This window comes from Flavobacterium sharifuzzamanii (assembly GCF_003254585.1).
Taxonomy (GTDB): domain Bacteria; phylum Bacteroidota; class Bacteroidia; order Flavobacteriales; family Flavobacteriaceae; genus Flavobacterium; species Flavobacterium sharifuzzamanii.
On record NZ_QJGZ01000041.1, the window covers coordinates 288,357 to 346,027 of the forward strand.

Here is a 57,671-nt window from a genome sequence, read left to right on the forward strand (position 1 = left end):
TGTCTTCAAAAACAGGAACAAGTGCAGCGACTTTCAGTCCAAATTTCCAATACTTTATTACAACTTTCTCTAGTAATACACAGCCAACAACGTATACTTTGAATGAGGCTAAAACAGGAAAAGAAATTCAGGTTATCGAAAACAATCAGGCTCTTGCTGATAAATTGAAAGCTTATGACCTTCCGTCAAAAGAATATTTTGTTTTAAAAACGGCTAAAGGAAATGAACTAAATGCTTGGATTTTAAAACCAAAAGATTTTGACCCTTCAAAAAAATATCCTGTTTTCATGTTTCAATATTCAGGTCCAGGATCTCAACAAGTAGCAAATCAATGGAATAATTCTAACGATTATTGGTTCGCTTCATTAACACAGCAAGGTTACATCGTAGCTTGTGTTGACGGAAGAGGAACAGGTTACAAAGGAGCTGATTTCAAAAAAGTTACTCAAAAAGAATTAGGTAAATACGAAGTAGAAGACCAAATTGATGCAGCAAAAGTAATTGGTGCTTATCCTTATGTTGATGCTTCAAGAATCGGAATCTTCGGATGGAGCTATGGTGGATTTATGGCTTCTAACTGTATTTTTCAAGGAAACGATGTGTTTAAAATGGCAATTGCTGTTGCGCCAGTTACAAACTGGAGATTTTATGACAGCGTTTATACAGAAAGATACATGCAGACTCCACAAGAAAATGCAAGCGGATACGATCAAAACTCTCCTATAAATCATGTTGATAAATTGAAAGGAAAGTTCTTATTGATTCATGGTTCTGCAGATGACAACGTTCATGTTCAGAACACAATGCAAATGATGGAAGCTTTAATTCAGGCAAATAAACAATTTGATTCTCAAATTTATCCAGATAAAGATCATGGTATTTATGGCGGAAAAACGAGAGTTCAGCTTTATACCAAAATGACAAACTTTATCAAAGAAAATTTATAATCTAAAAATATAATTAAACCTAATTAAATAAAATAGTATGGGAGAAACTCAAGTAAAAACTGCGCATCCAAAAGGACTTTGGGTATTGTTTGGAACGGAGATGTGGGAGCGGTTCAATTTTTATGGAATGCGAGCTTTATTGACTTTATTTCTTGTGAATTCATTATTGATGAAGGAAGAGGAAGCGTCATTAATTTATGGAGGTTTTCTTGGACTTTGTTATTTGACACCAATGTTAGGTGGTTTTGTTGCCGACCGTTATTTAGGAAATAGAAATTGTATCCTATTGGGAGGATTGTTAATGGCAATAGGACAATTGCTTTTGTTTACAAGCGGAAGTGTTTTTGGTTCTAATTTAGGTTTAGCAAAAATCATCATGTACTCTGCTTTAGGAGTAATTGTTTTTGGTAACGGATTCTTCAAACCAAACATTTCTAGTATGGTTGGAAGTTTATATCCAAAACAAGAAAAAACAAAATTAGATAGTGCTTTTACTATTTTCTATATGGGAATTAACATCGGAGCATTTTTAGGTCAGTCTATTTGTCCTTTATTAGGGGATGTTAAAGATGCAGGTGGAATTAGAGATATCCACGCTTTCAGATGGGGATTCTTGGCAGCTTCTACTGCAATGTTATTAGGGACAGTTCTTTTCTATTTCTTAAAAAATAAATATGTGGTTTCTCCAGAAGGAAAACCATTAGGAGGACTTCCTTCTAAAAATGATGCTTCAGATTTTGAAGAAGGAGAAGCACAACAGGCAAACTTTTCTACTAAAGCTCTTATTGGTGCAGGAATTGCATTTATCGCTTTAGGATTCTTTTTTCATTATGTGGTAGGTCAGAACTTGATTTATACTTTGATTTATTCAAGTGGTTTGGCATTAGCAGGATTAATTATTTCAGACACGTCTTTGACAAAAGTTGAAAGAGATAGAATTTATGTAATCTACATTGTATCGTTCTTTATTATTTTCTTCTGGGCGGCGTTTGAGCAGGCAGGTTCTTCTTTAACTTTTATTGCAGATAACCAAACAGACAGGCACTTCTTTGGATGGGCAATGCCGCCGTCTATGGTTCAGATTTTTAACGGAATGTTTGTTGTGCTTTTAGCTGTTCCTTTCAGTGTTCTTTGGGATACTTTAAGAGCTAAAGGAAAAGAACCAATTTCTCCAGTAAAACTAGCTGCAGGATTGGTGATCATTTCTGTGAGTTTCTTTATGATCGCAACTCAGGTTTCTTATATCGGAACTTCTGGACTTTTATTAGTTAAATGGCTTATTTTATTATATTTCTTAAATACATGTGCAGAATTATGTTTGTCTCCAATTGGTTTGTCATTGGTTGGTAAATTATCTCCAAAACGTTTTGCATCATTATTATACGGAGTATTCTTTTTGTCTAATGCTTCAGGATATGCATTAGGAGGAACTTTAGGTTCTATCTTGCCAGCAACTGGTGATAAATTTGCAAAAGCAAAAGAATTAGGAATCGATCTTCAAGCAGTTTTAGATAAAAAAATAACGCTTTCAGCAGACCAATTGGCTTTGTTGGATCATCATCAGATTAGTGCACAAAATCCAATTTTTGCTGGATTTGAAATCCATAATTTATATGAATTCTTTATGGTATTTGTTGTACTTACAGGTATTGCTGCAATTTTATTATTTGCTTTAACACCACTATTGAAAAAATTAATGCACGGTGTTAGATAAAAAATGGAAAACAATATTACTTTAGAAGAAATTCAAAATTTTAAAGGCAAGTACCCAAAACAATTGTGGTACTTGTTTTTGGTTGAAATGTGGGAACGTTTTTGTTTCTACGGAATGCGTGGGGTTTTAGCTTTTTTTATGGTAGACCAATTAGGTCTAGTAGAAGGAAAAGCAAATTTGCAATATGGTGCAATTCAAGCGTTTGTATATGCATTTACTTTTATTGGCGGAATTTTTGCCGATAAAATACTAGGTTTTAAGAAATCGCTTCTTTTTGGAGGAATTGTCATGATTCTAGGAAACTTGCTTATTGCAGCTTCTCCGCATGATTTCTTTTATTACGGAATAACACTTTCTATTATTGGAACGGGTTTCTTTAAGCCAAACGTTTCTTCAATGGTTGGTGAATTATATCATGAAAATGACGGTCGTCGTGACGCAGGTTATGGACTGTTTTATGCTGGAATTAATATAGGAGGGATGCTTGGAGGAGCGATTCCTATTTATTTAGGAAAGAACTATTCTTGGAGTCTTTGTTTCCTTTCGGCTGCAATTGTAATGATTATAGGAGTTATAACTTTTCTTTTGACTAAAAAACATTTAGCGCCAATTGGAAATTCTCCGTTAGAAAAACATGAGCCTAAAAAACGTAATCTTTACGAAATAGCTGTATATGTTGGTTCTTTTGTTGTAATACCATTCGTTTACATAATGGTTATCAATTCTGATTTTACAGAGTACTTTATGTATACTATGGGAATAGTAGCATTGCTGTATTTTGCATACGAGCTGATCATGTTAAAGGATGGAAAACAGCAGCGAAAACTTTTAGCGGCATTTGTGTTTATTTTTGGATACTTTATGTTTATGGCAATTTCGGAGCAATCTGGAGGTTCATTGTCATTGTTTGCAAAAGATAATTTATCTAACAAGCTATTGTTCTTCCATATTGATCCAAACGTGGTAAATAACAGTATCAATTCATTGTATGTTGTTATTTTTAGCCCATTGGTAGGATTGTTATGGATATTTATGGCCAAACGAAAAATTGAACCTAATACTGTTATTAAGTTTGGTTTGTCATTTGTTTTGCTTGCTGCAGGATTCTTTATTTTTTACACTGCCAGATTTTTTGTAAACCAAGATGGGTTAAGTTCTCTTGATGTTTTTGCTTTAGGATATCTTGTGTATACACTTGGAGAGTTGTGTATCGGTCCAATCGGAATGTCGGTAATTACTAAATTATCTCCAAAAAGATTGTTTGGAATGATGATGGGATTATGGTTCTTGTCAAGTGCATTTGGTCAATTTGCTGCTGGAAAATTGGGAGCAGAAATATCTGATGCTAATACAGGAACTACATTAATGTCTAAGCTTATTGCTTATACAGATGGATATTATCAATTAGCAGTGTATTCGCTAGTTGCGGGTATTGCATTAATTGTTTTGACTCCGCTAATTAGAAGATTAATGCAAGAAGTTAAATAATTATATTGTATTTAGTTTTTGCATAAATTTGTATAAAATTTCTCATTATGAAAAAAATAGTACTTATTGCTTTGTTTTTAATCGGTGCTGCAAATCTTCAGGCACAAGAATTAAAATGGTATACAGATGTTAGAGAGGCAATTACTGTAAGTAATAAAGAACAGAAGCCAATGCTGATGTTTTTTACAGGTAGTGATTGGTGCGGATGGTGTATTCGTTTGCAAAATGAAGTTTTAAAGACTGCAGAGTTTAAAAAATGGGCAACAGATAATGTGGTTCTAGTTGAGTTAGATTATCCTAGATCTGTTCCTCAAACACCAGAGCTTAAAAGCCAGAATAACGAATTGCAGCAAGCTTTCGGAATTCAAGGTTTTCCAACAGTTTTCTTTACAAGTGCAGAAACAAAAGATGGTAGGGTTAACTTCAAAGGTCTTGGTAAAACAGGATATGTTGCCGGTGGTCCATCAGCATGGTTAACTGTTGCTGAAGGAATAGTGCATCCAAAGAAAATGTAAATTTTAGTTTGATAAAAAAATCAAAAGGTCTCTTACTCTGTAAGGGACTTTTTTTGTTTAGTAAGAAAAATTCTTTAGAAAAAATCTTTTAAATTGAGTATTTTGTATTTTATTATGTGTAAAAAAACATATAATATATTTTTTGTATTAATATAATTTGGATAATTAAAATATAATGTTAATTTCGTCTTGCTAATCTAACCAAAACCAATTTATATGACTAAAAAATTACTTATCCTACTGTTTTTTTTAGGTTCATTTATGATGCAAGCACAAAACTTAGCGTGGAGAACAAATATGACAGACGCTATTGCCATAAGTAATGACCAGAAAAAACCAATGCTGATTTTATTCACTGCCTCAGGTGTACCAGAAAATCTTCAAAATGAAGTCTTTAAAACACCCGATTTTGCCGTTTGGTCACGAGATAACGTGGTCTTAGTAAAATTGGATTTATCTGATATGAATGCATCAGATAGCGATCGCGAACAAAATGTAAAATTGAAAAATGCATTTGGAGTTGAAGATCTTCCAGAAGTATGTTTCGCAATGGCATCAGTAAGAAAAAACAAAACGACATTTAGCGCTTTAGGAAAAATAGCCTATAAACCTGGAGGAGCGAAAGCTTGGATTGCAGAATCAAATGCAATTTTGCATCCAGTAGAATAATAAACGATTTCATTCGACTTTTATTTTAATTTTTTTTAGTCCCCTTTCTGTTTTGCAGAAGGGGATTTTTTTGCTCTTAAGGGAGCAAATCGCGAATTTGATTATTTTGAATAGTGTTTTCTTTACATTTATTAAAAAAGGACTCATATATTATCAATTTGATTTTAATTCTTAGAAGTTGATTTTTAATAGCTTAAAATCTTTATTGGATTCTGTTTTTGTATTATTTTAGTTTTATTAACATAACCAAAACCAAAATTATATGCCCAAAAAACTACTTATCCTACTGTTGCTTTTATGTCCATTTTGTATGATTTCTCAAAATATAATCTGGAAGACTGACATCAATGATGCTGTAATCGTGAGTGCAGAAAAAAGAAAACCATTATTGATATTCTTTACCGCTCAAGGAGTAAATTCCCAGCTTCAGAATGAAATTTTTGCCACTCGAGATTTTGAAGAATGGTCTCGTAAAAACGTTATTTTGGTAAAACTTGATCTTTCCGATCCTTCTGCATCTGATGCTGTTAAGGAACAAAATCTAATGTTGAAGAACGCTTTTGGTATCGAAGATATTCCTCAAGTATGTTTTTCGGAAGTAACAGTTAGAAAGGGAAAAACAAATTTTAATAAATTAGGACTTATTGCCTATACAGGTTCTGGCGTTAAATCTTGGATTTCAGAATCTAATTCGATTATAAATCCAGAATAAAAATTAAAATTGATAATATCCCTTTTCTTTTGTCGAATGGAAAGGGATGTTTTTTTTAAGACAGCTTTTTTTCCAGTATTTCTGAATTGAATTAGAATTAGAGCCATCTGCAATAACAATTTTTGGATGAATATTCTTTAACACTCGATCCAGATTTATTTTTGAGGTTTGAGTTAGGACTAAAATATCTGGCTGAATTTTTTCTGGGAAAGCTTTAGTACTGTCAATTATAAGAATTTTTGTGTTTTTAAAGTAAAGCACATTTTTAATCTCTTGAATTTTAGTCAAACTGATTGAGTTTCCAACGAGATAAGAATTTATATTTCTTTTATTGATGTTCTTTTGAATTGTGTGTCGAGTGTAAAGTGTAATGTTGCTTCCTAAACGCTCAGAGATAAGCGTATTGCTTTTTTCATTGTAAATGATCAATTCTTCTTTGTTTTCGGTTTCTACTTTAGTTAAAATAAAAGAAATTTGGATGAAAATAATTGAAGTGAACACCAAAACCAATTTGTTGAAATTTGGTTTTTTAATCCAGATTATACTGCCAATTATAAAGAATGTGAATGCCCATAAATGATAGAAGTTGAAGCTAATGTCTCTAATGACAAATGAATCGAGAGAAGCTACTGCGTGAATCATGAGGTTCAGCAGATAAATGCTTTTCTCAAAAATCATTGTCATGAATAATGGCGGGCTTGTAAAAATGGCGATAATCATAACGACGATTCCTGCAATCATAATAAAAGATAAAACAGGAAGTATAATGATGTTTGTGACAAAAAATAAGCCTGGAAATTGATGGAAATAATAAAGGCATAAAGGCAAAGTACCAATTTGCGCCGCGAAAGAAACGCTCAAAGCTTCCCAGATATAAACGGTCAACTTGTTCTTTGGTTTGTAAATATTTTTTAAAATTGGATGAAGCCAAAGAATAAAAAATAACGCGATATAACTTAATTGAAAGCCGACATCAAATAAAAAATAGGGTTCAAAAAGTAGTATCAATAAAATAGAAACCAATAAAGTATGATAGATATTACCGTTTCGTCGCAAATGGCTTCCAATAGCAACAAATGAAAACATAACTACTGATCTCAAAACCGAAGGAGATAAACCAGAAATTATGGCAAAACCTGCTAAAGAAATTAGAATTGAAGTCAGTTTAAAAAAGGAACCCTTTTTTGTGTTTGGAATAGGTTTGAGAATGAAAGTGATAAAAAGCATTATAAAGCCTACATGAAGCCCTGAAACAGATAAAACATGTGTAGCTCCAGAATACTGATAATCTTGAATAATATCTTGTGAAATCTCCTGCTGCTGGCCTAAAATTAAAGCTAAAGCAACATTCATTTCATCTTTATTGAATTTTGATTTTTCGAGATTGGAAATTATTCTCGAATGCAATTGTGCGCAATAATACCAAATGTCTTTTTGAATAGTTTTGCTAACCAGAATATCTTTCTTCTGACAATAGATCTGTGCATAAATTTGTTTGTCGGCCAAATACCTGCTGTAATCAAATTGATTAGGATTTTTACTGGGATTATTTTGCTGAAGTACAGTTTCAAGTTTAATACTATTTCCTATTATTAAACGATTTTGAGAGCTGTCTTTCTGAATATTTACAATTATTTTTCCAGTATATGCTTTTCCTGATATTGTTTTTACAAGACCAATGTAGCGATCACTGTAATCGTTACTTTTTAGTTTTTCTCTTAAAATTAATGTTACTGATTGAGGGTTTTTGAAAGCAGTCAGACAATGTGTATAATTGCTTTTTTGAAGGCTTTGTGTATGGCATAAAAGTGTTAATGCGCCAATACAGAAAGATAAAATATAACTCAAGCTTCCGAGCAATATCGTTTTTTTATTACGTTTTAAATTCCACAAGAAAGATCCGGAAAATGCTATAGAAGCAATTGAGGCTAGAGGAACTATGAGCGTAATAGAAAAATGAAGATAATACGAAGCAATTATGCCGAGTACAAAGGCAACTGTAATTTTTACTAACGGAAAATCTAATACTTTCATGGTATAAAAGTACTAAATATTTGTAAGAAAAATAATAAAAAAATATTCTTTTAAGGAAGAACTCTGTTTACTTGTTCAAAGGAGTTTTTGTAATAAGGTTCTTTAGTAGAAGAAATAATTACTCCTTTTGAAGTTGAAGAATGCACAAATTTTACTTCATCAGAATTGACTTCTGTAATTAATCCAACATGATTAATTTGTCTGCTTTTGTTGGTTTTAAAGAAAATTAAGTCACCTTTTTTTGCATCGCTCAACGGAATTACTTTTCCAATTTTTGCCTGCTCATAGGAACTTCTCGGAAGATTGATACTTTCGCTTTCAAAAGTAGTGTAAACCAATCCAGAACAATCAAATCCACTTTTTGTGGTTCCTCCTGCTTTGTAGCGAACACCAATATTGTCAGTTGCTTTTTCAATTAAATTATTAACCAAAGCTCTGTTTTCTTTTTTAGATTCGTTTTTGTTTGCGACAGAAGAGGTTGATTTACAGGAAGTAAAAGCAATTGCTAAAAGCAGAAAAAGGAGTATTCGTTTCAAAATAGATTAATTAGTTTGTTTTAAATCGGCAACAATGAGTTTTGCTGTGTTTTTACTCGCACCCACTCCGCCAAGTTTTTGTTCTAATATATCGTAATTTTGTAGCACTTTATTGCGATGACTAGGCTCTAATAATTTTTGAAGTTCTTCTTTAATTCGTTTTTTGTTGCAATCTCCCTGAATCAATTCAGTCACAACTTCTTGATCCATGATTAAATTGACAAGAGAAATGTACTTTAATGTAATAATTCTTTTTGCAATCTGATATGAAACTTCGCTTCCTTTATAGCAAACCACTTCGGGAACTTTAAAAAGTGCCGTTTCAAGAGTGGCAGTTCCAGAAGTTACCAGAGCGGCAGTCGAAGAACGAAGCAAATCATACGTTTTATTTGAAACAAATGCGATGTTTTTGTTTTTTAAGAATTGCTGATAAAATTCGTATTCTTGGCTTGGAGCACCAGCAATAACAAATTCGTAATCCTGAAAATCATCTACAACGCTCAGCATTACGCTCAACATTTTGGTAATTTCCTGTTTACGGCTTCCTGGCAGAACGGCAATAATTGGTTTTTCGCCTAGATTATTTTCTTTTCTAAACAAAGCTTCATCAAAAGCAGGCTGATTCTGAATAGCATCAATAAGCGGGTGTCCAACAAAATCTACAGGGAAATGGTGTTTGTCTTCGTAAAAACTTTTCTCGAAAGGCAAAATAACATACATTTTATCAACGTCTTGTTTGATAGCTTTAATTCTGTTTTCTTTCCAAGCCCAAATTTGAGGAGAAATATAATAATGCGTTTTATAGCCCAATTCTTTTGCCCATTTTGCAATTCGCATATTAAAACCAGGATAATCAATAAAAATAATCACATCGGGTTTGAACTCTGTGATGTCTTTTTTGCAGATTTTAATATTGTTTAAAATGGTTTTTAAATTGAAAACCACTTCAATAAAGCCCATAAAAGCTAGATCGCGATAGTGTTTTACCAGAGTTCCGCCTGCTTTCTGCATTAAGTCTCCGCCCCAAAATCTAATTTCTGCTTCTGGATCTTCAACATATAATGCCTTCATTAAGTTTGAACCATGTAAATCTCCAGAGGCTTCTCCTGCAATTATGTAATATTTCATGTTGGTTTTTTTGTAAATGTGCTAAAGTTGTAACCCTTAAAGGGAACTTAGCAAAGATAAGATTTAAATAACTAATGTCGAAATTGCCAATACAATCACAGCTAAAATTACGCCTCGAGCCATATATTCTTTGTTTCTTTTTAAAAGAAAACCAAAAACGGCAAGGTCTAAAAGTGTTCCTATAGTAATTATTTTTCCAAGATATCCGTATTCTCGAAGCATTTGAAATCCTTGGGAAATGTCAAATGTTGTAAAAAAAGCGATGAATAGATAACTTCCTAAAAGAGCCGTAAAAATTCCGATAATAAAACCAATCAGTATTTCTTTAGTCATTTAATTTCCAAGTATTAAGTTGCTGAATTGAATGGTGGGCAGTCAAGTCAAATTGGACAGGAACTACTGAAATGTATCCGTTTGCCAAAGCCCACTCATCGGTATCTTCGCCTTTATCTTCGTTTACAAATTTGCCCGCGAGCCAGTAATAATCTTTCCCAAATGGAGTTTGTCTTTTGTCAAATTTTTGGGCGTAATATGCTTTCGCTTGACGGCAAACTTTAATGCCTTTAATTTCAGATTCTTTTAATTTTGGAAAATTGACATTTAAAACTACTCCTGGAGGAAGTTTATTGGTTAGAGTTTCTAAAGCAATTTTTTTTACGAAAGATTTTATCGGCTCAAAATCAGCATTCCAATCAAAATCTAAAAGAGAAAAACCGATTGCCTGAATGCCTTCAATTCCAGCTTCTACAGCGGCGCTCATGGTTCCTGAATAAATTACATTGATAGAAGAGTTTGATCCATGATTTATTCCCGAAACGCATAAATCGGGTTTGCGTTTCAAGATTTCGTTTACTGCCAGTTTTACACAATCTACAGGAGTTCCAGAACAGCTGTATTCTGCAATTGTGTCATCGTCTTTGGAAATTTTATCTATAAATAAAGTATTGTTGACAGTGATTGCGTGTCCCATTGCACTTTGTGGTTTGTCTGGTGCGACAACAATGACATCGCCTATTGTTTCCATAACGCTAATAAGGGCTCTAATTCCGGGAGCCAAAATACCATCATCGTTTGTCACTAATATTAGTGGTTTCTCAGCTTTCATATAATAAATATTATGTGTAGTTTTAACAATTGTAGGATTTTAAGAACAAAATTAATCACAATTATTTGCGAGAAGTCACAAATACTGTAAAATTTGTCAACTAAGGTAAAGAACTTTTTTACGAATTAAACATTTTTATATCTTTAACAAAAAATTATCGAAGCGTTAGCTCTCGTGGCATAGTTTTTAACGTAACTTAGATAAAAAAATTGATGAATGCTATTATAAAGTTTATGAAAAGAAATTATAAGATACTCATAGCCGTATTGTGCTTATCGCTTACATTATTTGCATTTAAGATGAATGCCGATAGGACAATCGACCCAGATCCGAATAGAGACAAGACACTTTTAGAATTATTAGCATTTGTTATTGAAAAAGGGCATTATAGTCCAGCAGAAATAAATGATGAGTTTTCAAAAGGTATTTTTAAGGATTATATCGATGCTTTAGACCCATCAAAAAGATTCTTCCTTCAGTCAGATATTGACGAATTCAAGCAGTATGAATTAATGCTTGATGATCAGTTTTTGAATAAAGATATTACTTTTTTCAACCTTACTTATACAAGGCTGATGAAGCGTATGGAAGAAAGTAAAAAACGTTATAAAACTATTTTGGCTCAGCCATTTAACTATAATGTAGATGAGAATTTTGATGCGGATTATGAGAAAATGCCGTATGCAAAAAACTTAACAGAGATTAATGAAAGATGGAGAAAACAAATCAAATTGTCAACTCTTTCTTCTTTAGTTACAAAACAGAAAATTGAAGAAGAAAAGAAGAAAAAAGATCCAGCTTACAAAGAGAAATCTTTTGAAACTTTAGAAAAAGAAACACGCGAAAGTTCTTTAAAATCTTTAGATGATAATTTTAGCGTAATCAAAGATCTTAATAGAGAATACTGGTTTTCTGTGTATTTGAATTCTATTATGGCTCGTTTTGATCCGCACACAAGCTATTTTGCACCAGAAGAAAAAGATCGTTTTGATGTAAATATCAGTGGAAAACTAGAAGGTATTGGAGCTCGTTTGACTAAGAAAAACGACTTTACTCAAATTGATGAATTAATTTCTGGAGGTCCAGCTTGGAAAGGAAAACAACTAGAAGCAGGAGATTTAATCTTAAAAGTTGCTCAAGGAAATGAAGAACCTGTAGATGTTGTGGGTATGCGTTTGGATGATGTTGTGAAGAAAATTAAAGGTCACAAAGGAACTGAAGTAAAACTGACAGTTAAAAAAGTAGATGGTTCTATTAAAGTAATTTCTATCATTCGTGATGTTGTAGAAATTGAAGAAACATATGCTAAATCTAGTGTTGTTGAGAAAAATGGTTTGAAATACGGAGTAATTTATCTTCCGAAATTCTATATCGATTTTGAAAATAAAGATGGTCGTGATGCTGGAAAAGATATTGCACGCGAGGTAGAAAGATTGAAACAAGCAAACGTTAATGGTATTGTTTTAGACGTTCGTGATGACGGTGGAGGATCTCTTTCTACAGTGGTTGATATTGCAGGTTTATTTATTGAAGACGGACCAATCGTTCAGGTAAAATCTGCAGGAAAAAAGAAAGAAGTTTTATATGATAAAGACAAAAAAATCGAATGGGATGGTCCATTGGTTATCATGGTAAACAGTTTTTCTGCTTCGGCATCTGAGATTTTGGCAGCTGCAATTCAGGATTACAAACGCGGTATTATTATTGGTAGTAAACAGACTTACGGAAAAGGTACTGTACAGAATGTATTAGATTTGAATCAGTTTGTTCGTAATGCAAATTATGGAGACCTTGGTGCATTGAAAATTACAGGACAGAAATTTTACAGAATTAATGGTGGTTCTACTCAGCTAGAAGGTGTTCATAGTGATGTGGTAATGCCAGATCGTTATGCTTACCTAAAAATGGGTGAGAGAGATATTGATAATGCAATGCCATGGGATAAAATTGATCCAGCAGATTATAGTACTTGGAATTCAACTGAGAATTTCAATAAAGCAATCATGAATAGTAAAAATAGAATTGCTCAAAATCCTCAATTTAAATTAATTGATGATAATGCGAAATGGATTGATGTTAAAAACAAAGAAAACGTATACAGCTTAAATATTAAGAGTTTTAAAGAAACTCAAGAACAAGTTGAAAACGAAGGAAAAAAATATAAGCCAATTTCTGATTACAAAAACGATCTGATTTTTAAATCGCTTCCGTATGAAGATGAAGAAATGAAAGCAGATGCTTCTTTAAAAGAAAAAAGAGATGCATGGCACCAAGCATTATCTAAAGATGTTTATGTAGAAGAGGCTTTAAACGTATTGGATGATTTACAGACAAAAAGTTTGGTGAAAAATACAGTTAATCCTAAGATGAAAAAGGATAAATTAGTGAAGTCTTAAGTTCGAGAAGAATTTAATTTGTTTAAAAACGCTCTATAAATTTTGAATTTATGGAGCGTTTTTTTGTAAGTTCGCTTTTAAAAATAGAAATATGAAAGGTTGGGTAGGTTTAATTTTGCTGAGTTTTGTATTATTATCATGTAAAAGAGAAAATGCAAAAATTAAGGAAGAGATAAATAGTAATGAAGTGGTTTCTTTTAAAGGGAATTCTACTCACAAAGATTCTTTATACACAGTTGCTTATCTTCCGACTTCAACAACCAAACAAATTGTAAAGCACCAATATTACACGCTTTCTTACAATGAAAAGTTTGAGCAGGCCGAATGGGTAGCTTACGAACTGAAGAAGGAGTATCTAAAAAACAATGATTATAAAAGACCTTACTTTATAGAAGATCCAAAAGTAACAACGGGCTCAGCCGATTGGAGAAATTATAAAAAATCAGGTTATGATAAAGGCCATCTTTGTCCTGCTGGTGACATGGAGTTTAGTAAAGATGCATACAATGATACTTTTTATACTTCGAATATTTCTCCTCAGAAAAAAGAATTTAACGCTGGAATTTGGAATAGAATAGAGCAGAAGACTCGCTATTGGGCAGGAAAATACAATGATATTTATGTAGTAACTGGCGGAATTGCAAAAGATTCTGATAAAAAAATTGGAACGGAGAAAGTTGCTGTTCCCAAGTACTTTTATAAAATTGTTTTGGCTAAATCTGGAAAAGAACACAAAGCAATTGCTTTCTTAGTTCCAAACGAAAAAAGTGATCAATCTATTTATGATTTTGTTGTTCCTATTGAAACTTTAGAAAAAATGACAGGAATTGATTTCTTCCCAAATCTTAAAAACCTAAAAAGCAGTAAGGATTTTTAATTAAATACTGTTTATCCATAAATTAATCCAAGAATATAAATAAGAATGCCTTTTTTTAAAATGAACAAGCAAAAAATGATGTTTGTTGGTTTGATATTTTCTTTTATCATAAGCCACGGCTATAGCCAAACAACACTAAATAAACAAAATATAGAAAACACCCTTAACGATGCCTTTAATAAATTTAAAGATGTAAAAGAAGGAAAAAATGCCGACTATATTAAAGAGCTAGCGAATGTTGACCCCAACATTTTTGGTATTGCGCTTGTTACTGCAGATGGAACTGTATATACAAAAGGCGATATAACGTCAATGGTTTCAATTCAAAGCATATCGAAAGTATTTACCATGGCAAAAGTAATTGAACAAGAAGGGCCACAATTTTTGCAAGAAAAAATAGGGGTAAATGCGACTGGATTGCCGTTTAATTCTATTGTTGCCATAGAAATGCGTAAAGGCGATAAAATCAATCCTCTTGTAAATCCTGGAGCTATTGCCACCACGAGTCTTATTCGAGGTAATGATTCTGTAGCAAAATGGAAAGAAATTCAGAAAATTCAGAGTGATTTTGCTGGAAGGCAGCTTTCTATAAATCGTCCTGTTTATATAAGTGAGGCTAGTGATAATTTAAGAAATCAAGCTATTGCGCATTTGTTATTGGCTTATAACAGAATATATTTTGATCCAGTCCAAGCAACAGATCTTTATACGAAACAATGTGCATTGAATGTAAATGTAAAGGATCTTGCTACAATGGCGGCTACATTGGCAAATGGAGGAGTTAATCCTGTTACAAAGAATAAGGTGGTTAGTCAGGCAACTGTCATGTATACTTTGCCTGTAATGGCAACTGCAGGTCTTTATGATAATTCTGGAATTTGGCTTTTTAATTCGGGACTTCCAGCAAAGAGTGGTGTTGGAGGAGGAATATTGGCGGTATGTCCTGGTAAATTTGGAATTGCTGTTATTTCGCCGCCATTAGATGAATCTGGAAATAGTTTGAAAGCTCAGAAAGTGATCCAATATGTTGTGGAAAAGCTTAAGGCAAATCCTTATTTGATTGATCCTAAATAGATTTTAGGTAATAAAAAAGAAAAGTCCAAAATTATTTTTGGACTTTTCTTTTTTGTTTTTGAAAATTTAAAAAGCAGTAAGACTTTTTAAATCAGCTATAGTTTCTGTTGGGTTTTCGGCTTTAAAAACAAAGCTTCCGGCTACTAAAACATCTGCGCCAGCTTCTACCAATTGTTTGGCGTTTTTGCTGGTTACGCCGCCATCAATCTCTATTAGTGTTGAAGCGTTTTTGCGAGTTATCAGTGCTTTTAGTTTCTTTACTTTGTCGTAAGTATTTTCGATGAATGATTGTCCGCCAAATCCTGGATTTACGCTCATTATGCAAACCACATCAATGTCATTGATAATGTCTTCCAGTAAATCAACATTTGTGTGTGGATTCATAGCTACTCCTGCTTTCATTCCTTCTGCTTTAATTGCCTGAAGTGTTCTGTGCAAATGCGTGCAAGCTTCGTAATGTACAGTTAATCCGTTTGCGCCTAAATCTGCAAAAGTTTTAATGTAACGATCTGGATCGATAATCATTAAATGTACGTCTATATATTTTTTGGCATGTTTTGAAATTGCTTCCAGAACTGGCATTCCAAATGAGATATTCGGAACAAAAACGCCATCCATAATGTCGATATGAAACCAATCTGCCTGACTGTTGTTAAGCATTTCTGCATCACGCTGTAAATTACCAAAATCGGCAGCAAGAACTGAAGGAGCAATAAGTGTGTTTTTCATTGTATTTGTTTGTGTGTTGTTTTATTGCAAAGATAAAGTTTAACCGCAAAGTTCGCTAAGAATTACGCAAAGTTCGCAAGGTTTTTTTGTTTAATAAATAACGCAAAGAGCGCAAAGTTTTTTCGCAAAGTTCACAAAGGTTCTGTTTGAAATTATTTGGGAAGGCAAAGTTCTCAAAGCTTTGTGAACTTTGCCTTGCTTCAGATACTTAAATAAAATCTTTGTGAACTTTGCGAAAAAACTTTGCGCTCTTTGCGTTAAAAAAAAACTTCCAGCTAAATGATAAAAATAAAAAACTCCGGTAATCAGCCGGAGTTTCAATCATCAATCAAAAAACGAACAGTCAATCAAACTGTTGTTTGCGGTACAAAGGTTTCAAGTTTCATGTTTCAAGTTACAAAAGCAACCTGAAACTTTAAACCTGAAACAAATATTGTCTTATCCTAAATAAGTTTTAAGGATTTTACTTCTAGAAGTGTGTTTCAATCTACGGATTGCTTTTTCTTTAATCTGACGAACACGCTCACGAGTTAGGTCGAAAGTCTCACCAATTTCTTCAAGAGTCATTGGGTGCTGATCGCCAAGACCAAAATACAAACGAACAACATCTGCCTCTCTTGGAGTTAATGTTTCTAAAGAACGTTCGATTTCAGTACGAAGAGATTCGTGAATTAATTCTCTATCTGGATTTGGAGATTCACCAGAACGTAATACGTCATAAAGGTTAGAATCTTCTCCTTCAACAAGAGGAGCATCCATTGATAGGTGACGCCCAGAGTTTTTCATAGACTCTTTTACGTCGTTTACAGTCATGTCAAGTTCTTTTGCAATTTCCTCAGCAGAAGGTGGACGCTCGTTAGATTGCTCTAATAAAGCGTACATTTTGTTGATTTTATTGATAGAACCAATTTTATTTAATGGTAAACGTACAATACGAGATTGTTCAGCTAAAGCTTGAAGAATCGATTGACGAATCCACCATACAGCGTAAGAAATGAATTTAAAACCACGAGTTTCATCAAAACGTTGAGCTGCTTTAATTAAACCTAAGTTTCCTTCATTAATTAAGTCAGGAAGAGTTAATCCTTGATTTTGATATTGTTTAGCCACAGATACTACGAAACGTAGGTTGGCTTTTGTTAGTTTTTCTAAAGCTCTTTGATCACCAGCCTTTATTCTTTGTGCTAATTCTACCTCTTCATCAGCGGTAATTAGGTCAACTTTTCCAATTTCTTGTAGATATTTATCTAACGATGCAGTTTCACGATTAGTTACCTGCTTGGTGATTTTAAGTTGTCTCATGTTGTTGTCTCCCTATTTTTAAAGTGTACAAATGGTTATACGTATAGAGTGTCGAAAAAGTTACAAAAAAGAATGTTTTATTTTTATAAATTGAAAATTTTAATTGTGTTAAATTGTAAAGGCCTTGATTTACAATGTAATCAAGGCCTTTGTTTTTTGTTTTTTTATGTAAATTATTTTACAGTAATATTTTTTGAAACGTATACAGGCTGTCCGTTTTCGGTAAAGCCTTCAAGAATAACTTCAAAATTTCCTTTAATATCAGAAGTGTAAAAAGATAAAGTTTCTTCTTTTGTGTCTAATTTAATATCTGGTTTCCATAACAGTTGGTATCTGTAATCGGGAACTCTTTGTAATTTATTTCCAGGCGAGTAATCAGGATTATTATATACTTTTTCTGGATTAGGACGCTGAATTTCCGTCGTTTTCAGATACTTTTTTACATAATTTTCTGAAAATTCATTGTTTTTGGTTTCAAAACTAACTAATCCGCCATACAGGTTTGGTCCATATACATAAGGCTCTGTTATTAAACTAACCCTACTGACATTTGCCATGTTATAGTCAAAAAGATCACTTGGATCTTGAATTAAAAGTCCATCAACAAGTACCAATGGTGGTCCATACATTTCTAAATCTTTTTGATTATTTCTTATATGGAGCTGATATTTGCCATTGTTTCTTCTATAATAAAGTTCGACAATAACTTCGACTATGTTTTCTTTTAAAGTTGGAAATCGAGTGTAATCGTCTAAAACATAAGATTTTTCAATTGTAGTAAAAAATGGATTCATAACGGCCTCTGTAACCAAACTGTCTTTTTTAATTTGGTAGTAGGCATTTTGAATCTGGCTTGCTGTAGATCTTTCTTCAATATCCTTTTTTAATTCCGGCGACAAATTTAGTTTTGATGTAAATTGTAATGAAGAAGCTTCAAATTTTGGAAATGGATCAAGATTGACTGTATAATCATTTCGGTTTTCATCAATTACTTGGAAAATTGCATTTGGAAAATTTGGAAATTGATCAAGTAAAAACGCAAATTTTCCCTGAGCATTTGTTTTAACAATTTTTAAAACATATTCTTTTCCAGGTAGAGATAATGCAATTGATTTGTTGGCAATATCTCGGTTGTTTTTTGAAGTTAAGTTTCCAGTAATTAATTCAGATCTAATTTCTGGCACATAATTTAAACTGTTTGGAGTATTAACATAGTTCTCAGTAGTTTTTTTTGCAAACTCTGATGCTGTTAATTGTTGTAATGTTGGAATCTGATCTGTTTTTCGTATTGAAATAGAATAGTTTCCTTTTTCAACAGTTTCGGTCAAATGCTTTAATTGTAAGCTGACTTTTTCTCTGGTATAGTAACTTTCTTTATCAAACGCAAAATCTATTCTTTTGTCATTTGCAGTATTAGAATTTGTTGCTTGAATTGCGGGATTAGATTTTGCTGGATTGGTAATGTCAAATGTGATATTGTCATTCGGTTCTTGAGTCTGAAATGGATTAATGATGAAAATATCAATTTCGTATTTCTGAGAATTAACATTATTAAGCATCCATTTTGTATAAGCTACAACTTTGTAATTTCCTGTTTTTAATGTTGTAGGTATAAAATAGTCTCCAGTTCCAATTCCTTTGTCAAGGAATATTTTGTTTTTTTGAAGCGATTTTTTTTCACTGTCAATCAATTCAACGTAAGCAATTTTGCTAATTGCACTAACTTTGTTGTTTAATGGATTAAGACAATATAATTTGAAATATAATGTCTCACCAGTCAAAAAAGTAGTTGTGTTTGAATGTATAAAAATGGTTTCTTGAGCCGAAGTGTCAGGAAATGAATTTTTGTTCTGTAAACTTTGGGCGCAAGCAAAATCGATTTGAATAAACAAAAGCATCAAAAACAGCAATTGCTTGATTCTAACTGAAATATTATTCTGATTATATATAGAAAGGTGTTTCATGAATTTTTTAAAAAAGATTAATCTACCCAAAAAGGAGGAACGATATTAGAAGAAAATGAGGTGCAGTCTCCACAAGCTGGTTTTACCATTCCGTAATTGCCATTGTAATCGGTTGAAACAAATACTAGTTCTTTCGATTTAATTGCTCCACGTAATTGATTTCTGGCGCAAGGAGGAAGGCCTTCACAATCTGCAAAATCTTTTACGACGCAGTCACTTTCATAATATGGAGGCAAAGGTTCTTTTGGAAATAAATCTGCATAATTGAAGAAAATTCTTTCTGAAGAAACAGAAGAAACTTCAAAGAAGCCGATAACTTTTTCTGATGGATTTTCTACAGATTTTATGTTTCCGTAAAAGAAACCTGGCTGTTTTGGAGAAAGTACACCGCCTGATGATGATAAATCTTTTAAAGTTTTGTAATACGTATATGCAGCTAGATTTTGAACATACTGCCTTACGAAGATGGAATAGCGATGAGAAATTATATAGTTTTGATTGCTAATAAAACGTACAGGAAAATGCACGCGATCTTCGCTAAGGCTGTTGGTATTGTTTAAGATTATATCATTAGATTTTTTAGTAGAAAAGCACGTTCTGGTTTCTCGATTTCTCAGTCTTACCAAAATATCTTCACCTGCTGGTGAACCCGGAAAATCTTGGTCAGGATCTGGTGGAATAGCAGGAAAACTAACGATCACGGTTTCCTGACTGCTCCATACTGGCGCAACAATTTTGTATGTTTCGGTGTATTCGTAACGATAATATTTTGAAGTATTGGTTGGGTCAAAACTGTTTACATTAATCTGCACACCTCTTTCTCCATTTACATTTTCTGCAGTTGCAGTAACATTTTCAATTTTGGTTTCAGTTGTTAAAACCTGTTCATCAGAAGTATAGTTTTTGCCTTCTTTTGTCTTAATTCTTAATTGGTATTTTCTTCCAGGCTCAGCTCTGAAAGGTGTTATAGAAGAGTAGATTGTATCTTTTTCTTCAAATTGGTATTCGTTACCCTTATCGTCAGTAACAAAAACATTTGCTCCTTTTTCAAGCCTTGGACCGCTTTCTTCAAGCTGATAAACTTGTGAAAGTCTTATGGTTTGATTTTTAAGTTCGTTTGTTATAGTTCCCTCAACTACGAGAGCGCTTTCAAAATCTGTATTTTGAAAAACATATTGCTCCGTACAGCTACTAATAGTAACTGTTAGAAGTAATAATAGTGATATTTTATATAGATATTTTTTCATGATTTTAAAACTTGAAATTATAGGTAATACTTGGAATTGGAATAGAGAAAATAGATGTTTTGTAAGCTTTAATCTGCCCTTTGTCTGTGACAAAAAATACAGAATAAGGATTGTTTCTTCCTAAAACATTATAAACCGAAATATTCCAAAAACTATGCGCTAACTTTTTGATTTTATGATTTCCTTCGATGTTCAAACCAATATCAAGTCTGAAATAATCTGGAATTCTAAATTTGTTACGGTCACTATATACAGTATATTGCTCATTGCCGTAATCGTATCTTCCAATCGGATACGTAATTGGTCTTCCTGTTTGATAAATAAAATTACTAGAAAAACTATAACGTTTAGTAATTCTGTAGTTTAAAACTGCACTGAAGTCATGTGGCTTGTCAAAATTGGAAGCAAAATACTTTCCGTCATTTACTTTTTCCTGCTGAAACTGACTATCAAGCTTTATCAATGATCTTGAATAAGTGTAGCCAAGCCAACCGTTTAATTTACCTACTTGTTTCTTTAGTAAAACTTCGACACCATACGCTTTTCCTTCACCTTGTAAAAGTTCGGTTTCAATATTTTCATTAAGCAATAATTCTGCTCCAACTTTATAATCTAGAATATTTTTAGATCTTTTATAATAACCTTCTAAACTAAGCTCGATATCACCACCTTTTAAGTTTTTGTAGAAGCCTAAAGAAACTTGCTGCGCGCTTTCTGGTTTAACATTCAAATCTGAAAGTTTCCAAATGTCAGTCGGAGATTGTGTCGTGTTGTTTGATAATAAATGAATGTATTGATAGGTTTTGTCATAACTTGCGCGAACAGAAAAATCGTCTGTAAGGAAATATCTTGCGGCAAGTCTTGGTTCTAGTCCGCCATATCTTTTGATTACTTCATTATTACCATATGTTTTTGTTTCAGTTACTGTAGCATCGCTTATAGGTTGATTCTCTTCGTAAATTCGCTGAGTAGATTTTCCTAAAGCGGCAAAAGTCGAATAACGTAAGCCAAAATCAAGAAGGAATTTATCGCTTATTTTGAAATTATCACCGATGTATGCTGCAGATTCTAAGCCTTTTTCTGTTTCTACATCAATTGGAATTAAGGTAGACTGAGGATTTTTAGGGCTTAAATATCCTGGATCAACAGTATATAATTTTGTCGAAAGTCCGTAACTGAATTTATGCTTATTGCTATAAAGGTAATTCATTTTCAGCATTGCCTGAGTTTCATCAATTTTATAGCCAAAATCAAAATTGTTTACTCCTTCAGACTGATAATCAATATTGAATTTATATTCACTATTGGTAACTATTAATGAACCTTTGTTTTTTTCATTGAAAGTGTGATTCCATTTTAAAGTTGCCAATCTGTTGCTGTACTTGTATAAAGAATCTGAAGAGACACTAAATTTATCGTGGCTGTAGTATAAAGTAGATTCAATATCATTATTAGCATTTATTTTATGATTGTACTTTAAAATTAAATCGTAAAACGAAGCTTGGCTATTTTTTAAATTTTCATCATCTAAACTTTTTAAGATATAATCTGAATAAGTTGCTCTTCCTCCTGCAACTAAACTAGATTTTCCTTTTACAATTGGAGTTGATACCATTAAATTACTGGTTACAGGACCAATACCACCTTCACCTTGAAATTCGTTTACATTTCCACTTTTTGATGAAATGTCAAAAACAGATGATAGCCTGCCTCCAAATTCAGCTGGAATACTTCCTTTGTAGATGTCTACTTTTTTGGTTGTATAAGGATTTAGAGCAGTAAAAAATCCAAAGAAATGTGATGGATTGTATAATGTAGCGTGATCTAGCAAAAATAAATTTTGGTCCTCTTTACCTCCTCGAACATTAAATCCAGCAGAACCTTCACCAGCTGTTTTTATTCCAGGCATGGTTAAAGCAACTTTAAGTATATCTCGCTCGCCAAGAACAAGAGGAACGTTTTTAATTCCTTCAGAATCAATTGTGGTTACTCCAGTTATAGCAGATTTTGCACTTTTGCTTTTATTGGTTTTAATAAGTACTTCGTCCAGTTGATTTATATTGTCTGTTAAAGAAAGATTTAATGCGCCATCATTATAAACCATTATATTTTTGGTGACTTTGTTATAGGAGAAACTTTCGGTTTCCACAACATTTAATCCTCCTGGAACTTGCAGGCTGTAAAATCCTTTTTTGTCTGTTACAGCAGAGAATTCAGAATTTGGTATTTTTACGACAACATTGGCAAGTGCTGAATTGTTTTTTCCGCCTCGTATGAAACCAGACAAGGTATAAGTAGATTTCTTTTTTTGATTTTTAACTTCTTTACCAATAAGAACAAGATCCCGAATATTTTTATTTGGATTTCTTGAATTTGTCTTTTTTATTGAATCATATTGCTGATAGAATATAGGAGTTGTTATTTGTCCGTTTTCGTCTCTTTCGAGAGGAACTCCAAAATAATCATCAGGCAATTGGCTATAAATAATACTGTTATTGGTTACTATAACTTTGTTTTCAGAAATATAAAAGTTAAAGCTTGTGTTCTGAAAAACATCTTCAAGAACTTCACCAATTTTAACTTCTTTATATTGTTTGGTTATAGAAACACTGTCGTTTTCAAACCATTTTTCATCAAAATAGAATTTGTAGTAAGATACTTTTTCAATATCTTGAATAGCAGTTTTTATGTTTGCATTTTTAAATTCAACCGTTATTTTGTCACTAATTACTTGGGAGTATATAATTTGTTGAAAGGAGAATAAAAATAGAATAAGAGTAATTTTTTTCATTTAATTAGAACTTTTTTTTAAAAGACCATTGATTTGTTTCGTTAGATTTTCCATGAATTGAGCTTTATTGGAATGTTCTAATTTTTTGTCGGTTTTGTAGATATTGTTTATTTCCTTTTTATAGTTTGGGAAAATTTTCTTAAAATCCTTTTCTGTTTCAACTTTATAGAAATAGTTGTTGTATTTTAAGACGTAACCTACTTTATAAATGAAATTATAGTAGATTAAATCTGCTTGAAGAGATTTTACTTTTTCTTTAGTATGTTTGGTGTAAAGAGAGACATTGTCTCCAATGTATGTTTCTTCATAGAATCCTTTTATGATAGAAGGAAATTTTACCGATTCTTCTTTAAGGTTGACAAACTTTTTATTTTTGATAAAGAAATAATCAACTTTTTCGGTAATTAGGTTGATTGGCAAATTTTCTGAAGAGCCATTCTGTTTGTAGATGACTTGATCAAGAAGAATGTCATATTTAAGATTAACGCTAGAATAAATCTGTCCCTCAAAACTGATATCGCCAATATTAAACTCTTCAGTATAATATCTGTTTTTCCCAGCTATTGGTCGAAAAGGTTCGCTATGAACTATTCCGTTGTTAATATTTAAATTGTCTTTTCCGACTGTTTGGTCGAAGTAATCGTATAATGAGGATTTTTCAGCAGATTGTGAATGTAGATACGATATGTTTAATAGGCTTGCAAATAACGATAGGTAAATCGCTTTTTTTTTGTGATTTTTCAAAGGAAATGTGATTTTTTTTGTTTTTGGATTGATGGTTCCAAAAGTATTAAAAAAATGTTATAAAAATCACGTTATAGTGTTAAAATGTAATAAAAATTCTATATAATTTGTTTTAAATTATATTCATAGTATATTTTTTAACCTAAAACTCGACTTAAATATCATCTGTAATTATTTTTAATTTTTAAATCAATAAATCTAAAAAAATAAGGTTTCTTTAAATTGAAAAGCGCCCAATTCAGTTGAGAATTGGAGCTTTTTATAAATAAACCTTTAGTAAACTAAGATCTGATTATTTACTCAGTTTTGAATGTTTTATAAAAATGAACATACTTTCCTGTTTCGGTAATTCCTTCTAAGATGATTTCATAATCTCCGGAAATATCAGATGTATAAAAAGGGATTGTCATATTGCTATTGTTAAAAACAATATTGGGTTTCCAAAGCAATTGATGTCTATAGTCAGGAATTCGGCTAAGAGTATTTGATGTTTCATATTTTGGCTCAAAATATACTTTTGTAGGTTCGGGTCTTAAAATCGTCGTTTTTAAAATATTTTTATCCGTGTAAATAGTGGCAAAATCTTTATTTTTTGTAACGATGCTCACAATTCCATTAAATATTTTTGGTCCATAACAGTAAGGGCTGTCAACAACGCTAATACTTTCGATTTGATAAGCGTTGTAATTTAATAGTGCATTTATGTTCTGAATTTGTAGCCCATCAACCAAAACAAGACATGGCTCGGGAGATTGTACGATATTGTATCTGGAATCACTTAAATATAATGAAGGAATCTGATTGTAATCTTTAAAGTTAAGTTCGACAATGATTTCTATTATTGTTTCTTTAAACGTTCTAAATCGTTCAAAATCATCGAGATTATATTTTTTTTCGGTAGGTTGAAAAAAGAAATCTGTATTAGCGGTTTCAATAAGGCTGTCCTTCTTTTGCGAGAAATAAACGTTTTCTACTTGACTTGCCAATGAACGCTCTTGAATTGCTTTTAAATTTTTGCTAGAAATAGAAGTCTTATTGGAAAAGATTAAGTTTGATAAATCCGGACTTGGTGTTTGATCTATTACAATTTCGTAATTTTCCTTATCAAGTTCTGATAACTGCACATAGCATTCTGATGTACTGGTTTGTTTATCTAGTAAAAAAATGAATTTTCCGTTGCGATCTGTTTTAGTGGTCTTGAAAATGAAATTTTTTCCAGGAATAGATAATGTAACTACTTTAGAATCTAAATTAGAATTTGCAGCTTTTGCAGTTAGAAATCCAGTTATAATTTCGCCTCTTGTTTCTGGAAGTATCTTTATGTCTTGGTTCAAATTTGTATCAGTGTTAATAGTTTCGCTATCTGTGTTTGTAGGCATAAGATCTATTTTCTTGATATTTAGAAAGTAATTCCCTTGATCCAATGTTTTTGGTATTAGAAGAGAAGCTTTTTCTCTTTTAGAATATTTTTCTTTATTAAGACTCAAAAGGATATTTTCAGATGTGTTTTTGGTTCCATTTTTAGAAACGTCAACTTTGCTAGAAGTGCTATCAATAATCATATTGATGTGTTCTTGAAATGGATTTATAATGGTGAAATCTTTCTCAAAAAAGTTATTTTGACTATTGTTTAACATCCAGTTTGTATAAGCAATAAGTTTATAGTTTCCTGTTGTTAATGTTGTTGGAATAAAATAATCACCAGATCCAATTCCGTTTTTTAAACTAATTTTAGTTTTAAACACACTTTCTTTACGATCGTTAATTACTTCTAGATAAGCAACTTCGCTAATATCTGAAAACACAGTTCTTTTATTTAAACAGTATAATTTATAGTATAGTGTTTCACCAGTTAGAATTGTCGAGGTGTTAGTTTTGATCAATATTGATTCTGTGCTCAAAATAGTATTGTTTTGAGCATTACTTTTATAAGTGAAATTTACTAATAGCACTAGAAAAGCTAATTTGATTTTTAATTTTCCCAAAATGAAGGTATTACGTTAGAAGAAAATGTTGTACAATCGCCGCATTGTTTTTCAACCATCCAGTATGATGTTGGAGACAATCCCGGACCTCCTCCTATATAAACATGTGTGCTGAGTACTTTATAATTGTCAACGGGTATGTCACTAAACTGAATTTCTTCGGGCTCGCACTTTCTAAAGAATGTCGTTGGATCATCTGATGGAAAAATGTCGGTAAAATTGAAAAAGATTCTTTTTTTTGCAACCGAGGCAACTTCAAAGAAACCAACCACTTTTTCTGATGAATCTGAAGTTGATTTGATATTTCCGATAATGTATCCGGGCTGGTTTGGGGATAACAATTCTCCTGAATCAACCATTTTTTTTGATGTATAATAGTAATCATAAGCAGCTTGACTTTGGGTGTATTGAGAAACTAAAATGCTATAACGATAAGCGATTATATAATTTGATTTGTCAATAAAGCGAACAGGGAAATTTACACGGTCTTCGGTTAGATCTTTTGTATTTGTTTGTATAATGCCAGTTGAATGTTTTGTGCTGTAGCAAATATGAGTATTTGGTTCGGCTGGTACTATAATCATTTTAAAACTACCTTGATAAGGTACTAATTCTACACGTTCTGTTGTGTTGTAAACAGTTTGTACTTTATAAGTCTCCTCGTATTCATAACGATAATATTTAGAGGTATTTGCTGGATCAAAACTTTTAACATTAATCTGAACACCTTGTGTGCCATCTTTTTCAGCCATTTTAGCTTCTAGATCAATAGAGTTTTGTGTAGTTAAAACTTGCTGTGAAGAAATATAAGATTTGCCAGATTTTGTTGTAATTTTTAATTGATAGTTTTTGTTTGGTTCTACTTTAAATTCATTTACAGAAATATATTTTCCATCTTTTTCGTCAAAATTAAATACGTTTCCATCGCTATCAACAACAGTAACTTTAGCTCCAGATTCAGGCTTTTTTATTGTGTCATTAACTAGTCTTGTTCGCGAAATGTTTATTTCCTGATATTTTAATTCGTTCGTTAATGTAGCTTCAACACTCATTGCATCTTCAAAATCTTGATTTTGATACACATATTGTTCCGTGCAACTTGATAAAAAGGCAAATGCAAAAAAGGCCAACGATGTTTTTTTGATTATTGATAAATTCATATGCATGAGATAAATGAATTAAAATTTGATATTGTAAGTTATTGTCGGAATTGGAACAGAGAAAATGGATGTTTTATAAGCCTTGATTTTTTTATCTTCAGTAACAAAATAAACATTATAAGGGTTATTTCGTCCCAAAACATTATAAACTGATAGGTTCCAAAAGCTATGAGCGAGTTTTTTTATTTTGTGATTTCCTTCAAAATTAAGACCAATATCTAATCTATAATAATCTGGAATTCTATATTGGTTACGATTGCTGTATAAAGTAAATTGCTCTCCTGTTAAGTCATAAGATCCGATTGGAAAAGTGACAGGTCTGCCGGTTTGGTAAACAAAATTGGTTGACAAACTATATCTTTTCGTGAATTTATAATTTAGAATAGCGCTAAAATCATGCGGTTTGTCATAATTAGTTGGAAAATATTGGCCGTTATTTATTTTTTCAGAATCAAATCTGCTATCGAGTTTTATTAATGCTCGAGAATAAGTGTAACTAAGCCATCCGTTAAAATTTCCTTTTTCTTTCTTGATTAAAAATTCAACTCCATAAGCTTTTCCTTCTCCTTGAAGAAGTTCGGTTTCTATGTTTTCGTTCAAAAACAATTCGGCACCAACCTTATAGTCTAGAATGTTTTTTGAACGCTTATAGTAACCTTCAACGCTTAGTTCTAACGATTTTTCAATTATATTTTTGAAAAGTCCCAACGAGAATTGATTAGAAGATTGTGGCTCAGTATTTAAATCTGAAAGTTTCCATACATCCATTGGAGATTGAGTGGTGTTCGTAGACAGTAAATGCATATATTGATATGTTCTGTCAAAACTTGCTTTTACGGATAAGTCAGGCATTATAAAATAGCGAGCTGAAATTCTGGGCTCAAAACCACCATAAGTTTTTACAGACTCATTATTGGAGTAAGTTTTGGTGTCAACAATAGTCCTATCAGATTTAGGCTGGTCATCTTGGTAAATGTTTTGTGTAGAAGGGCCAAGTGCAGAATAGAAAGAATAACGCAAACCTAAATTAATTAAAAACTTATCGTTGACTTTATAGTTTTCGGTAAAAAATAAAGCCGATTCTAAAGCTTTTTCTTTTTCAAGTGTGAGATCTTTAATTACAGAGTTGCTGCCTGTTGGTTTGAGGAAGCCAGGTTCAACATTGTATAATTTACTGCTAATGCCATAATTGAATAAATGCTTTTCATTAAGAGCATATTTCATTTTAAAAACAAACTGAGTCTCATTAATTTTATAGCCGTAATCAAATGATTTTTCAGGTTGAGAATCGTAATCGATGTTAAATTTATATTGGCTATTAGTAACAATTAGTGAAGATTTGTTTTTTACATTGAAATCATGATCCCATTTTACTGTTGCCAATAAATTGCTGTATTTGTAGATAGAATCTGAATTAATGCTGTATTTGTCGTGACTATAATACACGGAAGTTTCCAGATCATCTTTTTTTGAGATTTGATGATTGTATTTTAAAAGCAAATCATAAAAAGAAGCTTGACTATTGTCTAATTCAGGTTCTTTAATAGTTTTTAGAATCCAATCAGAATAACTTGCTCTACCACCAAATACCAAACTTGATTTTTCTTTTACTATCGGGATTTCAAGCGTAACATTGCTCATTACAGGGCCAATTCCAGCTTCGCCAGAAACTTTTTCGGTATTTCCGTCTTTAGATTTAATATCAAAAACAGAAGAAAGGCGTCCTCCAAACTCAGCGGGAATACTTCCTTTGTAGATATCGGCTGTTTTGGTTGTAAATGGATTTACAGAAGAAAAGAAACCCAAAAAGTGAGATGGGTTGTAGAGAGAAGCGTTGTCAAGTAAAAACAAGTTTTGATCATCTTTTCCTCCACGCACATTAAAGCCCGCAGAACCTTCGCCTGCCGTTTTTATCCCCGGAAGTGTTGTTGCGACTTTAAAAATATCTCTTTCGCCTAGAATTAAAGGTACGTTTTTGATGTTTTCGACATTAATACTTGTAAGGCCTGCAACTGCCGAAGCTGTGTTTTTGGTTCTTTTATTTTCGATGACAACTTCTTTAAGTGCATTTACATTTTCGTCTAAATTAAAATCAACTTTTCCGTTGCTGTAAAGCACAATCTTTTTAGCCTTTGATTGATGACTGATTGATTGTATTTCAATTATATTAATTCCGGCAGGAACTCTAAAACTGTAATAACCGTTTGCATCACTTGTTGTACTGATGTCTTTGTCTTTTACTTTAATGGTGATGTTATATTCTGGTTTTTCTGAAATTCTGTCTTTTACATAGCCAGAAAGGGTATAGGTTTGAGATGTGTTTATCAAAGACTGTTTTCCTAGAGAAATAATAGAGTCTGTATCTTTCTTAGAATCATTCAGATACTGTTTATTATAAATTGGAACAATTTGCAAATTGGCAGTCTTATTAGCATTTTTATCATCGGTATTTTCAAAATATTTTTCAGTTATAATGTTTGAGATTAAAAGCCCATTACTTAAAATAATATTGTTGTTATCGATAATGTAATTTATAGTTGTGTTATTCAAAATAGCATCTAAAACCACTGAAATAGATGTATTACTGAATTCGCCAGAAATCAGTTCATCATTAGATAGCCACTGATCCTCAAAATAGAAATGAAAAGAAGTATTTTTTTCGACTATCTCAATAGCTTTCTTTCGTGTTACATTTGAATATTTGATAGAAATATTTTTTTCTTGCGAAAAGAGAAAAATTGGCAGTAAAAAAAATAAATAGAAGATAAAGTGTTTTTTCATTTAGATTTTAGAATAGAGCTTATAAATTGTTGTCAATAAATTTTATTAAATCTGCTTTGAACTGGTATGGATTTGTCTCTTCCAGAATTTTATTTTTTTTGTAAAAATCTTTTATTTCTTTTTTTAGTTGAGGAAATATTTCAAGGGCTTCTTTTTGCGTATTTACAGATGCAAATTTTGAATTATAAAGTAGTTGGTAATTAGTGTATTCTTTGAATTCTGTATATAAAGCAGTTTCGCTAATTGTTTCCTTAGCAGTTTTAGTGTGCTTAATGTATAAGGAGATATTTTTACCTAAATATTTTTCTTCAAAAAAACCAGTAATGGACTTCGGATATCTATATTTATTGTCAATGTTGATAAATCTCTTTTCTCCAATTATAAAATAATCAGTTTTTTCATTTATGAGTGTTATGCCGAAAGTGCTTATGTTTTCGAATGACTTAACAAGCTGGTCTTTGTATATGTCATACTTTATAAAGATGTTTTCATACAACTGATTGTCGTAAAAAACAGATCCTTTAAGAAAGTCTTTACTTGAATAATAATTGTGGCTGTTTTTTAAATTATAAGGATCAATATGAATTTTGCCATTGTTGATGTTTAAGATCTCTCCGTCAACTATTTTGTCAAAATAATTGGAGACTTCTTTTTTTTCATTAGTTTGAGAAAAACTGTTGATTGAAATTAATAGTAGGATGAAAATTACTGGTGAGTAATTTGTGATTTTCAATGGTTGGCTTTTATAATATAGTTTGAATTTAAAAGAGATAAATGATAGCGTTTTTATTCTTGACATTGCAATACTCTTTCTCATCAATAATTTGGTTTTGTGTAGCGATTTTCCATATAAAACTATGTTAATGATAGTCCTTTAAAAAATAAATTAAACCAACAACATTGATTTTTAAACCAACAGCATTATTTATCCTACAATGTGTTTCTTGAAAACGTTGTAGTTTAGTGTTTTAACTATTTGATTTTAGATTGAAAAGTAGGTGTAAAAACTGAAAAACCCCGTTTCTTGATTATGAAACGGGGTTTTTGCTATGAATAAATCTTGAGTGAATTATGGAATATTTGATTTTAAAAAAGCAAGTCAACTTGTGAATTAATTTTTTCAATATAATAATCTATTTTTCGAATGGCTCGATTAAAGAATATGTTTTGCTCCTTAATACCTGATTGTCCTAGCGGTTTTGAGTTTATGATTTGTTGTTTAAAAAATTGATGCACGTTATTGCAGCTTTCTTCATTATCGGTAATAAAATAGCCTAAGAGTGTGTAAGGAACAAACATGGTTAACTTTTCGTCCGTTTCGATAAGCATATTATTGTTGAGCAAGATTAACTCGTTATAATAGATGTTAAACTTTGTATTTTTTACGTTACATTTTTCCTGAATCAAATTGATAATTCTTTTCAGGTCTTTACAGAGGGCATTTGCATTTTTTAAAGAAAGTAAACCGGCTTCATGAAAGTACAGAATTTGTTGTAAACTGCTGTTTATGGTAGTGTCATTCCAAACTTCATTTACCACTGTGTTTTCATACACATTTTTTAACTTCTGCATATATTCTGCAAAAGATTCTTCGATTATAAAGTTTTCAAAATTGACTTTCTTTTGATTGGCGTTTAAAAGATTCAGCCATACAAAAGCTTTAAATTTTGATAAGATAGTTCCATCCATAAAATAAAACAGCGGAATATCCTTAGCAGAATAAAATAGTGTTGTGTTGGGATTTTTAGTCAATACTTCGATTTGTTCTGCCGATGTTTTGAAATATTGAAGCATATCTTTTAAAGTTTCTATTTCAATAGTCTTTTCTATAATTACTTTTTCTCTTTTCGAAAATAGATTGTCTAATGAAATATTAAAATGATTTGCTAATGTGATGGTTTCATCAATCGAAAATTTACTTTTTTCAGATATTCTTCTGTGTGATGCATCGTAGCTTATCTCTAAAACTGCAGCAATCTCCTCAATTATAGAAACTGATTTAGGGATTTTAGCTCGAAGCGCTTTTAAAAAGGATTCTTGATATTTCATAATTTGCGATAATCACAAATATAAGAAATAGTTTTATTGATTTAAGCAAATTTACATGTGATAATTACAATATGTTTGTCCCGTAATTTTAAAATAATGATTTATGAAAACATCAATTTTAGTAATTCTAAGTTTTGTTTTTGGATACTCTTACGGTCAGAATTCAGTTCTAATTGAAAATGATCCTGCTGAATTGCATTCTCAAATTTTCAGCCTTTCACCAATGTCTAAAAAAGTTGATAAAGTAAATGGACTTGTATTTGGAGTTGGGCATGTTGAAAACAAAAATGTAGAGCATCAAACAATAAACGGATTAAACATGGAAGCTAATCCAGCACCAGTAGTTGGAGCATTCTATGCTTTTATGTCCTTAATGTATATGGATGAGATAATTAAAAACAATAAAAAATCGGATAGCATTAAAAATACTGAAGATTATTATAAAATTAAGAATATGAATCATTTTCCTCATTTAAGACTAAATGGTATAAATGTTAGTACGGGATGTTTCTTTACCACAACTAGTATGAATGGATTAAATGTATCTGTTGGAAATAAATTCAATAATTTTAATGGGCTTTCGGTTACAGTTTTAGGAACAATTTCAGATCAACAAAACGGGCTTTCGATTGGTATTTATAATGCTAATAATAGTTTGGCAGGCTCAACAGTTGGAATTTACAACCAATCCTATCAATTAAGAGGATTGCACCTGGGAATTTTTAATCAAACCAGAATTAACAGAGGTGTACAAATTGGCGTTTTGAACAAGTCAAATTCAAAAGGCTTTCAGATGGGGCTTTGGAATGTAAATAATAAAAGGTCAATGCCTTTCTTAAACTGGTAAATTATGAGACGATGTTTATTACTACTAATTCTTATATTTTCAGAATTTACATTTGCCCAAAATGAATCTCAAAATTTATCTGATGAATACGAGAGGGTTTATGTTGAAGCTGGTTTTGTGCAGCCAATAGGAGAGCTTTCTGATAAGTTTGATTTATCGCCGTCATTTGGATTTTGGTTTAGAAATAAATTAAATCGGGAAGATTTTGTAGATTTTGGATTTAACTTTTTTGTGCCAAAAAATCCTGTCGATGTCAATTTTAAATATCGGGATTCTATTGTACAATACAAATCGAGTCATTTTGCGATAAATATGGGAACGCGTTTTGCAAAAGTTATTCCGTTATCTCGGCAAAAAACAGATTTTAATTTAGAATGGAATTCGGGAATTGGTTTGGCTCTAAATTTTTATAATGCTCCAAAAGAATTAGAATTTGGAAAGGGAGAACACGCAAAAGAAGTTTTGACTACATTTTATTTATCACAAGGAATCAAGATTAATTATAGAAATACCGGATTGCAATGTCATTATCAATGGTCGCCTTATAATTTGTTTAATGATCAAGTTGAAAAGAATTTTGGTTCCCAAAGTTTGATGTTTGGAATCGTTTACAGACAATAGTAAAAGCAAAAAATCCCGTTTCGATTAAATGAAACGGGATTTCTCTATGAATAAACCTTTAGTAAACTAAGATCTGATTACTCTTTTTTCTCCTCACGTGGAGGTCTTGGAACAAGTGCTTTTTTAGACACTTTTTCTTTTTTAGTTTTAGGGTCAACTCCTAAGTATTTCACTTGGAAAACATCTCCCATTTTAACAACATCGGCAACATTTTCAGTGCGCTCCCAAGCTAGCTCAGATACGTGAAGCAATACTTCGTTTCCTGGTGCAGCAGTATATTCTACTACAGCTCCAAAATCAAGCATCTTGATTACTTTTACTTCGTATGCTTCTCCAACTTGTGGTTTGAAAGTTAATGCATCAATTTTAGCCAATACTGCTTTGATGCCATCAGGATTAGTTCCTAAAATTTCAACTACACCTTGCTCATCTACTTCGTTGATTACGATTGTAGTTCCTGTAGCTTTTTGTAATTCTTGAATTACTTTTCCTCCAGGACCGATTAATGCTCCAATAAAGTTTCCAGGAATAGTTCTAGTAATGATTTTTGGCGCATGAGCTTTAACTTCTGCTCTTGGAGTTGCAATAGTTTCAGTTAATTTACCTAAAATGTGTAAACGTCCATCACGAGCTTGTGCCAAAGCTTGTTCCATAATGTCATAACGCAATCCTTCGATTTTGATATCCATTTGGCAAGCAGTAATACCGTCAGCAGTTCCAGTCACTTTAAAATCCATATCTCCTAAGTGATCTTCATCTCCTAAGATATCAGACAATACAGCAAATTTCTCACCGTCAGTAATTAATCCCATAGCAATACCAGAAACTGGTTTTGTCATTTGAACCCCAGCATCCATAAGAGCCATTGTTCCAGCACAAACTGTTGCCATAGAAGAAGAACCGTTAGATTCTAGAACTTCAGAAACAACACGAATTGTATAAGGACAATCTGCAGGAATCATATTTTTTAATGCTCTTTGAGCTAAGTTACCGTGACCAACTTCTCTTCTTGAAGTTCCTCTTAATGGTTTTGCTTCACCAGTAGAGAAAGGAGGGAAGTTATAGTGTAAGTAGAATTTCTCTTCACCTTGTTCAGATGGAGAATCGATTTGATTAGCTTCTTTAGAAGTTCCTAAAGTTACAGTAGCCAAAGCTTGAGTTTCTCCACGTGTAAATAAAGAAGATCCGTGTACAGATGGCAAATAATCAGTTTCACACCAGATTGGTCTGATCTCTGTAGTTTTTCTACCGTCTAGACGAATTCCTTTTTCAAGAATTACGTTACGAACCGCTTCTTTGTTTGTTTTGTAGAAGTATTTTCCAACTAAACCTGCAAGATCTGCATTTTCAGCATATTCTTCTTCAGTAAATAAAGCTTTAGCTTCTTCTTTTACTGCTGCGAATTTTTCACCTCTTTCAGCTTTTCCTGAAGCTTCTTGTGCAATTGCATAGCATTTGTCGTAAGCAGCAGCTTTTACTTTAGCGTAAACAGCTTCGTCTTCAATTTCACCTTCGTAAGTTCTGTATTCTTGAGAGCTCAATTTTGCTCTTAATTTTTGTTGAGCAACAATTTGAACTTTAATAGCTTCGTGAGCAAATTTAATTGCCTCAACCATTTCAGCTTCTGAAATTTCTTTCATCTCACCTTCAACCATTGCAACAGAATCCATAGAAGCTCCAATCATCATGTCGATATCAGATTTTTCTAATTCTTCTCTGCTTGGGTTGATTACTAATTTTCCGTCGATACGAGCAACACGTACTTCAGAAATTAAGTTATAAAACGGAATGTCAGAAACAGCTAATGCTGCAGATGCTGCTAAACCAGCTAATGCGTCTGGCATAACGTTATCGTCATGAGACATTAATTGAATCATAACCTGAGTTTCAGCGTGGTAATCATCTGGGAAAAGAGGACGTAAAACACGGTCTACTAATCTCATTGTTAATACTTCGCTGTCACTTGGTCTTGCTTCTCTTTTGAAAAATCCTCCTGGGAAACGTCCCGCAGCGGCGAATTTTTCACGGTAATCTACCGTTAATGGTAAAAAGTCAACACCTGGGTTAGATGTTCTTGCAGAAACTGCTGTTGCTAAAAGCATACAGTTTCCTAAACGTACAACAACTGAACCATCGGCTTGTTTTGCTAATTTACCAGTTTCGATTGAGATGCTTCTTCCATCTCCTAAATCGATAATTTCTTGTGAAACTTGTGGAATCATAAATTTTTCCTTTTTGATTATACAATGGGTTTTAGTTGTGTTGTAGTTGTTGTTGTGTGTAGTTGTTGTTATCTAAAACCCAATGAAAAACCAAACTTTTTTTCTTGTAATATGCTTATTATAAATAGCTATAATGTAAAAACAAAAAGAGGCACTCTCGCACCTCTTTTCTATATTGATTATTTTCTGATATTCAATACTTTGATAATCTCACGATATCTGTTGATATCTTTCTTTTTCAAGTAGTCCAACAAAGCTCTTCTTTTACCTACTAATAGTACAAGAGAACGCTCAGTGTTGTAATCGTGACGATTTTTTTTCAAGTGTTCAGTTAAGTGAGAAATTCTGTAAGTGAACAACGCGATTTGACCTTCTGCGCTTCCAGTGTTTGTTGCACCACCGTGTTGTGCGAAGATTTCTTCTTTCTTTTCTTTAGTTAAATACATTCCAATATTATTTAATGATTTTTATGTATGTCAATACAACTTTTGTAAGACGGGTGCAAAATTAGATTAAAAAAACAGAAAAATCAAAAAAAAATAAAAGAATCTAAAAAATTGGCGTAAGAAATTTGTTTTTAAAGATTTACATCTGTTTTTTCTGCTTAATTTAAGCTGATTTCTATTTTGACTTCAGAGATTTTTTGCCCGATTGCTTTTCGCTTAAAGAGGAATAAGAAAATTTTACATTGTCTCCATCAATACTTACTCCAGAAATTAAAATTCCTCGATCGTAGTTGTCAACAAATGTAGTTTTTCTAAGACTATCACTTCCTTCCCAAACGCCTTGCTTTAATCCATCTTTGATTGGGCCTTTTTGTGTCACAAATTTATCATTTTCTTCAAACTCGCCGTTCCCATCTGTTACAGTTTGATTCTTATTTTCGTCCCAGCAATTAAGAATCAGAGTCTGCTGTTTTTTTGTTTTCGAATCCCAGAGATTCTGAATCTCAGATTTCTTATTTTGATTTTCGTACCAATTAATTTCTTTGCCGTTTTTATGATCTTCAGAATAATTTATAACAGATTCTTTTGCGCCATTTTTATAATAGCAAATAAACTCTCCGTCTTTTTTCAAAACATCTCGGTCCAAAGTTGATCCTGTCATTTTCCTCCTTCCATTTTTGTAGAAATCAGTAACAACATAACGGATACTTTTCTGCGAATAATTGGTAATTACTCTTGTGTAAGCATAATTTTCTGGTGTGCATTCACGATTTAAAGAATCTAAAAAGATTTTTTTAGACATCATGCTAATTTGCGCAGACAGATTAACTGAAATTATCAGAAGCAATAAGATGAAGATGTTTCTTTTCATTCAGTTCTATTTTTTATCTTAAAAATAGTTCTTCTAGAATAATTTAGCAACTTCTTGATTTACAAATTCTAAAAATCTTTCGTCAGCTTCTGTAAACGGATCAATAACGTGGCTGTCAATATCAATTTGGCCAATATTTACTCCATTCACAAAAAGAGGCACTACGATTTCTGACTTAACTGTTAAACTGCAGGCAATATAATTGTCTTGCGCTTTAACGTCGGGTACTACAAAATTAGCATTGCTTTCGGCAACCTGACCGCAGATTCCTTTACCAAACGGAATAACGGTATGGTCTGTTTCTGCTCCAACGTAAGGTCCTAAGTGTAGCGTTTTGGCGTCGTGATTTGCAAAATAAAAACCAACCCAGTTATAATATTCTACGTTTTCGTTTAAAAGCTTGCAAACTGCTAATAATTTTTCGTCTCTATTTTTTTGAATGTCAGCAATAATGCTGGTTATCTGTGGTTGTAATTCTTGAAATGTCATGATATTAAATTTTATACAAAAGTATTTAAAGCTGAACTCAAAAAATATATAAATTTGAAAAAAAAATCTCTTGAAAAAATATTTAGTCCAGTTTAAGCCATTCCTGATTTTTATAAGCATTTTTTTTCTGACATATATTGTCTTTACAATTCTTTATAAATTTTATTTAAATAGTTATCAGGCAGAAGATCTTGATGCTATAACCATGATTTCTGGAAGAAATTCAGAACAATTGCTGAAGCTTTTTGATTATGATGTAATAATTCAGAAAAATTCACAAAACCCATGGCAGGATATTATTCTAAATGGCAGATTTATAGCGCACATAACCGAAGGCTGTAATGCTGTAAGTGTGATGATACTTTTTGTATCGTTTGTAGCGGCTTTTTCTGGAAATTTAAAAAAGACACTATTGTTTATAATCTTTGGACTTATATCCATTTATATTCTAAATGTTATTAGGATTTCGCTTCTGATTGTGCTTGTGTATCACTTTCCGCAATATACCCATTTTCTGCATGGAACTTTTTTTCCTTTGATGATTTACGGATATGTTTTTATTTTATGGATTTTCTGGATCAATAGATTTTCAAAATATGCTAAATAAATTAAAAGAAAATAAGTTAAAAATCTTTGTTACAATTGTTGTTGTAATAGGTTTTGCATTGATTAGAACATTTGAAAGTAAATTGTTTTATGATCCTTTTCTGGCATACTTCAATGCTGATTTTCATTCAATACCATATCCTTCAGTTGAAAATTTTAAGCTTTTTGCAGGGCTTTTTTTTCGGTATTTTTTAAATTCGGCTTTATCACTTTTGCTTATTTTTATTCTGTTCCAGAATCGAGACATTTTTAAATTCAGTCTGTTTGTTTACAGCTTATTATTGGTCTTGTTTTTAATGGCATTTTACATCATTCTCGAATATTTTCCAAACGGAAGCTGGCTACTGTTTTATGTGCGTCGATTTTTAATTCAGCCTATTTTAGTGCTATTATTTATTCCTGGATTTTACTATCAGCTTCAAAAAACTAAAAAATAACATTTGTTTAGGTTTTTTTTATGCGGTTTTTAAATAGCTTTGCAGTATGAATTTGAAAAAGTGTACAGGTCTATTTTTAGCGTTCCTTTTATTGGTCTCCAATATTGGGTTTGCTTTTGACGTGCATTATTGTGGCGGAGAAATTGCCTCGGTTTCTTTAAAAACTACAGCAGAACCTGTTGTTGAAAAGAAATGTTGCGGTTCTAAAGAGAAAGAAAACTCTTGCTGTAAAGATAAAGTTGTTCATTTCGAAAAGAAATCAGACAACGCAACAATCAAATTCTTCTTTTTTCAATTTGCTTTCCCGGCAGTTATACAAGATTATAAGCCTTTAGTCTTTTTAGAAGTTCCAACTTTTAAAAAGAAAGAAGTTCTTTCGTATTACGCTGATGCGAATGCGCCCCCCTTATTTAAATTATACCATCAGTATATTTTCTATTCCTGATTTTAATGTTAAGATGCAGTGCAAGTCTTAATCAAGACTTTGTATTTACATTTTGATAGTTTTTGTTTTTGAAAAACATCAAAAATGTAATTCTATTTAAACATTAAAATCTTTTTTTATGCAAAAAAATATAATGCTTTTTGTAGCATTTTTGCTTTCGGTTTCAGTCTTTTCACAAGAAGATCTGCAAGAAGTAAAAATTACTAAAAAGCAAAAAGGAATTAAAAAATCCTTCACAGTAACAGCCAATACATCTGTAATTACCAGTAAAGAACTACTTAAAGCGGCATGCTGTAATCTGGCTGAAAGTTTTGAGACCAATCCGTCAATCGATGTTAATTTTTCTGATGCTTTAACGGGAACTAAGCAGATTAAAATGCTTGGGTTAACCAGCCCGTATTTAATGATTACAGAAGAAAATATTCCTTCCGTACGAGGAGCGTCTCAAGCGTATGGTTTGTCCTTTACACCTGGAACTTGGATTGAAAGTGTTCAAATCACGAAAGGAGCGGGGAGTGTTATAAATGGTTACGAAAGTATTTCTGGCCAGATTAATACAGAGCTTTTAAAGCCTTTAAATGATATTCCTTTCTTTCTGAATGCTTATGGTTCTACAGATTCTCGTTTTGAATTAAACACACATTTCAATAAGAAATTATCAAACAAGTGGGCGACCAGTTTGTTCGTTCACGGAAATGCGCGTGTAGCAAAAAACGATATGAACAAAGATGGCTTTCTAGATAATCCGTTAGGAAAACAAATCAATGTTTTAAATCGTTATCAATATTATAATCCAGAAAGTGGTTTGGTGAGTTTTATCAATTTCAGATATATGAATGATAAAAAACAAACTGGAGAAGTTAATTTTGATAAAGATCGTGATCGTGGCACAACAAATTATTGGGGTTCAGAAATTAATACAGAACGTTTTGATGTTTCTACAAAAATCGGATATGTATTTAAAGACATGCCATACCAAAGTATTGGTTTTCAAAATGCCTTTAATAGCCATAAACAGGATTCTTATTATGGTTTAAATCAATACGACATCAAACAGAATAGCTTTTATTCTAACTTGATTTTCAATTCGATCATCAATAATACGATGCATAAGTTTTCGACTGGTCTGAATTTTACTTACGATCAATATCAGGAATTTGTGAACCTGACAGATGTAAGCAGAATTGATAACTCAGTTGGTGCTTTCTTTGAATATACTTACGATAATACAGATAATTTTAGTTTGATTTTAGGCGGAAGGGTAGACAATCATAACCGATTAGGAGTTTTTGTTACGCCAAGATTGCACATGAGATATAATCCTTGGAAAAATGGAGTAGTCCGTTTTTCTGCAGGAAGAGGAAAACGTTCTGCTAATATCTTTGCCGAAAATCAGCAGCTTTTTGCTAGCTCAAGAACTTTTTCAATCTTGGATTCTAACGGAAAAATATACGGTTTGAATCCTGAAATTGCATGGAATTATGGGGTAAGTTTTTCTCAGAAATTCCGTCTTTTCAACAGAAATGCCGATGCAGGTTTTGATCTTTATAGAACCGATTTCCAAAATCAGGCCGTTGTAGATGTGATGCAAAGTCCGCAGCAAGTGTTGTTTTATGATTTGAAAGGAAGTTCTTTTGCAAATAGTCTTCAGGTTGAGTTCAATTACGAATTGATTCACAACTTGAATTTAAGAACAGCTTACAAATATTATGATATTCAGACTGATTATTTAAGAGGGACATTCCAGCGTCCGCTTCAGGCTAAACATCGTTTCTTAGGAAATTTAGAATATGAAACAACGATGAATAATGATAAGCAATGGAGGTTTGATTTTACTTATAATTGGTCAGGAAAACAACAATTGCCTTATACGGCATCAAATCCTGTAGCAGATCAGTTTCCAGATTTTTCGCCAGCTTATGCTGTAATGAATGCGCAAGTAACCCGCGTTTTTTCTCCAGTTTTTGAAGTGTATGTAGGAGGAGAAAATATTGGAAATTATAGACAAGAAAAAGCAATTTTAGGAGCAAATGATCCTTTTGGACCTAATTTTGATGCATCAATTGCATACGCACCAATTTTCGGGCAGATGTATTATGCGGGACTTAGATTTAAAATTAAATAACAATTTCAACAATAATAAAAATTAAAAGCAATGAATAAAATAGTTTTAATCGCAATGATGGTTTTTTTAGGATTTTCAGCTCAAGCTCAAACTAAAAAGAACAAGAATTTAAAATATACAACTGAAGTAAACGGTAACTGCGAACAATGCAAGAAACGAATTGAAAAAGCGGCTTATGGCGTTCCAGGAGTAAAAACGGCAAGCTGGGATGTAAGTTCGCATCAGCTTTCGGTAATTCTAAACGAAGAGAAATGTTCTCCTTCTGATTTGAATAAAGCAATTGCAAAGGCAGGTCATGATACTAAGGAAGTTAAAGCAACAACTGAAGATTATGACAATCTTCATAGCTGTTGCAAGTATGTAAGAGAATAATTATGCAGAGAAGCCCAGACAATTAGTTTGGGCTTTTTTTAATAGTTAATTTATGTTTAAAATACCGCATTTTATTGTGGTTAAGGTAAATTATTGTTACTTTCACGAACTATAAAAAATAACCAATCACATTTATGAATAATTTTGAATGGACTCAGTTACTAAACCCTGAATTTTATATTACTTTAAGCGTCGGAGGTTTTCAGATTGGGTTGTTTATCGTTCTGTTTATAGTTTTTGCTGAGACAGGACTTTTTGCAGGCTTTTTTCTGCCTGGAGATAGTTTACTTTTCTTAGCGGGTATTTACAGTCGTGATTTAATTGAAAATGTTGCTTTTATTCCAAATGATTTTTTAAATGTGTTTCTGCTTGCAACAGCAGTTGCTATAATGGGAGTTTTAGGTAATATGACTGGTTATTGGTTTGGTGCAAAGAGCGGTTATTATTTATTCAAAAAAGAAGACACTTTTTGGTTTAAGAAAAAGTACCTGCTTCAATCGAAAGACTTTTTTGAAAAATATGGAGGAAAAGCAATTATTTATGCACGCTTCTTGCCAATTTTCAGAACGTTTGCTCCAATTGTTGCAGGAATCGTTTCGATGGACAGAAAGAAATTTATGTTTTATAACGTTTTGAGTTCTTTTCTTTGGTCATTTATATTGATCTTCGCAGGACATTATTTATATGGTGTCTTCTTAAAACAAGGTATAGATTTAAAGAAACACATTGAATATATCATTATCATTATCATCATTATTTCAACGTTTCCAGTTTTAGTGAAACTTTTAAAAAAGAGACCACACGAAGAGATATAATCAAATAGAGAGAATAAAAAAAATCCGATGCTGAAGAGCTTCGGATTTTTTTTATGTTAGTTTTAAGCTTTATTAGAAACATACTCTTAATTGTATAAAATTCTCTTTAACGCAAAAAGGTCAATAGAGCAAGAGTATAAATCAAAAAAGCTGTAATTAGTTTTAAAACGTAATTACAGCTTTTGAAATTTGTTTATAGCTTTTATAAAAGATATTTTGAATTAGAATTTGGGATTTAAAAATTGATTGTTTTTAGATCATTACCATTCGTTCACTTTGTTGGCATCCATTTTAAGGAAAATAAACAGCAAAATCGTGAATCCCCAGAGTCCAGAACCTCCATATGAAAAGAAGGGCAGAGGAACCCCGATTGTTGGGAAAATTCCAATTACCATCGCAATGTTTACAAAGAAATGGATAAAGAGAATTGCGGCGACACAATATCCGTAAACCCGGCTGAACTTAGTTTTCTGTCTTTCTGCTAAATAAATAACCCTAAGAAGCAGACCTGTAAAAAGTAAAATCACTACTAATGAACCTGCAAAACCCCATTCTTCACCAACAGTGGTAAAGATATAATCAGTGTGCTGCTCAGGTACAAATCCTCCCTTGGTTTGCGTGCCTTCAAGAAAACCTTTTCCAAGCCATCCTCCAGAACCAATAGCAATCTCAGATTGGTTGGTATTGTATCCAATACCTTTCATGTCTACAGTTTTACCAAGTAAAATATTGAAACGGTCTCTGTGGTGCTGTTTGAAAACATTGTCAAACACATAATCAACAGAGAAAACAAATCCAGATATTAGGACTAATAAAATTCCGCTTAAGATGATGTTTCTGTCAACTACTCTACCTTTAAAGTGTATAATTGCTAACACGACAAATGCCATTCCGATAACAGCGTATGGTTCTAAAACTAAAGTAAGAACGAAAAGCGCAATAGTTATAAATGCTGTCCATACATACCAAGAAGGCAAACCTTCTCTATATAAAACAAGAATGAACGCACTATAAATTAAAGCACTTCCAGGATCTGGCTGTGGTAAAATCAATATTACAGGCAATAGCATAATAGCTAAAGCTTGAATTTGTCTATTGGTTTCTTTTAAGTTGATTTGTGTGTCACTTAAATATTTGGCCAATGCAAGAGAAGTTGCTGCTTTTGCAAACTCAGAAGGCTGTAAAGTGAAGCTTCCTATGGCATACCAGCATCGCTGTCCCGCTATGGTTTTTCCGAAAAGAAATAATCCAGCAAGAGACAATAAGGAAACTCCGAAGATGATACTCGCATATTTTTCGTAAAATTTACCATCAACAAAAAGTACAACAAATATCAATGGAATAGTACAGCAGATAAAAATCAGCTGTTTTTGGTACGTTCCATCGGTAGATAATAAAGAAGACGAATAAATATTCAGCCAACCTAAAGTTACCAGCGCAATGTAGATAAAGACACTTATCCAATCAATATTATTTTTTACACTTTGATTTTTCATTTGAAATAATCTCCTTCTTAGTTTTTCTTAGTTGTGTCTACTGCTGTTTTTTTGACTTCAGTTTTTGGTGCCGTTGTAACTGGTGCTTTTGGCTTTATAATTTTTGCTTGTAATACTGAATCTTTTGGGACAGATTCAATTTTAAGAGCATCACTTATTCCGCCTACTTTAGCATATTCTGAAAGTAAGCTTTTGTTTAATACTCTTACTTCTAGATCGGTTCTTGTAATTTTCTTTCTTAGATATTTCTCAATCATTAAACTTGCAATCGGACCTGCAACTGTTGCTCCAAAACCTCCATTCTCAATCATAACGGCAATAGCAATTTTTGGATTGTCTTTTGGTGCAAAAGCAACAAATATAGAGTGATCTTTAAGCTGTGTTCTTTTGCCGTTTATTTTAGCAAAGTTCTCAGCGGTACCAGTTTTTCCACAAATATCTATTCCTTCTACTCTAAGAGCATAAGCTGTACCCTTATTATACACATCAAATAATCCGCTGATAACTGGTGGGAAATATTTTTGATCAACCGTAGTCACATGTTTTGTTGTGAACTTTTCGTCTATTTTTTCGCCTTCAATTTTTTTAATGATATGAGGAGTATAATAATAACCCTGATTTGCAACAGTTGCCATCATATTGGCCAATTGAATAGGTGTCATCAAAACCTCTCCCTGACCAATTGCATTAGATACAATAGTTGAGCTTCTCCATCCGCCGTTAGGATAGATTCTTTTATATGTTTTAGAAGTCGGGATATTTCCTCGTTTTCCAGTAGGTAAATCATAACCCATAAACTGACCTAAACCAAAACTTTTTACGTGACTGCTCCAAACATCTACAGCTTTTCCAGGATCTTTGTACTTGTTGATTGTCAGCATGTAGGCTTGGCCAAAATAAGTGTTGCAAGAATTGTAAATTCCGTTATGCAATTGATGCGGACCAAAACCGTGGCATTTCATAAAACGGCCTCCACCATAACTAAATCCGTGGTGACACATGAAAGTAGTTTGTTCATTTATAACACCTTCTTGAAGTGCGACCAGACCAGTCAGGATTTTGAATGGAGAACCTGGAGGATACTCTGCTAAAAGTCCTCTGTCATATAAAGGTTTTGCAATAGAATCATGATATAAAAGCGTATAATTTTTAGATCTCTGACGCCCTACTAAAATACCTGGATCATAAGAAGGAGCTGTAACCAATGCTAGAATTTCTCCAGATTTTGGCTCAATAGCAACAATTCCACCTCGCTTATTAATCATTAATTCTTCACCATATTTTTGAAGTTCAGCATCGATTGTTAAATTAATGTCTTCTCCAGCAACGGCAATAGTGTCGTATTTTCCTTCTTTATAAGGGCCAATTTCTCTATTGTATTTGTCTTTTTGAATGTATTTTACACCTTTTATTCCGCGTAAAATTTCTTCATAGCTTTCTTCTACACCTTGCTTTCCAATTAAATCTCCACTGTTATAGTACGGATTCTTCTCAATTTGTTTTTCATTTACCTGAGTAATAAAACCAAAAATGTTTGCCCCGTAATCTACTTCGTAGTCACGAAGTGATCTTTTTTGGAAATAAAAGCCATCATATTTTCTGATTTTTTCTTGAAAAGCAGCAAATTCATTTTTATTCAACTGTGATAAAAAAACAGAAGGGAGCCTTGGGCTGTAGACTTTTGCTTTTTCAATACGCTTATGATATTCTTCTTCAGTAATATTCAAAAGAGCGCAAAATTCGGCAATATTTAAATCCTTTTTTATATCTCTCGGAATAACCATGATGTCATAAGAAGCCTGATTCGCAACAAGAAGTTTTCCGTTACGATCATAAATATAACCTCTTTCAGGGTAGTCATATACTTTTTTTATTGCATTATTTTCTGATTTCAGTTTAAAAGAATCATCAATAATCTGCAGGTAAAAAATCCTAATCACTAGCAAAGACGCTGCAATAATAATTATAGTGGGCAGCAAGACTTTTCTCATCGTTTATTGGGCTTAATAAGATAAATTATTATTATTGAGGTGATTATAGTAAAGATAGAACTAAATAAGGTTCGAAGCAAAATGTCCCAGATAAATTTGAACTGGAAGGCTTCTAAAACAAACAATACAATATGATGCATTAGAACCGAAACCAATATAAATGAAAACCGTTCTGGGGTTAAAGATTCATTCAGTTTAATGGTTTGATACTCATAACTTAAACCAAAAGAAAATTTAAAAATATAAGGCCTATAATAGGCTAAAATAACACACGCAGTGGCATGTATCCCGCCAGAATTGCAGAACATATCCATAATTAATCCTAGGAAAAAGCTTGAGATAATTAATCCAGCTTTATTGCTGTTTACTGGGTAAAGAATGATATACAAGATATACGGAAACGGACTTATATATCCCAAGAAATTCATATTGTTGAAAATAACAATCTGAATTGCCAGTAACATAATAAATCGAAAAATATTGACTAACAGAGCGCTATTCATTTTTTTCTTTGTTTTCTAAATTAATAAGTTCCTCTCTGTCTTTGCTTTTGATAATGTAAACGTGTCCTAAGTTTGTCATGTCGTTAAAGAGTTTAACTTTTATAACATAAAAACTTGTTTGAGTCTCTTTGTAAATCGTTTCAACGGTTCCAATGTTGATTCCTTCAGGGAAAATTACAGATTGTCCTCCTGTTACAATTGTATCTCCTTTTTTAACTGAAGCTAATCTCGGTACATCTCTTAGCTGTACAAATCCAGTGCTTTTTCCATCCCATGTTAAAGAACCAAAATGATTTGATTTTTTTAACTTGGCATTAATTCTGGATTTCATGTTCAAAATGCTCACAACAGTAGAATATCTTGGAGACGTATCATCTATGATACCCACAATTCCTAAACTGTTTATTACTCCCATATCTGGTTTAACGCCTTCGTTAGATCCAGAATTTAAAGTAAGAAAGTTTTCGTGTGTGCTGTATGTGTTATGAATTACTTTTGATACAATGATATCAGCAGGTTTTACCCCTTTAATGGTATCAGGTAAAGGCAATTTTGATGTGTCTTCTTTATTGAATAAAAGACTTTTTAATCTTGCGTTCTCAAGTACAAGTTCGTCGTTTTCAGCTCTTAAATTCATGTATTCATTAACACGATTGATTTTTTCATAAACACCTCCGCTTAAGAAATTTGCAGAACTGATTATTTTGCTTCTGTGGTAAGAATGAGATTGAATCGTGAGTCCTAACGAAATACCTAAAAGCAGCAAAAACAGCAATCGATTACTGTTTCTTATAAGGAAATTAAATATTTGCTGCATTTCTTGTCTGGTTATTTTGTTTCAGGATATGCTTAAAGGTTTCAGTTTTTACAAGGGTCAAAAGGTTAAATTTTGACCCTTATAAAAGTAAATTGATTATTATTTTGAATCTTATTTAATTAAGATGCTTTTAAATTTAGCAATGTTTTTAAGAGCCATTCCTGTACCGCGAACAACAGCTCTCAAAGGATCTTCAGCAATATAAACTGGTAAATCTGTTTTTTGAGAGATACGTTTGTCAAGACCTCTTAACATAGATCCTCCACCAGCTAAATAGATACCTGTGTTGTAGATATCTGCTGCTAACTCAGGCGGAGTCTGAGATAATGTTTCCATTACCGCATCTTCGATACGCTGAATAGATTTGTCTAAAGCTTTTGCAATTTCACGGTAAGAAACATCTACTTGCTTTGGTTTTCCAGTAAGCAAATCTCTACCTTGAACTGACATATCTTCTGGCGGACCATCTAAATCTTCGATTGCCGCTCCAATTTGAATTTTAATTTTTTCAGCAGTACTTTCTCCAACAAATAAGTTGTGCTGTGTACGCATGTAATAAACGATATCATTTGTGAAAACGTCACCTGCAATTTTTACAGATTTGTCACAAACAATTCCGCCTAAAGCGATAACAGCAATTTCTGTTGTACCACCTCCGATATCGACAATCATGTTTCCTTTAGGTTGCATAATATCAATACCAATACCAATTGCCGCCGCCATTGGTTCATGAATCAAGTAAACTTCTTTTCCGTTTACTCTCTCACAAGATTCCTTCACCGCTCTCATCTCCACTTCAGTAATACCAGAAGGAATACATACAACCATACGTAAAGCTGGAGTAAACATTCTTTTTTTCAATGCAGGAATACTTTTAATGAACATATTGATCATTTTTTCCGAAGCATCAAAATCAGCGATTACACCATCTTTCAAAGGCCTTATAGTTTTGATGTTTTCATGTGTTTTACCTTGCATCATATTGGCTTCCTTACCAACAGCAATGATTTTGCCTGATACTCTATCACGTGCAACGATAGACGGACTATCAATGACAACTTTATCATTATGAATGATTAAAGTGTTTGCGGTTCCAAGGTCTATCGCAATATCCTCGGTCATGAAATCAAAAAATCCCATAAGTTTTTTAGGGGTTTAAAATGTTATAAATTATTTATCGAACAAAGTTAAACAAATTAATGTTTAAAATGACGAGTTCCTGTAAATACCATTGCAAGATTATTTTCGTTGCAATAATTTATGCTTAATTCGTCTTTTATCGAACCTCCTGGCTGAATTACAGCAGTTATTCCTGCTTTTTTGGCTAATTCTACACAATCCGGAAATGGGAAAAATGCATCACTTGCCATCGAAGCTCCGTTTAAATCAAATCCAAAAGCTTTTGCTTTGTCAACAGCTTGAATTAAAGCGTCAACTCTTGAAGTCTGACCTGTACCTGATGAAATCAATGTTCCGTTTTTAGCAAATACAATTGTGTTTGATTTTGTATTCTTGCAAATTTTAGAAGCAAAGATCAAATCTTCGATCTCTTGAGCAGTAGGTTCTGTAATTGTAACGGTTTTTAAATGCTCTTTATTATCCGTAATATTATTTCTGTCCTGAATTAACAAACCATTAAGACAAGTTCTCACTTGACGAGCTGGTAATTCAACTTCATTTTGAACTAATATAATTCTGTTTTTCTTCTCTTGTAAAACCGTAACTGCCTCATCATCATAAGCTGGAGCGATTACAACCTCACAGAATAATTTGTTGATTTCTTGGGCAGTTTCTAAATCAATTTTTGTGTTAGAAATTAACACTCCTCCAAAAGCAGAAGTAGGATCGCAAGCCAAAGCTGCTAAATAAGCCTCGCTGATTGTTTTTCTTGAAGCCAATCCGCAAGCATTATTGTGTTTTAAAATCGCGAATGTTGGTCCGTCAGTTTTAAATTCAGCAATTAAATTAACTGCAGCATCAACATCAAGTAAATTGTTGTATGATAATTCTTTTCCGTGAAGTTTTTTGAACATTGCATCAAAATCTCCAAAGAAAAATCCTTTTTGGTGAGGGTTTTCACCATATCTTAAAACTTGACCGTTTGCAATGCTTTCTTTGTAAATAGTTTCGTCTGTATTGAAATAATTAAAAATAGCTCCATCATAGTGAGATGAAACATGGAAAGCTTTAGTAGCCAACAATCTTCTATTCTCCAAAGTTGTTGCTCCATTTTGCTCTGTAATCAAATCCAAAAGTAAACTGTACTCATTAACAGAAGCTACAATTACAGTGTCTTTGAAATTTTTTGCACCAGCACGAATTAATGAAATACCACCGATGTCAATTTTTTCAATAATATCTTGTTCACTTGCTCCAGAAGCAACTGTTTTTTCAAAAGGATATAAATCAACAATTACCAAATCAATTTGAGGAATATCAAATTCCTTCATTTGCTGAACATCACTTTCGTTATCTTGACGATTCAAGATACCACCAAAAATTTTTGGGTGTAAAGTTTTAACTCTTCCGCCAAGAATTTCTGGGAAAGAAGTAATGTCTTCAACAGGAACTACTGGAATACCAAGGTTTTTGATGAAATCTTCAGTTCCTCCAGTTGAATAAAGCGTTACATTTTGTTCGTGTAATTTTCTAACAATTGGTTCTAATCCATCTTTAGAAAAAACAGAAATTAATGCCGATTGTATTTTTTTAGTTGTGCTCATTGTGTAGTTATGATTTTGAGACTGCAAAAGTAGTTTTTTTATATATTATATTAAAAAAAATTAGTGTAACAAAATGCTAAAAAATTCTACTGATGAGTAAGTTAACTTTTATTAGGTTTTTGAATTTAAATTATTGAATTTTACTTTATTGAAAAATACAAAAATATGATCGTTTATCTAAGATTATTAAAAGAAAGTTTGAGTTTTGCCATCAATGCTTTGCGAAATAATAAATTACGCACTTTATTGTCGCTCTTAGGTGTTACGATTGGTATTTTTTCAATTATCGCTGTTTTGGCTGCCGTTGACTCTTTAGATAAAAAAATCTCCAAAGATTTGAGCAGTTTAGATAAAAATACAATTTATTTAATGAAATATTGCTTTGGGCCATCTGAAATTCCGCAATGGAAAAGAGAGCAGTTTCCAAATGTAAAGTATGACGAGTACATTGGCCTAAAAAACTCAATGAATAATACCGATCAAGTCGCATACCAGCTTTTTGTGAACAAAGAAAGTTTGAAATACGATTCTAAAACAGTTAGCGATGTAAATATTATTCCGTCGTCAAGCGAAATGGTCGATATCGACGGCTTGAGTTTTGATAAAGGAAGATTTTATAACGAATCTGAATCTAACTCTGGAACTGCCGTTATTGTTCTAGGGTATGATATAGCTGAAGGGCTTTTCGGTTCAAGTGATCCAATTGGAAAAAGTATTCGTTTATACGGACAGCGCTTTACCGTAATTGGCGTAATTGCAAAACAAGGAGCAGGATTCTTTGGAGACAGCAATGATACTTCAGTTTATCTTCCGGCAAATTTTTTAAGAAGAATGTATGGAGATAGCGATTCTATGACTCCAGTTATTGTATTAAAACCAGTAAAAGGGGTCGATATGGATGCCTATAAAGCAGAAATCGCACAAAAGCTGAGAGCAATCCGCGGAATGAAAGCAGGGGAAATGGATAATTTCTTTATTAATGTCCTTTCTGGATTTACTGATTTTATTGATGGAATTTTAGGACAGATGAATTTTGTAGGCTGGATTATTAGTGGATTTTCTCTTCTAGTTGGAGGTTTCGGAATCGCAAATATTATGTTTGTTTCAGTAAAAGAAAGAACAAATCTTATCGGAATCCAAAAATCATTGGGAGCTAAAAATAAATTTATCTTATTTCAATTTTTGTTTGAAGCTATTATTCTTTCTGTTATTGGCGGAATTATAGGTCTATTAATGGTTTGGGGAATTGCTGTAATTTTAACAAAGACTCTTGATTTTGAATTTGTTTTAAGTCTTGGAAATATAATTTTAGGAACAAGTCTAGCGGCCTTTATTGGACTAATTTCTGGGATTCTGCCAGCAGTTTCGGCAGCAAATTTAGATCCTGTTGAGGCTATTCGAACTGGAATGTAAAATGTTGTTTTGTATTATTTTACTGTAAATTTTGTTGAGTGAGAATAATTAGATACATTTGATAGACAACAAATTAAAACACAAGATAAATGAGCTTTAATCTTAAATCTGTTGATACTGTTGAGTCGATTTCTAGGGAAGATTTTAAAAAAAATTACCTGGATAAAAGAAAACCCTTAATCATAAAGGGACTTACAAAAGATTGGCCGGCGAGAGAAAAATGGTCAACAGAATATTTCAAGCAGATTGCTGGAGATATAGAGGTTAAACTTGTAGATAATTCAAAGGCAGATCCAACTAAAGTGATCAATGCTTCTATAGCGAGTATGAAATTTGGAGAATATCTGGATTTGATAAAACGCGAACCAACACAATTACGTATTTTTTTCTTCAATCTTTTCAAACACAGACCTGAATTGATTGATGATGTAAAAGTTCCGAAAGAATTAATGGGCGGTTTTATAGAAAGCATGCCTGCTATGTTTTTTGGCGGTTCTAAGGCGATTACTTTTCTGCATTATGATATCGATTTGCCACATCTTTTTCATACTCATTTCGGCGGAAGAAAGCATATTATCTTATTTGATAACAAATGGAAGAAAAGGCTCTACTGTCTTCCAAATACGACTTATGCTTTAGAGGATTATGATGTTGCGAATCCAGATTTTGAAAAATTCCCAGCTTTGAAAGGGGTAGAAGGCTATGAAGTTTTTCTGGAACACGGAGATACATTATTCATGCCAACAGGAATGTGGCACTGGATGCGTTATATAGATGGTTCTTTTTCTCTAACACTTCGCGCATGGGATCAATCTGTTTCTAGAAAAATTGCCAGTGTTTGGAGTCTTTTTATGCATGGTGCTGTAGATAGCGCTATAAAAGTAGTTTTTAGAGAACGTTATGCAATTTGGCGTGAAAAATTAGTCTTTAAAATTGCTGAGAAAGAACTGAAAAAAGATTTGAAGAAAGCGAGCTAATTTATTTTGTTGTCTTTTCTAGTTTTGGTTTTATGAAAGGAAGTGTAATTCTGTTCTGATCCCATTTAATGTTTTCTGACTTATAGGTTTCATTTCGTTTCTTATACTTCAAAACAGTGTCCTCTTCTTGAGTTGTTTTTCTTATGAAAAAACTAATGTTTTTTTTATTTAAAAAGTTAAAAAGCAATTCATTTTTTATCGTGTCATTTTGTGAAGCAATAATTAATATTCCTTTATGTTCTTTTTTAGTTGTAAAATCATCTGAAAGAAAATTAGCAAGGTCTGCTTGCGAGATTTTTACCAAATCGTTTGGCTTTAAATTTATCAAATGTGGAATTGTATCGCTTTTTAGCGTTGTTCCACATCCATGTCTCATGAAATCTTTTTTGTAATAATAAAATTCTCTTTTTTTATCAATTATTAATTGGCTTTCTGAATAAAAGCCTTTTGGAGGAGGGGGAGTGTTAGGGTTGTTTTTTTGTAGTGAATCGTAATAGTTTTTTAGTTTCCTATCTTCATAAGAAATAATATAAGGCTTGCTCTCTACAGCCGTTTTTTCTTTTTTCTTTTCACAATTCAAAAAGAGAAAACAAATCATAAAACCAATAAAAATTCTTGCCATAAAGAATAAGATTTAAAATAAAGATATAAAAAAATCTCAAGAAGCAATTTCTTGAGATTTTGTATTGAATTTGTATGTTTTTAGAAAGATTATTTTTCTTTTAATAATTTTTCTAAGTACTCATTTTTTTCTTTTTCTGCTTGAAGCATACGTTCGTAAAGTTCTACTACTTTATCTAACGGATTAAATGTGCAATGAGTTGGATTGAACATTCCGTTTATTCCAGTACTTGTGCTGTTGTCATAATAACTATTGAAATAATTTATCATATTTTCTTCGGTAAAGTTTTTAATTGCTTCAACAGTTACTCCAAGCGCTTTTGCTACTTCTGCAAGTTTTGCATCGTCTATGGTTTCACTGTTCTCCATAGCAGAAATCGACTGTTGATTTGTACCTAAAGCCTGCGCAAGAGCTTCCTGCTTCATATCTTTAAGTTCACGAATACGACTGATTTTTCGTCCTATATGGTTTTGTTTTGTTGCTGTGCTCATAATTCAAAGATATTTATATTACTTTAGAAAAAATAGATTTCTGTAAAAAACAGGTTTGCATTAGTACGATACGCTATTGTCATTTATGCAAAAACAAAAATACAATTTTTCAGACAAGTTGTTAATTGTACTTATAAAACTTATATGGTTTAAAACAAAAAATCCCAAGAAGCAATTTTCTTGGGATTTCTATTTTAAGTAGTTTTAAAACTATCTAATATCATTATTTTGAATCAAATCGATATATAAGTTGATCTTATCTTTCAATTCTTTTCTTGGCGTGATAAAGTCTAAGAAGCCGTGCTCTAATAAGAACTCAGCAGTTTGGAAGCCTTCTGGTAAATCTTTTCCTGTAGTGTCACGAACAACACGAGGACCAGCAAAACCAATCAAAGCGCCTGGTTCAGAGATATTAATGTCTCCTAACATTGCGTAAGATGCAGTTGTTCCTCCAGTTGTTGGATCTGTACAAAGAGAGATGTAAGGTAATTTAGCTTCAGCTAATTGAGCTAATTTTACAGAAGTTTTTGCTAATTGCATTAAAGAATAAGCAGCTTCCATCATACGAGCTCCACCAGATTTAGAAATCATTACAAAAGGAAGTTTGTTTTTGATAGCGTGATCAATACCTCTCGCGATTTTCTCACCTACAACAGCTCCCATAGATCCACCGATGAATGCGAAATCCATACAGCAGATTACAAGTTCTCTTCCTTTAGATTTTCCTACTCCCGTACGTACAGCGTCTTTAAGATGAGTTTTTTCCATTACATCTTTCAAACGATCTGCATATTTTTTTGTATCCACAAAGTGCAGAGGATCTTTAGAAGTCATGTTTTTATCTAACTCAACAAATTCGTTGTTGTCGAATAAAATTTCAAAATAGGTTGCGCTTCCAATTCGAACGTGAAAATCATCTTCAGGGCTAACGAACAAATTTCTCGCCAATTCGTCAGCATCAATAATTTTTCCAGTAGGAGATTTGTACCACAATCCTTTCGGAACGTCCATCTTATCTTCAGTAGCGGTCGTAATCCCTTTTTCTTGTCTTTTAAACCAAGCCATTTCTTTTAGTATTCAGTGTTCAGTAATAAAAAATTTCAGTGTTCAGTGGTGTTCAGTTTTAAGTATTCAAACTGAACACTTAAAACTGTAAACTGAATACTTTTTTATAACGTGTTTACGTTATTTAAATCAGCAAAAGCTTGTTCAAGTCTCGCGTTGAATGTCACTTCGCTTTCACGAACCCATTTTCTTGGATCGTAGTATTTCTTGTTTGGAGCATCTGGACCTTCTGGGTTACCAATTTGAGTTTTTAAGTACTCAATATTGTTTACCATATAATCACGGATTCCTTCAGTATATGCAAATTGTAAATCTGTATCAATGTTCATTTTGATAACTCCGTAACCAATAGCTTCTCTAATTTCTTCAAGTGTAGAACCTGAACCTCCGTGGAAAACGAAATCAACTGGGTTGTGTCCAGTGTTGAATTTGCTTTGTACGAAATCTTGAGAGTTTTTTAAGATTTTTGGAGTTAATTTTACGTTTCCTGGTTTGTAAACACCGTGAACGTTTCCGAAAGCAGCAGCGATTGTAAATTTAGGGCTTACTTTAGATAATTCTTCGTAAGCGTAAGCTACTTCTTCTGGCTGAGTATATAATTTTGAGCTATCTACATCTGAGTTGTCAACGCCATCTTCTTCTCCACCTGTAATACCAAGTTCGATTTCTAATGTCATTCCCATTTTGCTCATTCTAGCTAAATATTCTTTGCAGATTTCGATGTTCTCTTCGATTGGCTCCTCAGACAAATCGATCATGTGAGAACTAAATAATGGTTTTCCTGTTTCTGCAAAATGTTTTTCAGAAGCATCTAATAAACCATCAATCCAAGGTAAAAGTTTTTTTGCACAGTGGTCAGTGTGTAAGATTACAGTTGCACCGTAAGCTTCTGCCAAAGTATGAATATGTTTTGCTCCTGCGATTCCTCCCGCGATTGCTGATTTTTCACCTGCATTTGATAATCCTTTTCCAGCGTTGAATTGAGCTCCACCGTTAGAAAATTGAATGATAACTGGCGCGTTAAGTTTCGCTGCAGTTTCAAGAACTCCATTAATTGTGCTTGATCCAGTAACGTTTACTGCTGGAAGAGCAAAAACCTTCTCTTTCGCATAATTAAAGATCTCTTGTACTTGATCTCCTGTAGCTACTCCTGGTTTAATGTTGTGTGCCATTTTAATTTTTTTTTATAGTTGTTTTTAGTTTTTAGGTTGCAAAAATAAGAATTAATTAGCATTAGAATGGATAATTTATACCAAAATTTAAAACTGAATGTCCAAAATTGTATTCTTTAAACCACCTGTCTCCCTTCTCATGTGCTGGATTATAAGTCTTAAAGCCTAAATCTAAACGAATCACAAAAAAGCTTAAATCGTATCTTAAACCGAATCCTGTACCTAAAGCAATTTCAGCTAAATCGTTTAAGTTGTCGAATCTTGCTTTCGGATCTATGACATTATCGAGCACATTCCAGATATTTCCGGCATCTGCAAAGAATGCTCCTTTTACATCTCCAAAAACTTTAAAACGAAATTCGGCACTTGCTGCAATTTTCATATTGGCTTCGTTGAAGTCGTTTACGGCATTGGTGCTTCCTGGTCCTAAAGCATAAGGTTGCCAAGCACGGTTGTCATTGGAACCTCCGCCATAATAACTTCGTGAAAACGGAATGTAGTTTGAATTTCCAAACGGAATTGCAATTCCGAAAAAGCTTCTTACTGCCAGAACTTTCTCTTTTCCAAAATCCCAGTGTTTGATATAATCAAATTCGGTTTTTATATATTCTGAATATTCCAGATTAAAAATCTCGTAATTGCCTTTTGCATTTTTTTGAAGATTTCCAACCTCAGAAATTAATGATAATAGTGTTCCAGCAGACTCAATTTTGGTTCTAAATTGATAGAAATTGTTATCTGCCAGATCTTTTTTGGTTGTTTTAGTAAAAGAAAAACTTGTTGCAAGGATAAAATCATTTTCAGTCAAACGAACTCTTCTTTCCTCAATACTTTCAACTTCCTGATATTGCGGATTGCCTGGAGTCAAGGCTGTTTTTCCAGTTAATACGTCATTCGTAAATCCAGTTGTTCCTTTAGGTATGGTAAGGTCTTTTCTAGCTTGTTCCTCTGTTGTGGTTCCCCAGTTGAGAGGATCCACATTGTAATCTTTTCCAATAAAATTCAAATCATCATAAGATGAAGTGTATACATTAAAGTAATTATCAGGATTTAAGTTGCGGACGAACTGAGCATTTAACAATTCGAATTTTGCTGTATTATGACGTTTTGGTGTCCAGTTGTATGATATACCTCCTGTAAAGTTTTCTTTATCCAAACCAATATTTCGCTGTTTTGAAAAACCAGAAGTAATAGAGGTGTAGGGGATCATACTTTTGGGGATAATTTTTTCTGTTCCAAACGGAAGTAGAATTCTCGGAAAGTTCAATTTCATATCCAAACCATACTCAGAAACATTAAAGAAATTATTGTTTGGGTTGGCCATGTCTCTGGAAGATCCTATGTTTAAACGGGCAGAAATTTCAAGAGTCTCGGCACGGTTAAATACATTACGAATAGTTTCAGAAACACTGGCTCCAATTCCGAAATCTTGAATATTAGAGTGTGTTAAGTCAAGTGTTGCCCCAAAACTGTATTTTTTTCTTGGAGTCAAATAAACATTGGCAATAAGAGATTGAGCCGTAGAATCTCTTTTGTCTACTTCATATTGGATTGATGGATAGTTGAAAATCCTTAAATTATTTAAATATCGAGAAGATAGAGTGGTTCTGAAATCAGCAAAAGTGCTTCCTTTCGTAATAAAGATCGCATCTGTGATAGCACGGGGTCTATATTTTAAGGACTTGTAGCTGTAAAGGTTAAAGTTGTTGTATGTTACACTGTCTGTTGGCTTTTTCTTAGAATTTGCAGCAGAATAATCTGTGTAAATGTTTACATCGCTAATTTTGTACAATTTAAAAGGTTCTGTACGGCTAGAATCTCTATCTTGAATTGTGTTGTTGTTTATTATCAAAGTGACATCAGCTTTTGCTTTTTTGCCAATGGTATCAATGTCAAAAGTTACATAAGTAGGCTGAAAGTAATAAGCGCCATGATTTCTGAAATATGTTGTGATACGATTTTTTTCTTCTTCAAAATCAGTAGTTTTATATTGATTTCCAGATTTTAATAAAGAAGGTTCGTTATTAGTTCTATATAATGAGTCTAACGCAGGAGTCATTATTTTGGTTCTAATAGTATCTAACTTGTAAGCTGGTCCTGTAGTGATATTATAATTAATTGCAGCTCTCTTTTTTCCAACAGTATCAATAGTATAATC

Annotated in this window: 50 protein-coding genes (2 of these 50 cut by a window edge); 19 read left to right on the forward strand and 31 right to left on the reverse strand. The window is 32.5% G+C overall.

The features are described from left to right. The 6 genes from DMA14_RS18530 to DMA14_RS18555 all read left to right on the forward strand — a co-directional run. Window positions 1–947, forward strand: the 3' portion of a protein-coding gene (locus tag DMA14_RS18530; protein ID WP_111426042.1) for a S9 family peptidase. The gene continues 1,225 nt to the left of window position 1, outside the view; the window shows 947 of its 2,172 coding nt (coding positions 1,226–2,172); the start codon falls outside the window, past its left edge; the stop codon is at window positions 945–947. Window positions 948–984: 37 nt separating this feature from the next. After that, on the forward strand, window positions 985–2,661 hold the full coding sequence (locus DMA14_RS18535; protein ID WP_111426043.1) for a peptide MFS transporter: 1,677 nt from the start codon (window positions 985–987) through the stop codon (window positions 2,659–2,661). A 3-nt stretch (window positions 2,662–2,664) separates the two neighbouring features. Next, window positions 2,665–4,149, forward strand: coding sequence for a peptide MFS transporter (locus DMA14_RS18540; protein ID WP_111426044.1), 1,485 nt, complete (start codon window positions 2,665–2,667; stop codon window positions 4,147–4,149). A 47-nt stretch (window positions 4,150–4,196) separates the two neighbouring features. Next, window positions 4,197–4,664, forward strand: a complete 468-nt coding sequence (locus tag DMA14_RS18545; protein ID WP_111426045.1) for a thioredoxin family protein — start codon at window positions 4,197–4,199, stop codon at window positions 4,662–4,664. A gap of 216 nt (window positions 4,665–4,880) precedes the next feature. After that, window positions 4,881–5,333, forward strand: a complete 453-nt coding sequence (locus DMA14_RS18550; protein WP_111426046.1) for a thioredoxin domain-containing protein — start codon at window positions 4,881–4,883, stop codon at window positions 5,331–5,333. A 262-nt stretch (window positions 5,334–5,595) separates the two neighbouring features. Then, a complete protein-coding gene (locus DMA14_RS18555; RefSeq protein ID WP_203418333.1) occupies window positions 5,596–6,045 on the forward strand; it encodes a thioredoxin domain-containing protein in 450 nt (149 codons plus the stop codon). Between the two features lie 3 nt (window positions 6,046–6,048). Here DMA14_RS18555 and DMA14_RS18560 read toward each other — a convergent pair whose 3' ends face one another. The 5 genes from DMA14_RS18560 to surE all read right to left on the reverse strand — a co-directional run bounded on the left by DMA14_RS18560 (window position 6,049) and on the right by surE (window position 10,848). Continuing rightward, window positions 6,049–8,079 (reverse strand): ComEC/Rec2 family competence protein, encoded by a 2,031-nt coding sequence (locus DMA14_RS18560; protein WP_111426048.1) that lies wholly within the window; start codon window positions 8,077–8,079, stop codon window positions 6,049–6,051. Window positions 8,080–8,129: 50 nt separating this feature from the next. Then, window positions 8,130–8,615 carry a C40 family peptidase gene (locus DMA14_RS18565; RefSeq protein ID WP_111426049.1) on the reverse strand — a complete coding sequence of 162 codons (486 nt, stop codon included), beginning with the start codon at window positions 8,613–8,615 and terminating at the stop codon, window positions 8,130–8,132. Window positions 8,616–8,621: 6 nt separating this feature from the next. Further along, window positions 8,622–9,743: a lipid-A-disaccharide synthase gene (gene lpxB / locus DMA14_RS18570; protein ID WP_111367702.1), complete on the reverse strand. Its 1,122-nt coding sequence runs from the start codon at window positions 9,741–9,743 to the stop codon at window positions 8,622–8,624. Between the two features lie 63 nt (window positions 9,744–9,806). Further along, complete coding sequence (locus tag DMA14_RS18575) at window positions 9,807–10,076, reverse strand: hypothetical protein (RefSeq protein WP_111426050.1); 270 nt, start codon at window positions 10,074–10,076, stop codon at window positions 9,807–9,809. Beyond that, window positions 10,069–10,848, reverse strand: a complete 780-nt coding sequence (surE, locus tag DMA14_RS18580) for a 5'/3'-nucleotidase SurE (RefSeq protein WP_111426051.1) — start codon at window positions 10,846–10,848, stop codon at window positions 10,069–10,071. Before surE ends, DMA14_RS18575 begins: the two co-directional genes overlap by 8 nt. 212 nt (window positions 10,849–11,060) lie before the next feature. Here surE and DMA14_RS18585 point away from each other — a divergent pair, with 212 nt between their 5' ends. The 3 genes from DMA14_RS18585 (at window position 11,061) to glsA (ending at window position 15,195) form a co-directional block, all read left to right on the forward strand. Next, the gene (locus tag DMA14_RS18585; RefSeq protein ID WP_111426052.1) at window positions 11,061–13,244 is read left to right on the forward strand and encodes a carboxy terminal-processing peptidase; all 2,184 of its coding nucleotides are present in this window, start codon (window positions 11,061–11,063) and stop codon (window positions 13,242–13,244) included. Between the two features lie 91 nt (window positions 13,245–13,335). Next, window positions 13,336–14,121 (forward strand): DNA/RNA non-specific endonuclease, encoded by a 786-nt coding sequence (locus DMA14_RS18590; RefSeq protein ID WP_111426053.1) that lies wholly within the window; start codon window positions 13,336–13,338, stop codon window positions 14,119–14,121. A gap of 60 nt (window positions 14,122–14,181) precedes the next feature. Continuing rightward, entirely contained in the window at window positions 14,182–15,195 is a 1,014-nt protein-coding gene (gene glsA, locus DMA14_RS18595) for a glutaminase A (RefSeq protein ID WP_111426244.1), read from the forward strand. A 66-nt stretch (window positions 15,196–15,261) separates the two neighbouring features. On the opposite strand, the gene rpe is transcribed toward glsA, so the two are convergent. From rpe to DMA14_RS18650, 11 genes are all read right to left on the reverse strand, one after another. Further along, window positions 15,262–15,924, reverse strand: a complete 663-nt coding sequence (rpe, locus tag DMA14_RS18600) for a ribulose-phosphate 3-epimerase (RefSeq protein WP_111426054.1) — start codon at window positions 15,922–15,924, stop codon at window positions 15,262–15,264. 438 nt (window positions 15,925–16,362) lie between these two features. Then, entirely contained in the window at window positions 16,363–17,226 is an 864-nt protein-coding gene (locus DMA14_RS18605) for a sigma-70 family RNA polymerase sigma factor (RefSeq protein WP_007804760.1), read from the reverse strand. Window positions 17,227–17,399: 173 nt separating this feature from the next. Beyond that, the gene (locus DMA14_RS18610; RefSeq protein WP_111426055.1) at window positions 17,400–19,190 is read right to left on the reverse strand and encodes a hypothetical protein; all 1,791 of its coding nucleotides are present in this window, start codon (window positions 19,188–19,190) and stop codon (window positions 17,400–17,402) included. A gap of 17 nt (window positions 19,191–19,207) precedes the next feature. After that, complete coding sequence (locus DMA14_RS18615) at window positions 19,208–20,437, reverse strand: DUF4249 domain-containing protein (RefSeq protein WP_111426056.1); 1,230 nt, start codon at window positions 20,435–20,437, stop codon at window positions 19,208–19,210. A gap of 4 nt (window positions 20,438–20,441) precedes the next feature. Further along, window positions 20,442–23,228 (reverse strand): TonB-dependent receptor, encoded by a 2,787-nt coding sequence (locus DMA14_RS18620; RefSeq protein WP_111426057.1) that lies wholly within the window; start codon window positions 23,226–23,228, stop codon window positions 20,442–20,444. Further along, complete coding sequence (locus DMA14_RS18625; RefSeq protein ID WP_111426058.1) at window positions 23,229–23,972, reverse strand: hypothetical protein; 744 nt, start codon at window positions 23,970–23,972, stop codon at window positions 23,229–23,231. Between the two features lie 296 nt (window positions 23,973–24,268). After that, entirely contained in the window at window positions 24,269–25,873 is a 1,605-nt protein-coding gene (locus DMA14_RS18630; RefSeq protein WP_203418336.1) for a hypothetical protein, read from the reverse strand. Window positions 25,874–25,944: 71 nt separating this feature from the next. Further along, window positions 25,945–27,117 carry a DUF4249 domain-containing protein gene (locus tag DMA14_RS18635; RefSeq protein WP_157957738.1) on the reverse strand — a complete coding sequence of 391 codons (1,173 nt, stop codon included), beginning with the start codon at window positions 27,115–27,117 and terminating at the stop codon, window positions 25,945–25,947. Window positions 27,118–27,135: 18 nt separating this feature from the next. Further along, window positions 27,136–29,898, reverse strand: a complete 2,763-nt coding sequence (locus DMA14_RS18640; protein WP_111426061.1) for a TonB-dependent receptor — start codon at window positions 29,896–29,898, stop codon at window positions 27,136–27,138. Window positions 29,899–29,917: 19 nt separating this feature from the next. Further along, window positions 29,918–30,715 (reverse strand): hypothetical protein, encoded by a 798-nt coding sequence (locus DMA14_RS18645; protein ID WP_111426062.1) that lies wholly within the window; start codon window positions 30,713–30,715, stop codon window positions 29,918–29,920. Window positions 30,716–30,984: 269 nt separating this feature from the next. Further along, complete coding sequence (locus tag DMA14_RS18650) at window positions 30,985–31,947, reverse strand: hypothetical protein (protein WP_111426063.1); 963 nt, start codon at window positions 31,945–31,947, stop codon at window positions 30,985–30,987. 103 nt (window positions 31,948–32,050) lie between these two features. Between DMA14_RS18650 and DMA14_RS18655 the strand changes: the two genes are divergently transcribed. Together DMA14_RS18655 and DMA14_RS18660 are read left to right on the forward strand one after the other, a co-directional pair. After that, window positions 32,051–32,794: a hypothetical protein gene (locus DMA14_RS18655; RefSeq protein ID WP_111426064.1), complete on the forward strand. Its 744-nt coding sequence runs from the start codon at window positions 32,051–32,053 to the stop codon at window positions 32,792–32,794. Between the two features lie 3 nt (window positions 32,795–32,797). Next, entirely contained in the window at window positions 32,798–33,415 is a 618-nt protein-coding gene (locus DMA14_RS18660) for a hypothetical protein (protein WP_111426065.1), read from the forward strand. A gap of 77 nt (window positions 33,416–33,492) precedes the next feature. Here DMA14_RS18660 and DMA14_RS18665 read toward each other — a convergent pair whose 3' ends face one another. From DMA14_RS18665 to DMA14_RS18680, 4 genes are all read right to left on the reverse strand, one after another. Then, entirely contained in the window at window positions 33,493–35,637 is a 2,145-nt protein-coding gene (locus DMA14_RS18665; RefSeq protein WP_111426066.1) for a polyribonucleotide nucleotidyltransferase, read from the reverse strand. 179 nt (window positions 35,638–35,816) lie between these two features. Continuing rightward, a complete protein-coding gene (gene rpsO / locus DMA14_RS18670) occupies window positions 35,817–36,083 on the reverse strand; it encodes a 30S ribosomal protein S15 (RefSeq protein WP_008466503.1) in 267 nt (88 codons plus the stop codon). Between the two features lie 175 nt (window positions 36,084–36,258). Beyond that, window positions 36,259–36,954, reverse strand: a complete 696-nt coding sequence (locus DMA14_RS18675; RefSeq protein ID WP_111426067.1) for a toxin-antitoxin system YwqK family antitoxin — start codon at window positions 36,952–36,954, stop codon at window positions 36,259–36,261. A 33-nt stretch (window positions 36,955–36,987) separates the two neighbouring features. Next, complete coding sequence (locus DMA14_RS18680) at window positions 36,988–37,443, reverse strand: GAF domain-containing protein (RefSeq protein WP_111379491.1); 456 nt, start codon at window positions 37,441–37,443, stop codon at window positions 36,988–36,990. A gap of 70 nt (window positions 37,444–37,513) precedes the next feature. Here DMA14_RS18680 and xrtF point away from each other — a divergent pair, with 70 nt between their 5' ends. The 6 genes from xrtF (at window position 37,514) to DMA14_RS18710 (ending at window position 42,243) form a co-directional block, all read left to right on the forward strand. Continuing rightward, window positions 37,514–38,050: an exosortase family protein XrtF gene (gene xrtF, locus DMA14_RS18685; protein ID WP_111426068.1), complete on the forward strand. Its 537-nt coding sequence runs from the start codon at window positions 37,514–37,516 to the stop codon at window positions 38,048–38,050. Further along, window positions 38,040–38,486: an exosortase F system-associated membrane protein gene (locus DMA14_RS18690; protein ID WP_111426245.1), complete on the forward strand. Its 447-nt coding sequence runs from the start codon at window positions 38,040–38,042 to the stop codon at window positions 38,484–38,486. The genes xrtF and DMA14_RS18690 overlap by 11 nt, the downstream gene beginning before the upstream one ends. 46 nt (window positions 38,487–38,532) lie before the next feature. Beyond that, window positions 38,533–38,931, forward strand: coding sequence for an HYC_CC_PP family protein (locus DMA14_RS18695; RefSeq protein ID WP_111426069.1), 399 nt, complete (start codon window positions 38,533–38,535; stop codon window positions 38,929–38,931). 118 nt (window positions 38,932–39,049) lie between these two features. Then, window positions 39,050–41,056 carry a TonB-dependent receptor plug domain-containing protein gene (locus DMA14_RS18700; protein ID WP_111426070.1) on the forward strand — a complete coding sequence of 669 codons (2,007 nt, stop codon included), beginning with the start codon at window positions 39,050–39,052 and terminating at the stop codon, window positions 41,054–41,056. 30 nt (window positions 41,057–41,086) lie between these two features. After that, on the forward strand, window positions 41,087–41,428 hold the full coding sequence (locus tag DMA14_RS18705) for a heavy-metal-associated domain-containing protein (protein ID WP_111426071.1): 342 nt from the start codon (window positions 41,087–41,089) through the stop codon (window positions 41,426–41,428). A 134-nt stretch (window positions 41,429–41,562) separates the two neighbouring features. Further along, entirely contained in the window at window positions 41,563–42,243 is a 681-nt protein-coding gene (locus DMA14_RS18710) for a DedA family protein (RefSeq protein ID WP_111426072.1), read from the forward strand. Between the two features lie 260 nt (window positions 42,244–42,503). Here the strand turns inward: DMA14_RS18710 and rodA are convergent, their stop codons facing one another. From rodA to purH, 6 genes are all read right to left on the reverse strand, one after another. Then, window positions 42,504–43,739 carry a rod shape-determining protein RodA gene (gene rodA, locus DMA14_RS18715; protein ID WP_111426073.1) on the reverse strand — a complete coding sequence of 412 codons (1,236 nt, stop codon included), beginning with the start codon at window positions 43,737–43,739 and terminating at the stop codon, window positions 42,504–42,506. A 17-nt stretch (window positions 43,740–43,756) separates the two neighbouring features. Beyond that, on the reverse strand, window positions 43,757–45,730 hold the full coding sequence (gene mrdA / locus DMA14_RS18720; RefSeq protein ID WP_111426074.1) for a penicillin-binding protein 2: 1,974 nt from the start codon (window positions 45,728–45,730) through the stop codon (window positions 43,757–43,759). Beyond that, window positions 45,727–46,233 (reverse strand): hypothetical protein, encoded by a 507-nt coding sequence (locus DMA14_RS18725; protein ID WP_008466524.1) that lies wholly within the window; start codon window positions 46,231–46,233, stop codon window positions 45,727–45,729. The genes mrdA and DMA14_RS18725 overlap by 4 nt, the downstream gene beginning before the upstream one ends. Then, window positions 46,226–47,050: a rod shape-determining protein MreC gene (gene mreC / locus DMA14_RS18730; RefSeq protein ID WP_111426075.1), complete on the reverse strand. Its 825-nt coding sequence runs from the start codon at window positions 47,048–47,050 to the stop codon at window positions 46,226–46,228. The genes DMA14_RS18725 and mreC overlap by 8 nt, the downstream gene beginning before the upstream one ends. Window positions 47,051–47,161: 111 nt before the next feature. After that, window positions 47,162–48,190, reverse strand: coding sequence for a rod shape-determining protein (locus DMA14_RS18735; protein ID WP_008466528.1), 1,029 nt, complete (start codon window positions 48,188–48,190; stop codon window positions 47,162–47,164). A 56-nt stretch (window positions 48,191–48,246) separates the two neighbouring features. Next, complete coding sequence (gene purH, locus DMA14_RS18740; RefSeq protein WP_111426076.1) at window positions 48,247–49,773, reverse strand: bifunctional phosphoribosylaminoimidazolecarboxamide formyltransferase/IMP cyclohydrolase; 1,527 nt, start codon at window positions 49,771–49,773, stop codon at window positions 48,247–48,249. Window positions 49,774–49,938: 165 nt separating this feature from the next. On the opposite strand from purH, the gene DMA14_RS18745 reads away from it, so the two are divergent. Further along, a complete protein-coding gene (locus DMA14_RS18745) occupies window positions 49,939–51,186 on the forward strand; it encodes an ABC transporter permease (protein ID WP_111426077.1) in 1,248 nt (415 codons plus the stop codon). 89 nt (window positions 51,187–51,275) lie between these two features. Then, window positions 51,276–52,163 carry a cupin-like domain-containing protein gene (locus DMA14_RS18750; RefSeq protein ID WP_111426078.1) on the forward strand — a complete coding sequence of 296 codons (888 nt, stop codon included), beginning with the start codon at window positions 51,276–51,278 and terminating at the stop codon, window positions 52,161–52,163. A gap of 1 nt (window position 52,164) precedes the next feature. Here DMA14_RS18750 and DMA14_RS18755 read toward each other — a convergent pair whose 3' ends face one another. From DMA14_RS18755 to tamL, 5 genes are all read right to left on the reverse strand, one after another. After that, entirely contained in the window at window positions 52,165–52,785 is a 621-nt protein-coding gene (locus DMA14_RS18755) for a hypothetical protein (protein ID WP_111426079.1), read from the reverse strand. An 89-nt stretch (window positions 52,786–52,874) separates the two neighbouring features. Then, complete coding sequence (locus DMA14_RS18760; RefSeq protein WP_111426080.1) at window positions 52,875–53,276, reverse strand: helix-turn-helix domain-containing protein; 402 nt, start codon at window positions 53,274–53,276, stop codon at window positions 52,875–52,877. Window positions 53,277–53,486: 210 nt separating this feature from the next. Next, entirely contained in the window at window positions 53,487–54,341 is an 855-nt protein-coding gene (gene accD / locus DMA14_RS18765; RefSeq protein WP_111367748.1) for an acetyl-CoA carboxylase, carboxyltransferase subunit beta, read from the reverse strand. A gap of 104 nt (window positions 54,342–54,445) precedes the next feature. After that, window positions 54,446–55,513, reverse strand: a complete 1,068-nt coding sequence (gene fbaA, locus DMA14_RS18770; protein WP_111426081.1) for a class II fructose-bisphosphate aldolase — start codon at window positions 55,511–55,513, stop codon at window positions 54,446–54,448. A gap of 61 nt (window positions 55,514–55,574) precedes the next feature. Continuing rightward, window positions 55,575–57,671 carry the 3' portion of a translocation and assembly module lipoprotein TamL gene (gene tamL / locus DMA14_RS18775; RefSeq protein WP_111426082.1) on the reverse strand. Its footprint extends 477 nt past the window's final position, so 2,097 of the gene's 2,574 nt are visible here — the last part of the coding sequence; the start codon falls outside the window, past its right edge; its stop codon occupies window positions 55,575–55,577.

Excerpts from the sequence above, each read along its gene's own strand:
- DMA14_RS18665 (WP_111426066.1), bottom strand. The coding sequence starts at position 35,637 with ATGATTCCACAAGTTTCACAAGAAATTATCGATTTAGGAGATGGAAGA.
- rodA (WP_111426073.1), bottom strand. The coding sequence starts at position 43,739 with ATGAAAAATCAAAGTGTAAAAAATAATATTGATTGGATAAGTGTCTTT.
- DMA14_RS18710 (WP_111426072.1), top strand. The coding sequence starts at position 41,563 with ATGAATAATTTTGAATGGACTCAGTTACTAAACCCTGAATTTTATATT.
- DMA14_RS18540 (WP_111426044.1), top strand. The coding sequence starts at position 2,665 with ATGGAAAACAATATTACTTTAGAAGAAATTCAAAATTTTAAAGGCAAG.
- DMA14_RS18555 (WP_203418333.1), top strand. The coding sequence starts at position 5,596 with ATGCCCAAAAAACTACTTATCCTACTGTTGCTTTTATGTCCATTTTGT.
- DMA14_RS18590 (WP_111426053.1), top strand. The coding sequence starts at position 13,336 with ATGAAAGGTTGGGTAGGTTTAATTTTGCTGAGTTTTGTATTATTATCA.
- mrdA (WP_111426074.1), bottom strand. The coding sequence starts at position 45,730 with ATGAGAAAAGTCTTGCTGCCCACTATAATTATTATTGCAGCGTCTTTG.
- DMA14_RS18640 (WP_111426061.1), bottom strand. The coding sequence starts at position 29,898 with ATGAAAAAACACTTTATCTTCTATTTATTTTTTTTACTGCCAATTTTT.
- glsA (WP_111426244.1), top strand. The coding sequence starts at position 14,182 with ATGAACAAGCAAAAAATGATGTTTGTTGGTTTGATATTTTCTTTTATC.
- DMA14_RS18635 (WP_157957738.1), bottom strand. The coding sequence starts at position 27,117 with ATGAATTTATCAATAATCAAAAAAACATCGTTGGCCTTTTTTGCATTT.
- DMA14_RS18690 (WP_111426245.1), top strand. The coding sequence starts at position 38,040 with ATGCTAAATAAATTAAAAGAAAATAAGTTAAAAATCTTTGTTACAATT.
- DMA14_RS18660 (WP_111426065.1), top strand. The coding sequence starts at position 32,798 with ATGAGACGATGTTTATTACTACTAATTCTTATATTTTCAGAATTTACA.
- rpsO (WP_008466503.1), bottom strand. The coding sequence starts at position 36,083 with ATGTATTTAACTAAAGAAAAGAAAGAAGAAATCTTCGCACAACACGGT.
- DMA14_RS18655 (WP_111426064.1), top strand. The coding sequence starts at position 32,051 with ATGAAAACATCAATTTTAGTAATTCTAAGTTTTGTTTTTGGATACTCT.
- DMA14_RS18675 (WP_111426067.1), bottom strand. The coding sequence starts at position 36,954 with ATGAAAAGAAACATCTTCATCTTATTGCTTCTGATAATTTCAGTTAAT.
- mreC (WP_111426075.1), bottom strand. The coding sequence starts at position 47,050 with ATGCAGCAAATATTTAATTTCCTTATAAGAAACAGTAATCGATTGCTG.
- DMA14_RS18700 (WP_111426070.1), top strand. The coding sequence starts at position 39,050 with ATGCAAAAAAATATAATGCTTTTTGTAGCATTTTTGCTTTCGGTTTCA.
- DMA14_RS18560 (WP_111426048.1), bottom strand. The coding sequence starts at position 8,079 with ATGAAAGTATTAGATTTTCCGTTAGTAAAAATTACAGTTGCCTTTGTA.
- DMA14_RS18680 (WP_111379491.1), bottom strand. The coding sequence starts at position 37,443 with ATGACATTTCAAGAATTACAACCACAGATAACCAGCATTATTGCTGAC.
- DMA14_RS18545 (WP_111426045.1), top strand. The coding sequence starts at position 4,197 with ATGAAAAAAATAGTACTTATTGCTTTGTTTTTAATCGGTGCTGCAAAT.
- DMA14_RS18615 (WP_111426056.1), bottom strand. The coding sequence starts at position 20,437 with ATGAAAAAATATCTATATAAAATATCACTATTATTACTTCTAACAGTT.
- DMA14_RS18605 (WP_007804760.1), bottom strand. The coding sequence starts at position 17,226 with ATGAGACAACTTAAAATCACCAAGCAGGTAACTAATCGTGAAACTGCA.
- DMA14_RS18575 (WP_111426050.1), bottom strand. The coding sequence starts at position 10,076 with ATGACTAAAGAAATACTGATTGGTTTTATTATCGGAATTTTTACGGCT.
- lpxB (WP_111367702.1), bottom strand. The coding sequence starts at position 9,743 with ATGAAATATTACATAATTGCAGGAGAAGCCTCTGGAGATTTACATGGT.
- DMA14_RS18620 (WP_111426057.1), bottom strand. The coding sequence starts at position 23,228 with ATGAAAAAAATTACTCTTATTCTATTTTTATTCTCCTTTCAACAAATT.
- DMA14_RS18585 (WP_111426052.1), top strand. The coding sequence starts at position 11,061 with ATGAATGCTATTATAAAGTTTATGAAAAGAAATTATAAGATACTCATA.
- fbaA (WP_111426081.1), bottom strand. The coding sequence starts at position 55,513 with ATGGCACACAACATTAAACCAGGAGTAGCTACAGGAGATCAAGTACAA.
- surE (WP_111426051.1), bottom strand. The coding sequence starts at position 10,848 with ATGAAAGCTGAGAAACCACTAATATTAGTGACAAACGATGATGGTATT.
- DMA14_RS18695 (WP_111426069.1), top strand. The coding sequence starts at position 38,533 with ATGAATTTGAAAAAGTGTACAGGTCTATTTTTAGCGTTCCTTTTATTG.
- rpe (WP_111426054.1), bottom strand. The coding sequence starts at position 15,924 with ATGAAAAACACACTTATTGCTCCTTCAGTTCTTGCTGCCGATTTTGGT.
- DMA14_RS18750 (WP_111426078.1), top strand. The coding sequence starts at position 51,276 with ATGAGCTTTAATCTTAAATCTGTTGATACTGTTGAGTCGATTTCTAGG.
- DMA14_RS18755 (WP_111426079.1), bottom strand. The coding sequence starts at position 52,785 with ATGGCAAGAATTTTTATTGGTTTTATGATTTGTTTTCTCTTTTTGAAT.
- DMA14_RS18610 (WP_111426055.1), bottom strand. The coding sequence starts at position 19,190 with ATGAAACACCTTTCTATATATAATCAGAATAATATTTCAGTTAGAATC.
- DMA14_RS18650 (WP_111426063.1), bottom strand. The coding sequence starts at position 31,947 with ATGAAATATCAAGAATCCTTTTTAAAAGCGCTTCGAGCTAAAATCCCT.
- DMA14_RS18535 (WP_111426043.1), top strand. The coding sequence starts at position 985 with ATGGGAGAAACTCAAGTAAAAACTGCGCATCCAAAAGGACTTTGGGTA.
- purH (WP_111426076.1), bottom strand. The coding sequence starts at position 49,773 with ATGAGCACAACTAAAAAAATACAATCGGCATTAATTTCTGTTTTTTCT.
- DMA14_RS18645 (WP_111426062.1), bottom strand. The coding sequence starts at position 30,715 with ATGAGAAAGAGTATTGCAATGTCAAGAATAAAAACGCTATCATTTATC.
- DMA14_RS18725 (WP_008466524.1), bottom strand. The coding sequence starts at position 46,233 with ATGAATAGCGCTCTGTTAGTCAATATTTTTCGATTTATTATGTTACTG.
- accD (WP_111367748.1), bottom strand. The coding sequence starts at position 54,341 with ATGGCTTGGTTTAAAAGACAAGAAAAAGGGATTACGACCGCTACTGAA.
- DMA14_RS18745 (WP_111426077.1), top strand. The coding sequence starts at position 49,939 with ATGATCGTTTATCTAAGATTATTAAAAGAAAGTTTGAGTTTTGCCATC.
- DMA14_RS18760 (WP_111426080.1), bottom strand. The coding sequence starts at position 53,276 with ATGAGCACAGCAACAAAACAAAACCATATAGGACGAAAAATCAGTCGT.
- DMA14_RS18705 (WP_111426071.1), top strand. The coding sequence starts at position 41,087 with ATGAATAAAATAGTTTTAATCGCAATGATGGTTTTTTTAGGATTTTCA.
- DMA14_RS18550 (WP_111426046.1), top strand. The coding sequence starts at position 4,881 with ATGACTAAAAAATTACTTATCCTACTGTTTTTTTTAGGTTCATTTATG.
- DMA14_RS18735 (WP_008466528.1), bottom strand. The coding sequence starts at position 48,190 with ATGGGATTTTTTGATTTCATGACCGAGGATATTGCGATAGACCTTGGA.